Origin of the sequence: Geobacter argillaceus (genome assembly GCF_007830735.1) — a bacterium.
Classification (GTDB): domain Bacteria; phylum Desulfobacterota; class Desulfuromonadia; order Geobacterales; family DSM-12255; genus Geomobilibacter; species Geomobilibacter argillaceus.
Genome location: NZ_VLLN01000005.1, coordinates 171,291 through 218,255 on the forward strand (window position 1 = coordinate 171,291; position 46,965 = coordinate 218,255).

At 54.3% G+C, this 46,965-nt stretch carries 43 protein-coding genes and 4 tRNA genes (1 of these 47 cut by a window edge); 34 read left to right on the forward strand and 13 right to left on the reverse strand.

The genetic code is table 11. The annotated features are described in order from the left end of the window. The 5 genes from JN12_RS06090 to JN12_RS06110 all read left to right on the forward strand — a co-directional run. Positions 1–68, forward strand: partial view of an ammonium transporter gene (locus tag JN12_RS06090; protein WP_211360509.1) — the final stretch only. The gene continues 1,603 nt to the left of window position 1, outside the view; the window shows 68 of its 1,671 coding nt (coding positions 1,604–1,671); its start codon lies off the left edge, out of view; its stop codon occupies positions 66–68. Positions 69–245: 177 nt separating this feature from the next. After that, entirely contained in the window at positions 246–584 is a 339-nt protein-coding gene (locus JN12_RS06095; protein WP_145019724.1) for a P-II family nitrogen regulator, read from the forward strand. 99 nt (positions 585–683) lie between these two features. Further along, the gene (locus JN12_RS06100) at positions 684–2,147 is read left to right on the forward strand and encodes an ammonium transporter (protein WP_145019727.1); all 1,464 of its coding nucleotides are present in this window, start codon (positions 684–686) and stop codon (positions 2,145–2,147) included. A 237-nt stretch (positions 2,148–2,384) separates the two neighbouring features. Next, positions 2,385–3,131, forward strand: coding sequence for a sensor histidine kinase (locus JN12_RS06105; protein ID WP_145019729.1), 747 nt, complete (start codon positions 2,385–2,387; stop codon positions 3,129–3,131). 106 nt (positions 3,132–3,237) lie between these two features. Beyond that, the gene (locus JN12_RS06110; RefSeq protein ID WP_145019732.1) at positions 3,238–4,008 is read left to right on the forward strand and encodes an inositol monophosphatase family protein; all 771 of its coding nucleotides are present in this window, start codon (positions 3,238–3,240) and stop codon (positions 4,006–4,008) included. Between the two features lie 15 nt (positions 4,009–4,023). Here JN12_RS06110 and JN12_RS06115 read toward each other — a convergent pair whose 3' ends face one another. Then, positions 4,024–4,572 (reverse strand): hypothetical protein, encoded by a 549-nt coding sequence (locus tag JN12_RS06115; RefSeq protein WP_145019736.1) that lies wholly within the window; start codon positions 4,570–4,572, stop codon positions 4,024–4,026. 151 nt (positions 4,573–4,723) lie between these two features. Between JN12_RS06115 and JN12_RS06120 the strand changes: the two genes are divergently transcribed. The 8 genes from JN12_RS06120 to JN12_RS06155 all read left to right on the forward strand — a co-directional run bounded on the left by JN12_RS06120 (position 4,724) and on the right by JN12_RS06155 (position 15,047). After that, positions 4,724–6,688, forward strand: coding sequence for a sensor histidine kinase (locus tag JN12_RS06120; RefSeq protein ID WP_145019739.1), 1,965 nt, complete (start codon positions 4,724–4,726; stop codon positions 6,686–6,688). A gap of 121 nt (positions 6,689–6,809) precedes the next feature. After that, positions 6,810–8,189, forward strand: coding sequence for a sigma-54-dependent transcriptional regulator (locus JN12_RS06125; RefSeq protein WP_145019742.1), 1,380 nt, complete (start codon positions 6,810–6,812; stop codon positions 8,187–8,189). Positions 8,190–8,307: 118 nt separating this feature from the next. Further along, positions 8,308–9,375: a M24 family metallopeptidase gene (locus tag JN12_RS06130; RefSeq protein WP_145019745.1), complete on the forward strand. Its 1,068-nt coding sequence runs from the start codon at positions 8,308–8,310 to the stop codon at positions 9,373–9,375. A gap of 86 nt (positions 9,376–9,461) precedes the next feature. After that, complete coding sequence (accB, locus tag JN12_RS06135; RefSeq protein ID WP_145019748.1) at positions 9,462–9,908, forward strand: acetyl-CoA carboxylase biotin carboxyl carrier protein; 447 nt, start codon at positions 9,462–9,464, stop codon at positions 9,906–9,908. 42 nt (positions 9,909–9,950) lie between these two features. Beyond that, on the forward strand, positions 9,951–11,291 hold the full coding sequence (gene accC / locus JN12_RS06140) for an acetyl-CoA carboxylase biotin carboxylase subunit (RefSeq protein WP_145019751.1): 1,341 nt from the start codon (positions 9,951–9,953) through the stop codon (positions 11,289–11,291). A 3-nt stretch (positions 11,292–11,294) separates the two neighbouring features. Further along, entirely contained in the window at positions 11,295–11,681 is a 387-nt protein-coding gene (gene gcvH / locus JN12_RS06145; RefSeq protein ID WP_145019754.1) for a glycine cleavage system protein GcvH, read from the forward strand. 129 nt (positions 11,682–11,810) lie between these two features. Next, positions 11,811–12,620, forward strand: coding sequence for a menaquinone biosynthetic enzyme MqnA/MqnD family protein (locus JN12_RS06150; RefSeq protein ID WP_145019758.1), 810 nt, complete (start codon positions 11,811–11,813; stop codon positions 12,618–12,620). 33 nt (positions 12,621–12,653) lie between these two features. Then, a complete protein-coding gene (locus tag JN12_RS06155) occupies positions 12,654–15,047 on the forward strand; it encodes a putative bifunctional diguanylate cyclase/phosphodiesterase (protein ID WP_145019761.1) in 2,394 nt (797 codons plus the stop codon). Here the strand turns inward: JN12_RS06155 and JN12_RS06160 are convergent. Next, positions 15,015–15,491, reverse strand: a complete 477-nt coding sequence (locus tag JN12_RS06160; protein WP_145019764.1) for an NUDIX domain-containing protein — start codon at positions 15,489–15,491, stop codon at positions 15,015–15,017. The genes JN12_RS06155 and JN12_RS06160 overlap by 33 nt on opposite strands. A gap of 74 nt (positions 15,492–15,565) precedes the next feature. After that, positions 15,566–15,862 carry a PxxKW family cysteine-rich protein gene (locus tag JN12_RS06165; protein WP_145019767.1) on the reverse strand — a complete coding sequence of 99 codons (297 nt, stop codon included), beginning with the start codon at positions 15,860–15,862 and terminating at the stop codon, positions 15,566–15,568. A gap of 179 nt (positions 15,863–16,041) precedes the next feature. Between JN12_RS06165 and JN12_RS06170 the strand changes: the two genes are divergently transcribed. The 8 genes from JN12_RS06170 to JN12_RS06205 all read left to right on the forward strand — a co-directional run bounded on the left by JN12_RS06170 (position 16,042) and on the right by JN12_RS06205 (position 22,253). Next, on the forward strand, positions 16,042–17,460 hold the full coding sequence (locus tag JN12_RS06170; protein WP_145019770.1) for a phosphoglucomutase/phosphomannomutase family protein: 1,419 nt from the start codon (positions 16,042–16,044) through the stop codon (positions 17,458–17,460). Between the two features lie 83 nt (positions 17,461–17,543). Continuing rightward, positions 17,544–18,401 (forward strand): Fe-S cluster assembly protein NifU, encoded by an 858-nt coding sequence (gene nifU, locus JN12_RS06175; protein WP_145019773.1) that lies wholly within the window; start codon positions 17,544–17,546, stop codon positions 18,399–18,401. Then, a complete protein-coding gene (nifS, locus tag JN12_RS06180; RefSeq protein ID WP_145019777.1) occupies positions 18,398–19,570 on the forward strand; it encodes a cysteine desulfurase NifS in 1,173 nt (390 codons plus the stop codon). Before nifU ends, nifS begins: the two co-directional genes overlap by 4 nt. Positions 19,571–19,600: 30 nt before the next feature. Further along, a complete protein-coding gene (locus JN12_RS06185; protein WP_145019779.1) occupies positions 19,601–20,650 on the forward strand; it encodes a DHH family phosphoesterase in 1,050 nt (349 codons plus the stop codon). A 58-nt stretch (positions 20,651–20,708) separates the two neighbouring features. Next, on the forward strand, positions 20,709–21,425 hold the full coding sequence (gene rph / locus JN12_RS06190; protein ID WP_145019782.1) for a ribonuclease PH: 717 nt from the start codon (positions 20,709–20,711) through the stop codon (positions 21,423–21,425). Beyond that, a complete protein-coding gene (locus JN12_RS06195; protein ID WP_145019785.1) occupies positions 21,422–22,018 on the forward strand; it encodes an XTP/dITP diphosphatase in 597 nt (198 codons plus the stop codon). The genes rph and JN12_RS06195 overlap by 4 nt, the downstream gene beginning before the upstream one ends. 69 nt (positions 22,019–22,087) lie before the next feature. Beyond that, positions 22,088–22,164: transfer RNA gene (locus JN12_RS06200), tRNA-Pro, on the forward strand. 12 nt (positions 22,165–22,176) lie between these two features. Continuing rightward, a tRNA-Arg gene (locus JN12_RS06205) sits at positions 22,177–22,253 on the forward strand. Positions 22,254–22,315: 62 nt separating this feature from the next. Here JN12_RS06205 and JN12_RS06210 read toward each other — a convergent pair. Beyond that, a complete protein-coding gene (locus tag JN12_RS06210) occupies positions 22,316–22,801 on the reverse strand; it encodes a nucleoside 2-deoxyribosyltransferase (RefSeq protein ID WP_145019788.1) in 486 nt (161 codons plus the stop codon). A 247-nt stretch (positions 22,802–23,048) separates the two neighbouring features. On the opposite strand from JN12_RS06210, the gene JN12_RS06215 reads away from it, so the two are divergent. The 3 genes from JN12_RS06215 (at position 23,049) to JN12_RS06225 (ending at position 24,707) form a co-directional block, all read left to right on the forward strand. After that, a tRNA-His gene (locus JN12_RS06215) sits at positions 23,049–23,124 on the forward strand. Between the two features lie 49 nt (positions 23,125–23,173). Continuing rightward, positions 23,174–23,250: transfer RNA gene (locus JN12_RS06220), tRNA-Met, on the forward strand. A 179-nt stretch (positions 23,251–23,429) separates the two neighbouring features. Continuing rightward, positions 23,430–24,707 (forward strand): tyrosine-type recombinase/integrase, encoded by a 1,278-nt coding sequence (locus tag JN12_RS06225; RefSeq protein WP_145019791.1) that lies wholly within the window; start codon positions 23,430–23,432, stop codon positions 24,705–24,707. A gap of 212 nt (positions 24,708–24,919) precedes the next feature. Here JN12_RS06225 and JN12_RS06230 read toward each other — a convergent pair whose 3' ends face one another. Continuing rightward, the gene (locus JN12_RS06230; protein ID WP_145019794.1) at positions 24,920–26,311 is read right to left on the reverse strand and encodes a DUF927 domain-containing protein; all 1,392 of its coding nucleotides are present in this window, start codon (positions 26,309–26,311) and stop codon (positions 24,920–24,922) included. A 35-nt stretch (positions 26,312–26,346) separates the two neighbouring features. On the opposite strand from JN12_RS06230, the gene JN12_RS06235 reads away from it, so the two are divergent. The 8 genes from JN12_RS06235 (at position 26,347) to JN12_RS06270 (ending at position 36,736) form a co-directional block, all read left to right on the forward strand. Next, positions 26,347–26,742 carry an antitoxin Xre/MbcA/ParS toxin-binding domain-containing protein gene (locus tag JN12_RS06235; RefSeq protein WP_170241862.1) on the forward strand — a complete coding sequence of 132 codons (396 nt, stop codon included), beginning with the start codon at positions 26,347–26,349 and terminating at the stop codon, positions 26,740–26,742. A 1,069-nt stretch (positions 26,743–27,811) separates the two neighbouring features. Further along, positions 27,812–28,423: a helix-turn-helix transcriptional regulator gene (locus tag JN12_RS06240; protein WP_145019800.1), complete on the forward strand. Its 612-nt coding sequence runs from the start codon at positions 27,812–27,814 to the stop codon at positions 28,421–28,423. A gap of 71 nt (positions 28,424–28,494) precedes the next feature. After that, positions 28,495–30,558: a DNA phosphorothioation system restriction enzyme gene (locus JN12_RS06245; RefSeq protein WP_246125767.1), complete on the forward strand. Its 2,064-nt coding sequence runs from the start codon at positions 28,495–28,497 to the stop codon at positions 30,556–30,558. 3 nt (positions 30,559–30,561) lie between these two features. Then, positions 30,562–30,756 carry a hypothetical protein gene (locus tag JN12_RS06250; protein WP_145019806.1) on the forward strand — a complete coding sequence of 65 codons (195 nt, stop codon included), beginning with the start codon at positions 30,562–30,564 and terminating at the stop codon, positions 30,754–30,756. Next, the gene (locus JN12_RS06255; protein ID WP_145019809.1) at positions 30,753–32,852 is read left to right on the forward strand and encodes an AAA family ATPase; all 2,100 of its coding nucleotides are present in this window, start codon (positions 30,753–30,755) and stop codon (positions 32,850–32,852) included. Before JN12_RS06250 ends, JN12_RS06255 begins: the two co-directional genes overlap by 4 nt. Then, positions 32,849–33,574, forward strand: a complete 726-nt coding sequence (locus tag JN12_RS06260) for a DNA phosphorothioation-associated protein 4 (RefSeq protein WP_145019812.1) — start codon at positions 32,849–32,851, stop codon at positions 33,572–33,574. The genes JN12_RS06255 and JN12_RS06260 overlap by 4 nt, the downstream gene beginning before the upstream one ends. A 30-nt stretch (positions 33,575–33,604) precedes the next feature. Continuing rightward, positions 33,605–35,614: a ParB N-terminal domain-containing protein gene (locus tag JN12_RS06265; RefSeq protein ID WP_145019815.1), complete on the forward strand. Its 2,010-nt coding sequence runs from the start codon at positions 33,605–33,607 to the stop codon at positions 35,612–35,614. 6 nt (positions 35,615–35,620) lie between these two features. Beyond that, on the forward strand, positions 35,621–36,736 hold the full coding sequence (locus JN12_RS06270) for a hypothetical protein (protein ID WP_145019818.1): 1,116 nt from the start codon (positions 35,621–35,623) through the stop codon (positions 36,734–36,736). A gap of 11 nt (positions 36,737–36,747) precedes the next feature. Here JN12_RS06270 and dndE read toward each other — a convergent pair whose 3' ends face one another. The 4 genes from dndE to dndB are packed head-to-tail and all read right to left on the reverse strand — an operon-like array spanning position 36,748 to position 41,842. Further along, the gene (gene dndE / locus JN12_RS06275) at positions 36,748–37,113 is read right to left on the reverse strand and encodes a DNA sulfur modification protein DndE (protein ID WP_145019822.1); all 366 of its coding nucleotides are present in this window, start codon (positions 37,111–37,113) and stop codon (positions 36,748–36,750) included. Next, on the reverse strand, positions 37,110–39,086 hold the full coding sequence (dndD, locus tag JN12_RS06280) for a DNA sulfur modification protein DndD (RefSeq protein ID WP_145019825.1): 1,977 nt from the start codon (positions 39,084–39,086) through the stop codon (positions 37,110–37,112). Before dndD ends, dndE begins: the two co-directional genes overlap by 4 nt. Then, positions 39,083–40,741 (reverse strand): DNA phosphorothioation system sulfurtransferase DndC, encoded by a 1,659-nt coding sequence (gene dndC / locus JN12_RS06285; protein WP_145019828.1) that lies wholly within the window; start codon positions 40,739–40,741, stop codon positions 39,083–39,085. The genes dndD and dndC overlap by 4 nt, the downstream gene beginning before the upstream one ends. Positions 40,742–40,765: 24 nt before the next feature. After that, complete coding sequence (dndB, locus tag JN12_RS06290) at positions 40,766–41,842, reverse strand: DNA sulfur modification protein DndB (protein WP_145019832.1); 1,077 nt, start codon at positions 41,840–41,842, stop codon at positions 40,766–40,768. Positions 41,843–41,964: 122 nt separating this feature from the next. On the opposite strand from dndB, the gene dndA reads away from it, so the two are divergent. Beyond that, positions 41,965–43,098 carry a cysteine desulfurase DndA gene (gene dndA / locus JN12_RS06295; RefSeq protein WP_145019835.1) on the forward strand — a complete coding sequence of 378 codons (1,134 nt, stop codon included), beginning with the start codon at positions 41,965–41,967 and terminating at the stop codon, positions 43,096–43,098. 39 nt (positions 43,099–43,137) lie between these two features. On the opposite strand, the gene JN12_RS06300 is transcribed toward dndA, so the two are convergent. The 4 genes from JN12_RS06300 to JN12_RS06315 all read right to left on the reverse strand — a co-directional run bounded on the left by JN12_RS06300 (position 43,138) and on the right by JN12_RS06315 (position 45,787). Next, positions 43,138–43,518 carry an HIT family protein gene (locus JN12_RS06300; protein WP_145019838.1) on the reverse strand — a complete coding sequence of 127 codons (381 nt, stop codon included), beginning with the start codon at positions 43,516–43,518 and terminating at the stop codon, positions 43,138–43,140. Between the two features lie 15 nt (positions 43,519–43,533). Next, a complete protein-coding gene (locus tag JN12_RS06305; RefSeq protein ID WP_145019841.1) occupies positions 43,534–43,998 on the reverse strand; it encodes a hypothetical protein in 465 nt (154 codons plus the stop codon). Between the two features lie 261 nt (positions 43,999–44,259). After that, positions 44,260–45,141, reverse strand: coding sequence for a nucleotidyl transferase AbiEii/AbiGii toxin family protein (locus JN12_RS06310; RefSeq protein WP_145019844.1), 882 nt, complete (start codon positions 45,139–45,141; stop codon positions 44,260–44,262). Beyond that, on the reverse strand, positions 45,134–45,787 hold the full coding sequence (locus JN12_RS06315; RefSeq protein WP_145019847.1) for a type IV toxin-antitoxin system AbiEi family antitoxin domain-containing protein: 654 nt from the start codon (positions 45,785–45,787) through the stop codon (positions 45,134–45,136). The genes JN12_RS06310 and JN12_RS06315 overlap by 8 nt, the downstream gene beginning before the upstream one ends. Before the next feature lie 657 nt (positions 45,788–46,444). Between JN12_RS06315 and JN12_RS21200 the strand changes: the two genes are divergently transcribed. Then, positions 46,445–46,732, forward strand: a complete 288-nt coding sequence (locus JN12_RS21200; protein ID WP_145019850.1) for an Arm DNA-binding domain-containing protein — start codon at positions 46,445–46,447, stop codon at positions 46,730–46,732. Positions 46,733–46,965: the final 233 nt, after the last annotated feature.

The window sequence follows — 46,965 nt, forward strand, 5'->3', positions numbered from 1 at the left end:
TAGACGGGCTCGACCATCATGAAGTGGCGGTGGAGGCCTATCCTGATTTCAGCCAGAGGAGAACATAGACGTCTCCTCCTACGGCTGATGTTTTTTTGTGCAGGGTCGTGATGAAGTGGGCAGGATAGTGCCGAAATGAGTTTTTTTGTTGTATAACCACTTGTAAACAAAGATGTTATGATGACGGCACCCTTTATGCTTACTGACAATAAAGGCTGCCGATCAAAAAAAGACGGAGGTAAGCAATGAAGCTTATAGAAGCCATCATCAAACCGTTCAAGCTGGACGAGGTGAAAGAGGCCCTGAACGAAATAGGGGTCGAGGGTATCACGGTATCGGAAGTAAAGGGGTTCGGCCGGCAAAAGGGCCACACCGAGCTGTACCGCGGCGCGGAGTACGTGGTGGATTTCATTCCCAAGGTCAAACTGGAAATTGTGGTCCCCGACGATCTGGTTGTCAAAATCATCGAGACCATTGAAACCACGGCCAGGACAGGCCGCATCGGCGACGGGAAGATTTTTGTCATACCGCTGGATGAAGCGATCAGGATCAGGACCGGTGAACGGGGTGACGAGGCGATATAAACTGATGGCTGGGCCATCTACCAAATCGAAACAAAGGAGGATGTACCGATGGTACAAGGATGTATCAAGTTGTTGTCGGCTATGAGGCCGAGTTACCTAATGCACAGTGTGGCCGCACTGAGTCTGGCAGGACTGCTCAGCGTCTCTGCCGCCGCCTTCGGCGAAGAAGCCAAGGCGCCCGCTGCCCCGGTCCAGACACAGACAGCAGTCTCGTCAGCCGGGGCCGCCGCAGTCCCTGTACCTGCAGCCGCACCTGCGGCGGCCCCGGCCGAGGCGGCCAAACCGAAGAACGTCGACCCGGTCCTCAATACCGGCGATACCGCCTGGATGCTGGTTTCCAGTGCCCTGGTCCTGCTCATGATTCCCGGTCTGGCCCTATTCTACGGCGGCATGGTCAGGCAGAAGAACGTCCTCTCCACCATGATGCATTCCTTCGTGGCCATGGGGATTGTCGGGGTGCAGTGGGCGGTCATCGGTTATTCGCTGGCCTTTGGCCCCGACGTTAGTGGTGGCCTGATCGGCAACTTTTCCAAGGCGATGCTGAGCGGTCTCATCTCTTTCAAGGCTGGCGTCCCGATCTACGCCCTGTTCCAGAATGTGCCGACCGAGCCCGGTGCCATTCCGGAATACGTCTTTGCCATGTACCAGTGCATGTTCGCCATGATCACCGTGGCCCTCATCTCCGGTGCCCTGGCCGAGCGTGTCAAGTTCTCCGCCTACTGTCTCTTCGTGCTCCTCTGGACCACGTTGGTCTATGATCCGCTGGCCCACTGGGTCTGGATGACCGATGGCTGGCTGTTCAAGAAAGGTGCGCTCGATTTTGCCGGTGGTACGGTCGTCCACCTCTCCTCCGGTATCTCGGCCCTGGCCTTTCTCATTTTTCTTGGCAAGCGGCGCGGTTTTCCGCAGGAGCGGATGGCTCCCCATAGCCTCCCGCTGACCCTGATCGGTGTCGGTCTTCTCTGGTTCGGCTGGTTCGGCTTCAATGCCGGCAGCGCCATTGTCGGTGCGAACTGCTCCGACGCCGCCGGCGGTCTCGCCGGCCTCGCCTTTGCCACCACCACCATCGCTCCTGCTGCCGGCGGACTCGCCTGGATGATCGCCGAGTGGATACACTCCGGCAAGCCTTCGGCCCTTGGCTTCGGTTCCGGCGTCGTGGCCGGTCTGGTTGGTATCACTCCCGCTGCCGGCTTCGTCCAACCGGGCTCTGCCATCATCATTGGCCTGGGTGCAGGGGGCATCTGTTACCTTGGTGTCATGATGAAGGCCAAGCTGAAGTACGACGACTCCCTTGACGCCTTCGGCGTTCATGGTGTAGGGGGAACCTTCGGCGCCCTCATCACCGGCGTCCTGGCTACGGTCGGGGCTACCGGCCTGATGTCGGGGAACGTGGGGCAGTTCGTTACCCAGGTGATTGCCGTGGTCGCTGCCGGTGCCTACGCCTTCATCGTCACCCTGATCATTTCCTTCATTCTCGACAAGACCATCGGTCTTCGTGTGGAAAAGGAAGACGAGATCATGGGGCTCGATCAGACCCAGCATTCGGAGAGCGCGTACAACTAGTCCATCTCGTCGTTACGGAGATGACGGGGCCGCCTTGCGGGGCGGCCCTTTTTTGTGCCGATAAATTGGGCACTATTGATGTTTGATTGGGCAGTTTTCCGTGATTGGGACGCGGTTGCAGGGAGCGCCGGAAGCGGCAAGTTCCCGTTAAACGGTCATCATGTCCACGTTGCTGGAGTTTGGCACACCTTGTGCGTTTAATGGGTTAGCCATAATTTCGTGGCGACCGGAGTGGCAATGACCCATCCAACCCACAACCTGAGCAGCGAACGGAACGCCCTTGATGCGGGCATGCTCGAACAGCTCGCGTCAAGCGAGCGGTTGGCCGAGCTGGGACGGATCTCCGCCGGCATAGTCCACGAACTGAATACCCCCCTGTCGGTAATCGCCTCGGCTGCCCAATTGATCCTCCGGGAGGATGAACTCCCCCCGTTTACCCGGGAGATGGTGGAGCGGATCGGCGAGGAGGCCCACCGTCTCTCCGGCATGGTGCGAGGTGTCCTCACCTTTGTGCGACAGGATGAGCGGCAGGAGGGGGAAAGCGATCTCAGTCAGGTCGTGCGCGAAGTGCTGGCCCTTCTCCACTACGAGGCCCGTAAGCGGTCCGTAGCCGTAGTCGAGGAACTGGACTTCACCCTGCCATCCGTTGCCGTGGAGAGCAACGTCCTGAAGCAGATACTCATCAACCTGGTGATGAATGCGCTCCAGGCCATGTCCGACGGCGGAACGCTCCATTTGCGGACGTTTCTCGACCTGGATCGACGCCCTACTCTTTCCGTTGCCGATACCGGCTGCGGCATCCCGCCGGACCGTCTTGGCCGTATTTTCGAGCCGTTTTACACCACCAAGTCAGCCGGCGAGGGGACCGGGCTCGGACTTTTCGTCACGGCCAGGCTCCTGGAAGCGGCTGGCGGCGAAATCACCGTGTCGAGTGTGGCCGGTGAAGGGACCACCTTCATGGTCACGGTTCCTTCGGTCGACTGACTATTCCGGGGCGTCCTCCCACCTTTCCACATATTCCCCTGTTTACCCTGCCGTAAAATTGTGCAAAGATGCTTTGCTACCTACCAGCCCATGCAGGAGTGACCGTATGCACAACTATCTCGAAGCTGCCATCGATGCTGCCAGAATCGCGGGTGAACTGCAGCGCAGCCGGCTTTGGAGCGATATCGATATCCGGTTCAAGGGTGAAACCGATCTGGTGACGGAAGTGGACCGGGCCTGCGAAGAGCGGATCGTCTCATTGCTGCTGAGCCGCTTCCCGGATCACGATATCCTGGCCGAGGAGAACGATTACGGCGAGCTGAAGGGGTCACACCGCTGGATTATCGATCCGCTGGACGGGACCACCAATTATGCCCATGGGTTCCCCTGGTTTGCCGTATCCATTGCCCTGGAGATCGAGGGCGACATTCGGGTGGGGGTGGTCTATCAGCCGGTGCTGGACGAGCTCTTCACGGCGGTGAAAGGGGAGGGGGCCTGGCTGAATGGGGAGCGGCTGGCCGTTTCCCGGCGGCAACCGTTACGGCAGTGCCTGCTGGCCACCGGTTTCCCGTACGATGGCACCTGCGACAACGAGAACAACCTGGACCATTTCTGCAGGTTTCAGCTGGCGGTCAGGGGCATACGGCGTGCCGGGGCAGCTGCCCTTGATCTGGCATATGTGGCGGCCGGACGCCTGGATGGATACTGGGAGTGCAAGCTGAAACCGTGGGACATGGCGGCTGGCGAGCTTCTGGTGAGCGAGGCGGGTGGCCGGGTAACCAACCACTCGGGCGAGCCGCATTCGGTTTACGATCACCGGATCGTGGCCAGTAACGGACTTATTCACGAAGCGATGCTGGAGCTACTGGCACGGTAGGGTCGAGGCAATTGCCTATTGGCAGAGTTCGAATTCGTAGGTCTCCACGACCTCCCGTTCCGTATTCCGTTCCGTGACAATGGCCTTGCAGCCGTCGATTTCCGCCGTGTACATGAAGCCGTTATAGATGCCCGGCCGGTTAGGCGCTTCCCCCGCCCTGGTCTGGCGGGCTATCATCAGGGCATTCTCCCTGCGCCGCGGATCGATTTTCCGTGGCGCCTGCTCGTATACCGGGTCGGCGTATGCCACGATCCGGCTGTCCTTGACCAGAAAACGCCGGATGGTATCCACGTCACCGTCTCCACCGGTGAGACGGACGGATACCTGGGCATACTCTCCCCGCTCGCCGTCGTACTGCACGGTATAGCGGCCGCGCTGTAGCAACTGTTCTTGCTTCGCTATCAATTCCACGGCCAGTTTTTCCTCTTTCGTGGCCGGTTCAGGTGCTCCGCTCCGTTTGCGCCACCGGGTGTTTTCGCCCGGTGCCATCGTATCTGCCATCGAGGCCGACGCAACGAGCAACAAGAGCAGGGTGACGGTAATGGTTCTGATCCACGCAGACATATAAGCATCTCCTTCCAACTAAATTCCCGGTGACATTTTTTATCATGCCTCACCCTGTTTTGCAAAGGGGGCAGTGGATAGTTGCTTTCTTCTTCTGTCCGGATAGGGTATAAGAAATTTTTTGTATACAGTGCGCAGCCGGGGAGTGTTCGTGCATCATTATCTCTTCAATGTCATAAACAACCTGAAGCTCCGCTGGAAGATGGTGGTGCTGGTGTTGCCGCTGGTCACCATTCCGATCTTCATCGTTGGCGGGGTTACCGGTTACATCGCCACCAAACAGGCCTATCGCGGCATAACCCAGACGAGCAAGGACGATCTGGACCACATGGCCTCCTTTACCGGCGACCTGCTCAACTCCCATTACCAACAGTTCCAGGTCTACAAACAGGACAAGGAGCGGAGTTTCCGGCAGGAACTGGCCACCCTGGCCAACCTCTCCTACAATCTGGTGGAAACCGAGTACCGGCAGGCGGTCAGCGGTCAGATCAGCATGCAGACCGCCCTGGAGGAGGCGCGCAAGGCGCTCAAAAGGGTTAATGTCGGTGAAACCGGCTACATCTACGCCATGACCAGTCGGGGCGACCTGAAGGTGCATATCGCCCGCGAAGGTGAGAACGTTTACAACGAGAAGGACGAGAACGGCCGCCACTTCATTCGGGAGATGTGCCAGAAGGCCGTCAAGTCACGACCGGGAGAGGTGCTGTTCATCATCTACCCCTGGCGCAATGCCGTCCTCGGCGATCCGACGCCGCGCAACAAGGTGGTTGCCTACCGCTACTTCCGGGAACTGGACTTGATCATTGCCGCCGGTGGGTACCTGGAAGAGAGCTATGAAAGCGTGGAGTTCGAGCGCCGTTCCTTTGCCGCGCTCAAGGAGAAGATCAAGAGCAAGCAGGTGGGAACCACCGGTTACATCTTCTGCATGGACCGCAAAGGGACCTTTATGGTCCATCCCACCGGCGAGGGAAAGAATTTTTTCGATACCCGGGATACGGACGGCCGGCCATTCATCCGGGAGATGTGTGAGAAAAAGAGCGGCTGGATACGGTATCCCTGGAAGAATGTGGGTGATCCGACACCACGGATGAAGATCGTCAGGTTCGAATATTTCGCCCCGTGGGACTGGATCGTGGCGGTCGGCTCCTACGAGGAGGAGTTCTACCACGAGGCCAACAAGATCACCTCGCGGATTCTGGTCTGGATGATGATCCTGACCGCCGTCTGTTCGTTGGTGGCCCTGGGGATGGTGGTTTTCGCCTCCAAGGTGCTGACCGATCCGATCAACCATATGATCGACATCATCCGCAAGGTAAAGCGGGGGAGACTGGATGAGCGGATGGAGGTCACAACGGGCGACGAACTGGGTGAACTGGCAACCGCCTTCAACCGGATGACCGCCATGATAAAGCACAACCAGGAGATGGAGGCGACTCTGGCCCAGCAGGGGAAGATGGCGTCCCTTGGTGTTCTGTCGTCCGGGGTGGCCCACGAGATCAATAATCCGCTCGGTGTTATTCTGGGGTATGCCGCCTACCTGGAGGGAAAGCTTCCACCCGAGGACGCGAACTACCGCTACATCCAAGAGATCAAGCGCGAGAGCAAGCGGTGCAAGAAGATCGTTCAGGACCTTCTGAATTATGCCCGAACCCCCAAGCCGGCCCGGGAGGAGACAGATCTCAATGCGCTGCTCGACCAGATTGTCGATTTTGCCGCCAACCATACGGACATGCACAACGTGACGGTGACCAGGGCGTTCGGTCGTGACCTGCCGCCGGTCATGCTGGACGGCGACCTGATGCGTCAGGTGGCGATCAACCTGATCCTGAACGCCGGCGCCGCCATGACTGACGGCGGTACCCTGACCGTGGCCACCGGTCTGGATGGGGATGATGTGGTCATGACCTTTCGCGATAACGGTAACGGCATTCCGCAGGAGAACCTGGAAAAGATCTTTGAGCCGTTTTTTACCACCAAGGCCAAAGGGACCGGGCTCGGGCTTGCCATTACCAAACAGATCGTTGAGCAGCACCACGGCCGGATCGTTATCGACAGTACGGTGGGGGAGGGGACCACGGTGACGGTGCGCCTGCCTGTGGAGCCGGAGGCGCTTTGATCCGGGGCACCGGTATTCTCCCTTGACACCTGTCTGATTTACGCTTAGACATGCTTTTGTCGCGTGGCGGACCGAAGTAGCCGGCTGCCCACAGATACATTCTTTCCGGAGCGGGTGCAGTGTGACCGATAAGAAGAGAATCCTTTTGGTCGACAACGAGGAAGGGCTCTGTCGGATGATGGAGGCGATCCTTCTCGACAACGGCTATAGCGTGAAGGCCTTTACCCGCTCGTTCGACGCCGTCGAGGAATTCCGGGCCGGGGAGTGGGATCTGGTCATATCCGACATCAAGATGCCGGGGATGGATGGCCTGGAGGTGCTGCAGCGGATCAAACAGAAGGATCCGACACTGCCGGTCATCATGGTCACTGCCTATGCCACGGTGGAGATGTCGATTCAGGCACTGCGCCGCGGGGCCTACGACATGCTGACCAAACCGTTCGAGCCCGAGGAACTGCTCTACCGGGTGAAGAACGCCCTGAAACAGACCGAGCTCCTGGAAGAGAACCGTGAACTGAAGGCGGAACTGGCCGGCAAATTCAACTTCGACAACATCATCGGTGCCTCGGGTGGCCTCAGGCAGTTGCTGGAGCGGGTGGAGAAGGTGGCGATCCGCGACACGTCGGTGCTGATCACCGGCGAATCGGGCACCGGCAAGGAACTGATCGCCCAGGCGATCCACTACAATTCACCTCGGAAACAGAAGCGGTTCGTTGCCATCAACTGCGGGGCGCTGCCCGAGTCGATCCTGGAGAGCGAGCTGTTCGGCTACCGGAAAGGGGCCTTTACCGGGGCCAAGGAGAACCGGCAGGGGCTTCTGGAGGCGGCCGACGGAGGAACCCTGTTTCTGGACGAGGTGGGGAACCTGCCGATGAACGTGCAGAAGACCCTGCTCCGTTTCCTCCAGGAACAGGAATTCCTCCGGATCGGCGACACGACACCGACCAAAGTGGACGTCCGGGTACTGTCGGCCACCAACTCCGACCTGAAGGGTGCGGTGAAGAGCGGCGAATTCAGGGAAGACCTCTATTACCGTCTCAATGTGGTGAATATCCATCTCCCTCCTTTGCGGGAGCGGCAGGCTGACATCCCGCTCCTGGCGGCTCATTTCATTCGGGAACAGAACGACAAGTTCGGCACCCGGGTAAAAGGGTTCTCCCCCGATGCCCTTGCCGTGGCCTGTGCCTACGAGTGGCCCGGAAACATCCGGCAGCTGAAGAACGTCATCGAGGCCTCGATGGCGATGGAGAGCGAAGACTCCATCAGTCTTGAGGTGCTGTCCCAGTTTGTCGAACTTCCGGAAGGGGAGCCATTGGGGCCACTGAGCGAGATCTGCGGTGACAGTGACTACGCGGCGGTCATGTCCCGTTTCGAGAGCGAATACCTGCGTGGCCTGCTCGGCCGGCATGGTTGGAACGTGGAGTCCGCAGCCAGGGATGTGGGGATCAACATGGCCACCATGTACCGTAAGATAAAGAAGTACGGACTGAAAAAAGAGTGATTTTACTTTCACTAAAGGGCTGTTGAGGGGGTGGCCCCGTGTTGTTAGGTAACTTCATGGTGTCACGGTAACGGGGTTTTAGTTTTGATGAAAAAGGATTGTGCTGGAGAAGCAATATATGCTACATAGCAGAGTCTTGAAGGCTGGCCGTCTCCGTTCCGAGCTCGGCCTGGATGCCCTGATCTTCACCGGCCTGCCGAACATCCGCTACCTGGCCGGGTTCACCGGCAGCGACGGCGTGTTGGTGGTTGCCGGGGATGGGGCCTGGTTCCTGACCGATTCCCGCTATACGACCCAGGCGGGTCAGGAGGCTTCCCACTGCCGGGTTCGTGAGTACCGGGCCAAGGTGGAGGGGGTGGCTGAGCTGTGTACCGAGGCCTCCCTGGTGCGGGTGGGGATCGAGGCGGAACAGACCACGGTGGCGTTTTACCGCGCACTCACCGATGCCCTTGCCGGTGTGGAGCTGGTACCGCTGGAAGCCGAACTGAACGGCCTGCGACTCGTGAAGGAGCCGGCAGAGCTGGAACTCCTGTCGGACTGTAGCGCCATTGCCTCGGCAGCGCTGGAAGAGATTCTCCCTCTGGTACGGCCGGGCGCGGTGGAGCAGGAGCTGGCCCTGGCACTGGAGGTTGCCATGCGTCGGCGCGGCGCCGACGATCGCTCATTCGACTTCATCGTCGCGTCCGGGGAGCGAGGGGCGCTGCCCCACGGCCGGGCCTCGGAGAAGGTCGTGGCTGCCGGGGAACTGGTGACGTTCGACTTTGGTGCCCGTTACCGGGGGTACTGTTCCGACGAAACGGTCACTGTGGCGGTAGGGCGTGCCGATGACCGCCAGCGGGAGATCTACCGGGTGGTGAAAGAGGCCCATGACCTGGCCATCGCTGCGGTTCGGCCGGGAATCGCCTGCCGTGACCTGGACCGGATTGCCCGCGGCTATATCGAAGAGAAGGGGTTTGGTCCGTACTTCGGCCATGGTCTGGGACACGGAGTCGGTATCGAGGTGCACGAAAAGCCGGTGGTTTCGTACCGGAGCGAGCAACTGGTTGAAGAAGGAATGGTCTTTACCGTCGAGCCGGGGATCTACATTCCCGGCTTCGGTGGCGTCAGGATCGAGGATACGGTGGTGGTGACCGGTAACGGTTGCCGACTCCTCACCGGCGTATCAAAGGAACTGCGCATCGTCTGAGAGCCCCGGACGGACATCGGCCTGCCGGTCTCATGGGGTGCGTTTACCATAGTGCAGTACAACACAATCAATCAAAGGAGACATCGATGGATATCAAGGATCTGAAGCAGCTCATCACGATAGTGACCGCTAGCGACATCACCGAGTTCGAGATCGAGACCCAGGAGGAAAAGATCAGCATCAAGCGTGGTTCCCAGCAGGTGGTCCACCTGGCAGCCCCGGCGCCGGTCTACGCTCCTGCGCCTGCTCCGGTGGCTGCCGCACCGGCAGCGACCGTCGATGCCGAGCCGGCCGGCGACAAGATCACCTCCCCGATCGTCGGCACCTTCTACCGTGCCCCGGCACCCGATGCCGACCCGTATGCGGAGGTCGGCCAAGTCGTGGAGAAGGGGCAGGTCCTGTGCATTGTCGAGGCAATGAAGCTGATGAACGAGATCGAGGCCGAGTACCGCTGCAAGATCGTCAAGATCTGCAAGGAGAACGCCCAGCCGGTGGAGTATGGCGACCCGCTCTTCATCGTTGAGCGGCTGTAGGTGAAACGGTCAGTAAAGAACTGAGATCGGAGAACTAACTTCATGTTCCATAAAGTGCTCATCGCCAACCGGGGCGAGATCGCCATGCGCATCATCCGGGCCTGCAAGGAGCTCGGGATCAAGACCGTGGCGGTCTACTCGACGGCCGACAAAGATTCGCTCCACGTGAAGCTGGCTGACGAGAGCGTTTGCATCGGCCCGCCTCCCAGCCTTTCGAGCTACCTCAACATCAACGCCATCATCAGTGCTGCCGAACTGACCGATAGCGAGGCGATCCATCCCGGCTACGGCTTTCTCTCCGAGAACGCCCGCTTTGCCGAGATCTGCGAGCAGTGCGGCATCACCTTCATCGGCCCCTCCTCCCACAGCATGCGGGTCATGGGTGACAAGATCAGCGCCCGCCAGGCGGTGATCAAGGAGAATGTGCCGATCCTCCCCGGTACCAAGGAGGGGGTGAAGGATGTTGACGAGGCGGTCCGGATCGCCAAGGAAATCGGTTTTCCGGTCATCATCAAGGCAACGGCCGGTGGCGGTGGACGGGGGATGAAGATCGTTCATTCGCCGGCAGCACTTCCCAATGCCTTTGCCACGGCCAGGGCCGAGGCCCAGTCCGGTTTCGGCAATCCCGAGGTCTACATCGAAAAGTACTGCGAGCGGCCGCGGCATGTGGAAATCCAGATCCTCGGCGACAAGCACGGCAATGTCATTCACCTGGGGGAACGGGACTGCTCCATTCAGCGGAGGCACCAGAAGATCATCGAGGAGGCGCCGTCGGTGATCAGTACTCCCGAGCTGCGGGCCACCATGGGCGAGGCTGCCGTGCGGGCCGCCAAGGCGGTTGGCTACTCCAGCGCCGGCACCATCGAATTCCTGGTGGACAAGGACAACAATTTCTACTTCATGGAGATGAACACCCGTATCCAGGTGGAACATCCGGTGACCGAGATGATCACCGGCATCGACATCGTGCAGGAACAGATCCGCGTGGCCTTCGGGGAAAAGCTCCGCTACGCCCAGAAGGACGTGAAGATCAACGGCCACGCCATCGAGTGCCGGATCAATGCCGAAGATCCGGTCAAGTTTACCCCGTCCCCCGGGAAAATCACCTCCTACCACACACCGGGTGGCCTCGGCGTTCGGGTTGACTCCTTCGTGTACGATGGGTATACTGTCGTTCCACATTATGACTCGCTGATCGCCAAGCTGATCGTGCATGCCGAGACCCGCGAGGCGGCAATCCGCCGCATGGCACGGGCGCTTGACGAATACATTGTGGAGGGGATCAGGACCACCATCCCCTTCCACAAGCGGATCATGGCCAACAAGGACTTCATCGAAGGGGACATCGACACGAGTTTCCTGGAGCGCATCGTTCTGGAGTGATTTATGGATTTGCCGGAAGAGCTGAAGTACAGCAAAGAGCATCTCTGGATCAGGGTTGAGGGGGACAGGGCGATTGTCGGTATCACCGATTATGCCCAGGAGGAGCTGGGGATAGTCACCTCCGTGGAGCTCCCGTCGGTGGGGGACGAACTGGAGCAGGACGATTCATTCGGCTCCATAGAGGCGCGCAAGACCGTGGCCGATCTCTACGCCCCGGTCAGCGGCACCGTTCTGGAAGTGAACAGCGAGGTGGCCGATTCCCCCGGTCAGATCAATGACGATCCCTATGACAGCGGTTGGTTGATCATGGTCGAGATGTCCGATCCAGAGGAGTTGAAACTGCTGTTGACGGCGGATGACTATGCCGAGGCGGTTGAAGAAAGCGAGTAGGCCGGGTCTATCATAGAAAAGTCAGGGCGAGAGAAGGTCTCGCCCTTTTTTTGTGCGCATGAGGCCGGAGGAAACCGCGGATCGTTTTGTGGTGGATATAGTATTTGATGGGTGATGAAAGGAGTGACCATGCTGACCATTGGCCAGATTACCTATGCCAACTGTACGCCGATCTTTCATGAACTGATGAAGGACTTTCCTGCAGACCGTTACCGGATGGTGCGCGGCGTGCCGGCTGTGTTGAACGGGATGCTGCGCCAGGGTGAGATCGATCTCTGTCCTTCTTCGTCCATTGAGTACGGGCGCCGGTCAGACCGTTATTACCTCCTGCCGGATCTGTCCATCAGCGCCATCGGTCCGGTGAAGAGTGTGTTTCTCTTTTCCCGGGTTCCCATCGAGGAGTTGGCGGGTCAGACCATCGGCCTGACCAGTGAATCCGAGACCTCGGTGGTGCTGCTCAGGATACTGCTCCAGAAATACCACGGCGTAACCGCCCGGTTTGAGCCGACAAACGGGCTTGATCTTGATCGGTTCGCCGCTTGCCTCCTGATTGGCGATACCGCCCTCAAAACGGCACTGGCGAAGCCCGACGGATTCTGTTTCGACCTCGGTGAACTGTGGCATGCGGCCACAGGGTTCCCCTTTGTCTTTGCCCTCTGGATCGTTCGCCGGGAGGTCGCGGAACGACAGTATGGCGAACTGAAGCTGCTTCTGGCCGACCTGCTGGCTGCCAAGCAGCGGGCCGAGGGTGCCTACGGGGAAATTGCCGAAAGCAGTCAAGAATCGACCTGGATGGACCGAAAAGAGCTGGTGGACTACTGGCAGACCATCTCGTACGACCTGACGCCGGCCCATCAACAGGGGGTCTGTCGCTTCTTCCGGGATGCTCATGACCTGGGTATTCTGCCAGTAGCCCCGGAACTGCGTTTCGTAACATAATTTCCTGCCGCTGGCAGGAGGTTCGGGGTCTGGATGGCTAGAAACAATCGGGACGTGTCGTGGGTGGATTTCCTCACCCGGAACATAAACGGCACCCGTCTCTTCGGCATTTCTCTCGATGGCGACAGAGAAGCAGAGCAGTTATGGCGGAATCGCCTGGTAGCTAAGATGCGCTGGCTGCTCCTGCTCGTCACCTCACTGTATGGTCTTTTCGCTGCCTGCACGTTTTCCCTCAGCCGGTACGGTTTCTTCCTTTCCTGGCAGCAGGTTCTCATCCTCCTTCTCTCCATTCTGGTGGTAGCGTGCTACAACAGCGTGTACCACTTCCTCTACGACCGGATTCAGCACCTTCGATACATCGACCATCTGGAAATTCTGCTGGACTTTCTATTTGTCACTGTCTTGACCCATTTCAGCGGCGGGGCAGCCAGCTGGTTCTGGCCGGTCTACCTGATCGTTACCATTGAGGCGGCATTCCTGCTGGAACGGTATCGCGGCGTCTGGTTCGCCGGTGCCATGGGGGGGATGCTCTACGGCCTCCTCCTTATCCTCGAGAACCGGTCTCTGGTCAGCTATGTGCCGATGCCGTTCGTCAATACGCAGCTGCACGAGGACTGGCTCTATGTCGTGCTGATCATCTGTTGGGTCGGGCTGCTCAATGCGGCAGCGGCCATTATCGCCTCCTTCCTCATGTCGGTCATCCGGGCCGAGACTGCTTTGGCGCGGGAGAGCGAGCAAAAGCTCCTCAATTTCCTGGACACGGCCAATGACCTTATCCACTGCGTCAGCCTGGACGGCCAACTCCTGTTTGCCAACCGTTCCATGCTGCAGACGCTTCAGTACAGCAAGGAAGAGCTTGTCGGGAAAGACTGCAGGGTATTCATGGCCGATGACTCGCGCAACCTGTGTGAACAAGGGGTGGCCCGGGTGAGTTCAGGCGAGACCCTGACCACCCTTGAGGCGGTCTTCAGGGCAAAGGATGGCCAGGATATCAGTGTGGAGGGGAGCCTCACCAGCAGTTTTCGCGACGGGATGCCCACGGCCATCTGGGGGATCTGGCGCGACGTTACCGAGCGGAAGCTGGCCCAGGCAAGGCTGTACAATCTTGCCCACCACGACAATCTGACCGGTCTTCCCAACCGGATACTGTTCCTGGATCGGCTGAAGCAGGCCATGTCCCTTGCTCACCGGCACCACAAGCTGGCAGCCCTCTTATTCATCGATCTGGATCGCTTCAAGGTGATCAATGACACGTTGGGGCACCCGACCGGCGACAAGCTTCTTGTTCAGGTGGCAAAGCGGTTGTCCGGGGCGTTGCGGGAGATCGATTCCGTGGCCCGCTTTGGCGGTGACGAGTACACGATCATTCTCTGCAACCTGGAGCGCCGTGAAGATGCGGAGTTGGTGGCCCACAAAATCCTGAACATCATCGCCAGACCCTATAACATCGACGATCATGAACTGTTCGTGACGGCGAGTCTCGGCATAAGTGTCTATCCCCTGGATACGGAGGATATGGACAGTCTGATCAAGAAGGCCGATGTCGCCATGTATCATGCCAAGGGGCTGGGAGGTGGCGTGCTGCAATACTACGACAGCTTCATGGATGAGAATTCCCACCGGCGCCTGGTGCTGGAAAACAGTCTCCGCAAGGCACTGGATAAGAACGAGTTCAGGCTGTATTATCAACCCAAAGTGAATATCGTCAGCGGCCAGATTACCGCTTTGGAAGCGCTTCTGAGGTGGGAACACCCCGAGTTGGGCATTCTGCCGCCGGGCGAATTCATCCCGTTGGCGGAAGAAACCGGGCTTATCATCCCGATCGGTGAGTGGGTCATGGAAGAGGCGTGCCGCCAGCATCTGGCCTGGGCAGGACAAGGACTGCCACGGTTACGGGTGGCAGTGAACCTTTCCGGCTATCAGCTCCAGCAGAGGAACTTTCTCGACGTGGTTAAGAACGTGCTGCATCGGACTGGTCTTGATCCCGTATACCTGGAGTTCGAGATTACCGAGACGGTCATCATGCAACATCCTGATTCCATCATCCAGATGTTGACCTGCTTACGCGACATGGGTGTGCACATTTCGGTGGATGATTTCGGCACCGGCTACTCGTCCCTCGCCCAATTGAAGCGCTTTTCCGTGAACACCCTGAAGATCGACAAGTCGTTCGTACGGGATATAGATCAGAACAAGACCGATGCGGCGATTGCCACTGCCATTATCGCCATGGGGAACAGTCTCGACCTCAAGGTGATTGCCGAAGGGGTGGAGACGGAGGGTCAGTATGCTTTTCTGAAAGACGCAATGTGCGACGAAATTCAGGGATACCTGGTCAGCAGGCCGATCCCTCCGGACAAGGTGGTGGAGTTCATGCGCCGGAAAAGCTGGGAATCACGGGTGGATAACGGGGAGACGAGCAAGTAGGCCGCTCTCGCGCAGGGAGATAAAATCCCGGATGATCCGGTCGTGATCGAAGCAGAGAAGTGACGGCAGCCGCTGTAGAGAATAGAGTGCGGCCCTGGTCGCGTCGTCGCCGGCCATCGGAACAGCGTCCGCAGTCGCCGCAAAAACCGTTGAGATGTTGTGCTGACGCGGGTCCCGCCCCGGATCCGAGTAACAGCCGATCAGCCTGAGATCACGTACCGCCAGAGACGTCTCCTCCAGAGCTTCCCGCACCGCTGCCGCTTCAAGTGATTCGCCATAATCCACGAATCCGCCGGGAAGTGCCCAGCCAAACGGTGCGTTCTTCCGTTCGATCAGAACGATCTCCCCTTTGACCTCGATGATGATATCCACGGTTGGAAACGGGTTGCGGTACGACTTGACCGCTGTTCCGCAGCGGGGGCAGGCTAGCAGCTCAAAAGGCATGGCACTGTCCTTTGGAAAATAAAAAAAGGGAGGATGGGTATCCTCCCTTTGGTAACTGCTCTTTCGTTGGCCGATTACTTCTTCTTGCCACCGCCGCCGGATGCCTTCTTGGAGGCCTTGAGGGGGTTGATCTTGGTTTCTTCGGTCTTGATCTCCACCTTCACATGGGTAGCGAAATTGCAGATGCCGCTGGTCCATTTCTTTTCCGGAGCGGGATATGAACTGCAGACGCGACCGATGGTCCCGTCGATGACCCGCTCGCACCCTTCGCAATTTTCTACTACAACCTGGCAGGAACCTTCGGAGAATACACACCCCTGCTTGCCCCAGAACGTACACTCGGTACCAGGAAGAACTGTTTGACACTGCATGGAAAAGCCTCCTATTTGATGATTGCCGTTTTTCGCGTAAAATCAACTCTAGCAACTTCGCCCAAAAAAAGTCAACAGGAAATTCCCGCGGTTATGGGTCGATTTTCTTGACTGGGCGGGACCCATATATTACTGTTCAATATTCCGTTGGCACCCATTTCAGCACTTCAGGAGGGAGCATGGCGCGCATTGCGTTCGGTACATCCGGGTGGCGTGGTATTCTGTGCGAGGACTTTGTCTTCGAAAACGTGAAGGTAGTGGTGCAGGCAATCGCCGATCACGTCAAGGCCGGACCGGACAGGGACAAGGGGATGGTGGTCGGTTACGACTCCCGCTTCATGGGAGAGCGTTTTGCCAAGGAGGCTGCCCGGGTGCTGGCCGGTGCCGGCGTCAAGACCTTTCTCTGCAACCGTGACACCCCCACGCCGGTCATCTCGTTCGAGATCCTGCGCCGCCGGGCCGCCGGTGCCATCAACTTCACCGCCAGCCACAACCCGCCGGAATACAACGGGGTCAAGTTTTCTCCTGCCTGGGGCGGCCCGGCCCTTCCCGAGACGACGAGGGATATCGAACAGCGGGCCAACGAAATGCTGGGGGAAGTCTGCTACCGGGAATTGGCGCTGGACGAGGCGCTGCGGCATGGCCTTCTTGAGGAGATCGACCCGCGTGAGCGCTATCTCGCCGACCTGGCCGGTAAGGTCGATTTTTCGGCCATCGCCCGTCTCGGCACCCTGGCGGTAAATCCCCTCTACGGTACGGCACGCGGCTATCTGGATGAACCGCTCAGGGCCGCCGGTGTCGCCATCAAAGTCATGAATGATCAACGCGACCCCTATTTCGGCGGGTTCCCGCCCGAGCCGGCAGAAAAGTACATCCAGGATTTCATCAAACTGGTGAAGGGGGATCCGGCGATCCGCCTCGGCATTGCCACCGATGGCGACGCGGACCGCTTCGGCATCGTGGATAGCGACGGCACGTACATCGAGCCCAATTATATCATCGCCCTGCTTCTCGACTACCTGGTGCGGGTACGCAAGATGAGCGGCGGGGTCGCCCGGAGCGTGGCCACCTCCCATTTCGTCGATGCCGTGGCACGGCATCACGGGGTCGAGGTCTTCGAGACGCCGGTCGGCTTCAAATACATCGGCGAACTGATCAGCCAGGACAAGATCATCATCGGTGGCGAAGAGAGTGCCGGTCTCACCATCAAGGGGCATGTGCCGGAAAAGGACGGCATTCTCGCCTGTTTCCTGGTGGCGGAGATGGTGGCCCGGGAAGGAAAAACGGTCAGCCAGCTCCTGGAGGAGCTCTATGGCCGGGTCGGCCGTTTCGTGACCAAACGGGAGAACATCACCCTGTCGCCGGCGCTGGAAGAGGCCTTTCCCGCCAGGCTGAAGGCGATTCCAAACGAGATCGCCGGTAGCCGGGTGACGAATGTCGTGACCATTGACGGCACCAAGCTGCTGCTTGCCGACGGCAGTTGGCTCTTGTTTCGTAAATCCGGGACCGAGCCGGTGGTCCGCCTTTACGGTGAGGCATCGACAGATGCAAGACTTAACGAGGTCATGGTCGCAGGTCGGAAGTTTATTCTGGAGTAAAAATTTCTTGAGTTGTTGGGTGGGTGGGTAGTATGTTGAATCTACTACCTGGTTGCTCAACAATACTTAATCTGGAGGAAGTCATGTGGGATTACACGGATAAGGTCAAGGAGCACTTTCTCAACCCGCGCAACGTGGGAGATATTGAGGATGCGGACGCCGTGGGCGAAGTGGGAAGCCTGGCCTGCGGGGATGCCTTGAAACTGTTCCTGAAGCTGGACGAGAACAAGGAGCGGATCGTTGACGCCAAATTCCAGACCTTCGGCTGCGGTAGCGCCATTGCCTCATCGTCGGCCCTGACCGAGATGATCAAGGGGAAGACCCTGGACGAGGCGCTGCAGATCACCAACCAGGAGATCGCCGACTTCCTGGGCGGACTGCCCGAAGAGAAGATGCACTGTTCGGTCATGGGGCAGGAAGCCCTGGAGGTCGCCATTGCCAAGTACCGCGGCGGGCCGGTTCCCACCCAAGATCATGGTCATGACGAGGAGCAGGAAGGGGAGATCGTCTGCAAATGCTTCGGCCTTACCGATGGCTTCCTCAAGAAGGTGATCGCCCAGAACCGGCTGCACACCGCGGAACAGGTCACCCACTTCACCAAGGCCGGTGGTGCCTGTGGCGGCTGTCTTCCGAAGATCAGGGAACTCATTGCCGAAGTCCTGGGTGAACAGCAGCAGTCGCCGCCCAGGAAACCGGAAAAACTGACCAATCTGCGGAAGATGCAGCTCATCCAGGAGGTGCTGGAAAACGAGGTTCGGCCACAGCTCTGGACCGACGGCGGCGACCTGGAACTGATCGACATCGCCGGGGCCAACGTCCAGATCGCCTTCCGCAAGGCCTGTGCCGGTTGCTCTTCCTCCGGCTATACCTCCAAGTTCGTGGAGCAGAAGCTCCGTGAACTGGTCAGCGACGACATCACCGTCGAGGAGGTCCAGGGATGAAAGAGATCTATCTGGATAACAACGCCACCACCAGGGTTGACGAGGCGGTCTTCGAGGAGATGCGCCCCTATTTCACCGAACTGTACGGCAACCCGAGCTCCATGCACTACTTCGGAGGACAGGTGCAGCGGAAGGTGGACGAGGCGCGGGGGCGGGTGGCAGCGCTCCTGGGTGCCGATCCGTCGGAGATCATCTTCACCGCCTGCGGCACCGAGAGCGACAACACCGCCATCCGCTCGGCCCTGGAGGTCTTCCCTGCCCGGCGGCACATCATCACCACCCGGGTGGAGCACCCGGCAGTCCTTACCCAGGCGAGGAACCTGGTCAAGCACGGCTACCGGGTTACCGAGCTGAATGTGGACAGCGCCGGCCGCCTGGACCTGGACGAGCTGAAGAGCGCCATCGACGAGGATACGGCCATTGTCTCCGTCATGTACGCCAACAACGAAACCGGGGTCATCTTTCCCATCGAGGAGATCGGCGCGATCGTCAAGGAAAAGGGGGCGATCTTCCATACCGATGCGGTCCAGGCCGTCGGCAAGATCCCGCTGAACCTGGCCAGCTCCACCATCGACATGCTCTCCCTCTCGGGCCACAAGCTCCACGCCCCCAAGGGGATCGGCATCCTCTATCTGCGGCGGGGGGTGCCGTACCGGCCGCTCCTGGTGGGCGGTCACCAGGAAAAGAACCGCCGGGCCGGCACCGAGAACACCGCCTCCATCATCGCCCTGGGGAAGGCGTGCGAACTGGCGGGCCAGTGGCTGGAAGACGAGAACAGCCGGGTTAAGGGGCTGCGCGACCGGCTGGAGAGCGAACTGCTCCGGCTGATCCCGGCGGCGCGGATCAATGGCGGCGGTGCCGAGCGGCTCCCCAACACCCTCTCCATCGCCTTCGAATACGTGGAAGGGGAAGCGATCCTCCTGCTCCTGTCGGAAAAAGGGGTCTGCGCCTCCTCCGGGAGCGCCTGCACCTCCGGCTCGCTGGAGCCGTCGCACGTGCTCCGGGCCATGGGGGTCCCGTTCACCTGCGCCCACGGTTCGATCCGGTTCTCGCTGTCGCGTTTCACCACGAACGACGAGATCGATACCGTGATCAGGGAGCTTCCCCCCATTGTCCAGCGCCTGCGGGAGATATCCCCCTTTGGCCGGGAGCTGCTGAAACGGCTCTGAGCTACCTGCTCAGAGCCTTCAGCAGGCAGTATGGGAACGGCACTCACCGACCGCCTGCAGGAAACCAGGCGGATCACCGATGCCCTGCTCGATTGGGTGCGGGGCCGGGGGAAAATCGTCATCGTCGTGCATGACAACCCCGACCCCGATTGCCTTGCCTCGGCACTTGCGCTGCGCCATCTCTTCGTGATGAAGCTGAACAGGGAGTCGGTGGTTACGTTCTCCGGCATCATCGGCCGCAGCGAGAACATCGCCATGGCCCACGAACTGCAGATCCCCCTCACGCCCCTCGGCATGGTGGATCTTACCGATTATCAGGTCGTCTGCATGCTCGACACCCAGCCGGGGACCGGCAACAATGCGGTTCCCGCCGAGGCGAGGGTGGATCTGGTGATCGACCACCACCCCCTGCGTGACCGGACGCGCCAAAGTCGTTGGGTGGACGTGCGGGAAGAGTATGGGGTCACCGCCACCATCCTCTACGAATACCTGACTGCCCAGCAGGTGCCGATTTCCACCAAGCTCGCCACGGCGCTGTTTTATGCCATCAAGTCCGAAACCCAGGACCTGGGGCGCGAGGCGAACGACTATGACCGGGACGCCTACCACCGTCTCTTCCCCCTGACCAACAAGCGGCTTCTCTACCAGATCACCCACCCCCGCCAGCCGATCGACTACTACCGCACCATCCAGCGGGCCCTCAACAATGTGGCCATCTACGGTCCCTTGCTGGTGGTCAACCTGGAACGGGTCATCTTTCCGGAAATGGTCGCCGAGATGGCCGACTTCCTCATCCGCCTGGAGCAGATTGAGACCGTGCTCAGCATCGGTCACTATAGCGATGGGGTCGTCTTTTCCATGAGGACCGCAAGCCACGAACTGAACGCCGGCGAGATCAGCCGACGGCTTGTCCAGGGGCTCGGGGCAGCCGGTGGCCACGGCATGATGGCTGGCGGGAAGATTGAATCGGTCCCGCCGGACGGCGAGGCCATTGCTGGCATCGTCAAGATTCTCACCGAACGGTTCCTGGCCGAATTCGAAGCCCAGGACACTCCTCCCCGCGGCCTGGCCGATCGTTGACACTTGCCCAACGGTCGGGCTATAGTGCCGAAACAATTCATTTCAAAGGACAGATATCATGCGCACTGATGGCCGCACCCCGGAGAGCCTGAGGCCCGTCCGGATTACCCGCAATTACCTCAAGCATGCCGAAGGCTCGGTCCTGGTCGAGTTTGGCGACACCAAGGTCATCTGCACCGCGTCGGTGGAGGAGAGCGTACCGCCGTTTCTGCGCGGCAAGGGGCGCGGCTGGGTCACCGCCGAATACTCCATGCTCCCCCGTGCCACCCACACCCGTTCGGCGCGCGAATCGTCGCGCGGCAAGGTGGGAGGGCGGACCCATGAAATCCAGCGTCTCATCGGCCGGTCGCTGCGCGCCGTGGCCGACCTGACACTGCTCGGCGAGCGGAGCATCCTCATCGACTGCGATGTCATCCAGGCCGACGGCGGCACCCGTACCGCCTCCATCACCGGTGCCTACGTGGCATTGGCCGATGCCGTGCATAAACTTCTCGCCAAGGGGGCGCTGGCCGCCAACCCGCTGCATGCCGCCGTGGCGGCCGTGAGTGTCGGCATCGTGGAGGGACGGGTGTTGCTGGACCTGAACTATCCCGAGGATTCGACCGCCGATGTGGACATGAATTTCGTCATGACCTCCACCGGCCGGTTCGTGGAGGTGCAGGGGACGGCCGAGGCCACCCCGTTCAGTGTGGAGGAGATGGACGCCATGCGCTCTCTGGCAATGGCGGGGATCGAGCAGCTCCTGACCCTGCAGCAGGAGGCGCTGGGCCGATGAAAGAGCTGCTGGTGGCGACCGGAAACCGGGGCAAGCTCAAGGAACTGGAAGAACTCCTGTCCGGCGTGGTGGAGCGGGTCCGTTCCCTTGCCGACTTCCCGGAGATCGGGGCTGCAGTGGAGGATGGCGCCACATTCGAGGCAAACGCCATCAAAAAGGCGAGGCATGCGGCACAGGCCAGCGGCCTGCCGGCAATTGCCGACGACTCCGGCCTGGTGGTGGATGTCCTGGACGGCAGGCCGGGGGTCTTTTCGGCCCGTTTTGCCGGCGAGGGGGCCGGTGACGGCGCCAACAACGCCCGACTCCTGACGGAACTGGCAGCGGTGCAGAAGGAGCAGCGGGGCGCCGCATTTTGCTGCGCCATCGCCTTTTGCCTGCCCGGGGGGGAGTGCCGGACGTTCAGCGGCGAGGTGCGCGGCACGATTCTCTCCACCCCGGCGGGCGAGGGCGGGTTCGGATACGATCCGCTGTTTCTCGTTCCGGAATACGGCAAAACCATGGCCGAACTCCCCTTGACGGTGAAGAACCGGATCAGTCACCGCGGCAGGGCGTTTGCGCTGCTCAAGGAGTATCTGGCGACGTACCGGGGGTGAGCCGGTGGCAGCATAGTGCATTCTGGGCTTGCGTATCAGGCCGCGGGTGTGCTATAAATTTTTTTTCGTCGGGGCGTAGCGCAGCCTGGTAGCGCACCTGCCTTGGGAGCAGGGGGTCGGACGTTCGAATCGTCTCGCCCCGACCATTTTTTACCTAAGCGCCCGTAGCTCAGCTGGATAGAGCAACGGCCTTCTAAGCCGTAGGCCACAGGTTCGAATCCTGTCGGGCGTGCCAGAAATAATGAAGAGGTCGGGCGATGTGCCCGGCCTCTTTTGTTTGGTGCGCCGGCAGGGCGCTCAAGTGTCTCCGACCCGGCCCAGTTCATCCACCGAGTTGAACATGCGGCCGCCGCTCCGTTCGATGAAGCGCAGCAGTTGCAGGTTGACCGGAAGCCCTTCGAAATCTCCGCACAGACGCACGTCCGTGCGTAACCCGAAGCAGCGTTTACCAAGGGCCGCGGCGAAGCCTAGTTCTGCAACCGTGCCGCTGTCCGGTTCCATGCCGTCCAGAACGGCCAGGAACATGCCTGCCGCGACGATCAACTGCTCGTTGTATTCGCCGATTTCCCGGGCAAGCTTCAGGAAGGCTCCGCGCCTGCCGATGCTGTCGTTGATCGAGGCGGCCTCTCGATGTTTCCGGGCTAGCTCCTCCGTTCGCTCGTTGTCCCACGGATCGTACACAATCAGTCCGGCCAGGGCGAGCCGTTGCTTGATCCGTTCACGATAGCCGATGAATTCCGTTGAAAAGCCCAGGGGAGAAGCAAGATAGATCGTGCGGAGCATGGTGTCCCTCGTGATGGCATTTATCGCAGCTGATTGATAATATCATTGTTGCTGTTTAATGTTGAGGGGTTGTAATCGATTTATTGATTAATGGAAGTGGGACTATCTGTTTCAGTTGACTGAACGCCGAACGTGAAAATGAATGTGCGGGTAGCTAGATATAAAGAGGTTTCGTTCGAGATGGAGCGATAATTTGACATTGACATCGGCTCCATTATCGGCTATAAAACCAGCTTGTTCGCTTGTGGTGGCTATGGTGAAGCGGTTAACACTTACGACTGTGACTCGTACATACGTGGGTTCGAATCCCACTAGCCACCCCATAAAGAAATGCTGCCCCGCTCTGCGGGGCTTGTTGTCACATAACGTTTTGGCGGTGTAGCTCAGCTGGTTAGAGCATACGGCTCATATCCGTAGTGTCCGGGGTTCAAGTCCCTGCACCGCCACCATTAAATAGTCCGGAGATGTCCGGACGCATCCAAAAGGCTCTGAGAAATCAGGGTCTTATCTTTTTGTGTTGTCCGGTAAGGTTCACCTTGATATACTAAAATCCGATGTTTTTGACGGTGTCTTTGAGGGTATACCGTCATCCGGCCAAGTCGAATACCGTCAAAAAGGGGTATCGCTAATGCCTAAGCGGATTATCGGGTTATCGGATATTCAGGTCAGGAACGCAAAGCCTACCGCCAAAGATTTCAAGATGGCTGACGGTGGCGGTTTGTATCTACTCGTAACTTCTACTGGCGGCAAGCTGTGGAGAATGGATTACCGCCATAACGACAAACGTAAGACCTTATCCTTTGGTGCTTACCCTTCAATCACCCTCGCAGATGCACGACAGCGCCGCGAAGATGCCCGTAAGCTTCTCGCCAATGGTGTAGACCCCTCCGAAATCAAGAAGGCCCAGAAAGCGTCCGACGTATCCAAAAACGAAAATTCTTTTGAAGTCGTTGCCCGTACATGGCATTCGGGCAAGATCGAAGAGTGGTCAGATAGCCACGCCAAGACCACATTGGAAAGGTTGCAGAAAAATATATTCCCTTGGCTGGGGGCGAAGCCGGTCAGCGAGATCAAACTTTCCGATATTAAGCCAGTACTTCACCGGATAGAAGAACGTGCCCCGGAATCGGCGCGGCGGATGCTCGTGGCCCTGAAAATGATTTTCCGTTACTGCGTTGCCTCAGAGTATATCGAGAGGAGCCCGCTTGAGGGTCTGAAGCCAAATGACATCATGAAGAGGGAGCCGATTGAAAAACATTTCCCGGCCATAACCAAGCCGAAAGAGCTTGCCCCCTTCTTGAGGGCGATTGACGACTTTAAGGGAACATTCACGGTCAAGTGTGCCCTCCAGCTTGCCCCCCTGATTTTTCAGAGACCCGGAGATTTGCGGTTCATGGAATGGGTCGATATCGATTTTGACAATGCCGAATGGAACATCCCCGTTGAGAAAATGAAGCTCCCCAAAAAGCAGAAGATCAAGCGCAAGGGAGAAGTTCACTGCGTCCCCCTGAGTAACCAGGCAATAGACGTGCTGAAAGCCATACAGCCACTGACCGGCAGGAGCTCCTATGTTTTTACGGGTGCCCGTTCTTATCATCGGCCAATGAGCGAGGCCGCAATTACGGCGGCGATTCACCGGATGGGATATCAGGGGGAAATGACATGGCATGGATTCAGGGCAACTGCAAGAACGATCCTCGATGAAGTCCTGGAGTTTCCACCCGACATCATTGAGCACCAGCTTGCACATGCTGTTAAAGACCCGAACGGCCGCGCCTACAACCGGACAACGAAACTCCCCCAGCGTCGGAAGATGATGCAGACTTGGGCGGATTACCTGGACGGGCTGAAGAGTGGGGCGAAGGTGATACCAATTAACCTCAAGGCGACAAACGATGTTGATTGAGCATACCGTCAGCCACGAAGCTGGACATGTTGCCCATCGCCAAGAATGGGTAGGCATGCTATCCGCAAAGCATAGCTTCCGAGGTTGAGTTATAAGCTCGGAGGTAGCCGTAACCTCTGTAGCCACTGGAGCTACTGAATGCGGCTACACAATATGTGTATCGAAAGCAGCATGTTACGCAGGTTGTAACCACTGTAGCCAGCGTAACCATCCTACGGGTTGATCGGCCACTTTTCGAAGTGTAGAGTATAGAATCTCTTTACCTTTCCACCATAGGCCGGCACCCTCTGGATCTTTTGCATGTGCGACCCATGCCCCCTTTTCAGGATATTTGCTCTGAGTAAGCCATGACAGGTTATATCACGGTCAAGCCCGTTGCAGAGTTCATTATGGAAGGCAGCAGGAGTAATGAAAAAGGTTACTTCCCCTTTAGATCCTACATTTCGGAACCCGATGCATCCAGGCGCGGGGTTGACTTTATCTCTGAGGTCCTGGAGACGGTGCTGGTTTGTTTGAAGAAAGCCTACAACATGTGCGGTAACGTCGTCTGACTTGTCGCCATCCTCTTTGCCTTCACGCCACCTCTTGAAGCAGCTGGCCGCCGCCCGGAAAGCCTCGCCCTGTGGCCAACCTGTGATACCCATTTCGGTCGCTGTTTCGCCCGCTGCGGCGACTAAAGCAAACCTTTTACCCACCCTGTGTACAAACCCCTGCGCATCCTGCGGTACATTCTTGCTTAGAAACTCAGTCATCAGCTGTCTAGCCCTGTTCAGATGACCATCAAGATTGGCCGTCAGCTCTACGAGATACGCCACGATAGCAGTTCCGTAGTACTCCGCCGACCGTCTTTGCAAATCGCTTCCGAAATCAGCTGGAGCAGGAAAACCATGAATGTTCTGGAACATGCCCATCCCTGCCCCAGCATCTGCGGAGATATCTGCAATCCTGACTTCTTGTCCGGCCTTTACGGCCTGACCGGCCACAGACATATGCTCTGCGAGTGTCACCTCGGCTGAGCAGAGAAAAAGGTTTTTCCAACTAAAACTCTCCTTAGCCGTTCCTTGGCTGTTCGCACGCATCTTGCCGGAGCCATTTCCCAGCATATACGCGATTGCACCGGCAACCTTTGGCTCAATTTGGCCGAACTCGTTGAGCACCATCAGGATGTTATTGTGCTCAGTTGCTACCCCCTCCAACCCGCACGTAGTAGACAGAAGGGTTTTCATGTAAGATGGGGGCCCCATCACGCTTGCGGCAACATACTGTGTCGTGGTCTTTCCCGTGGAGCTTTTCCCGTGGCAATTAAATCCGCCATTTTCTACCCTTAAAGGCTCTTGCATGACTGCGGCAAATGCCATCGAGACGGCAAGTAGCAAGAGATCATTACCTATACAGAAATACGCTACGTGCTGCTGCCACTGCGACAGCGTCCCTTTCTGCTGCATTTTGGGAAGAAATTTGCCATTGGGGCAGAATATCAATAGTTCTGATTGGTCGCCCAAAACCAGATCTCTCAGGACAAATGCATTCTTGTGCCATCCCCCTTTCGTAAGGATACGTGCACGCCGGTGTGGCTCAACGGTCTGAATCGCTTGTACAAGCAAGCCAAGTCTGTCGTCTAATGCAAGACAGGAATCTGTTGTCGCTCATCTTCCCAGCAATCCCGGCAAACCATATTCCCGATCCGATCGAACTTGTTTCTTTTATTCGCGGTGGTGCGTCGACGGGTTCAATAGGCAGGGTAGCCGAATTTCTCCAAGTGCCCAAAACGCAACTTTACAGGTTGCTGCGCATCCCTCCTGCATCAAGGCGCGCTACCTTGGGCGTCAATGAAACCGACCAGCTTGTTCAAATTGCCAGGGTGTACGCGGGGTGCTTGGATTTTTTTGGCGACCCGGCAAAAGCCGCGAGATGGATGATGTCACCGAATCTTACGCTAGGGGACCTTACCCCGTTTGACCTCCTGGACACGAACGAAGGGATAAGGGTAGTAGAAGATTCTTTGAAACGCCTTGACTATGGTGTCTTTTGCTGACCGTAACCTATTGACAATGCTGAAAACTGGTAACGCAATATGCCATTACGCATAACGTGGCATTTGACCTTTTCCGCTAGGCCGGTCCAAGGTGTACCTAAGGTTCCCTGGAGGCACTTGGTGAGAGCTCGGCTTCTTGACGGTTCGGTCTGCAAAATCGGGTACATTACAAGCCGCGTGCGTTGGAACATTACAAGCTGCGTGCGTTTCAAAAATATGGGTCAAATTTTGGGTACCCTCACACATCTTTTAAAGCAAGCTGCATGCTCCAATTTTGGCACCGTTTTTTAAGCCTATCTCTTTAATTTTAGGCACCATTTTTTAGGAAGAACGAGACGCGCAGATCCACTACTTTTTACGACAGCCACTACTACCGTATCGAGCATGTTCTAGTGCCAATACACCACCGACCAACGCCCCATCCGCAAGCCACCACTCTACAGACCATCACTGATCACTAGCGCAGTCCACTACTCCTGACGAAAGCCAGCACTCCCAAACAAGCGCATCACCGATGCCAATACTCCACCGCCATACTCCACCGCCAAACCAAGCTTACAAAAAAATGAGGGGGGATTACAAGCTGCGCGCGTTTTATGTTTCCAAGCTGCGAGCGTTTCAAAAATATGGGTCAAATTTCGGGGGTCCTCACAAAGGCATTTAATGGTAAGCCGCGAGCGCCAATTTTGGCAGCGTTTTTTTAGCCTATTTCTTCAATATTAGGCACCATTTTCAGGAAGGATTAGGCGCGCAGATCCACTACTTTTTACGACAGCAACCGCTACCATATCGAGCATGTTCTAGTGCCAATACACCACCGACCAACGTCTCCATCCGCAAGCCACCACTCTACAGATTACCGCATACCTCACTAGCGCAGTCCGCTACTCTAAACGAAAGCCAGCACTCCCAAACAAGTGCATATCGACTGTCAATTGGTGTCCCATTTACGTGAGGGCAAAACGGAGCCTGACAGCAGCGATGCATATGCTATGATTACCGTGGCCTAGAAATATAAATGGCTGCCTGGAAGGGATTGTTTTGTTTTTCGGATCAGAGGAGGGGGCACATGGGCGAACAGCTGTATTTCGAGCGGTTTATCTGGTTTGACGGCCAGGTGAGGAAAGGGAAATATCCTAATGCCACCTCCCTTGCCGAACGATTCGAGGTTGACAAGAAGACCGCCCAGCGTTCCATAGAGCATTTCCGTGACCGGATCTGCGCACCGTTGGAATACGACCAGACCCGAAAGGGGTATCACTACTACGAAGACTTCTCGTTCCCGGTAGCCCGACTGTCGGAAAACGAACTCCTCGCTCTTCTCATCTCCCGGAAACTGCTCAGCGACGCCTCTCCCAGGCAGCTTGGCGATGACCTGAACCATGTCGTCACCAAGCTGGGGTCAATGATCGCCGCCGGCATGCCGGGAGCCATCTCCCCCGACCAGGCCTTTTCGTTCCGCTGGAACGGCTTCAGCCCATCAGACTCACTGCACTTCAGCATCGTCAGTAGGGTCCAAAGGCATATTGATCATTTAGGAAAAGAGGTCCATAAACTTTCTTTGGTTCACGAGAAAAGTGGAATATGGCGTTTTAAGGCTGATGAGATAGACCAAGATTTATCGAGATTGCCGAATATCTGTTGTAACCAAGTAAACGTTAACGACGATATCAAAATTTAGTTTTGAGCTCTACCTTGCCCCATCTCCCTGAAATTCAGTTTAGGCTTTCGTACCGTACCGGCCGTGACGACATGGTTAAGGACTTTTTTGTCCCGTGCCTGGAATCGTCAGTGCTCTATCGTCGTGCGGCTGGATATTTCTCCAGCGCCGGGCTGGCTTTGGCTGCACGAGGCGTGGCAAGTCTGGCATCACGACGGGGCAAGATGCAGCTGGTTGTCTCTCCCCACCTGGAACCTTCCGATGTAGAGGCGTTGCAAACAGCGGCCAGTAATCCTGCCGATGCGTTGCGAGCTATCGCAGCTCGAAGCTTGGCCGATATCGAAGATGCCCTGATCAAGGACAGGCTTAATGCTCTTGCCTGGTTGGCTGCGGCTGGGCTGCTGGAAATCAAGCTGGCTCTCCGTCTTGATGCAAAAGGCGGCTTCTCGCGAGGTATCTTTCACGAAAAGACAGGAGTGTTCACCGATAGTAAGGGTAATCATGTGACTTTTTCCGGTTCATCCAATGAAACCGCTGGTGGGCTGGTGGAAAATTTTGAAAGTATCAAGGTGTTCTGCTCATGGAAAGATCCTGAGGGGCGGGTTCAGGAAGAGATCGATAACTTCGAAGCCCTCTGGAACAACTCCACGCCAGGTCTGCGCATCGTAGAGTTCAGCGAGGCAGGCAAGGAACTGCTTGAACGTTATCGTGATGCGGAAAGGCCGCCTGCCGGCCTCTCGATTGACAGAGTTAAAGAACCTGGCCCGCCGCTAGAATTTAAGCCGCCGAGTTGGTTCGATCTTCGCCCCTATCAGGCAGATGCTATCCGTGCTTGGAGCAAGGCCGGGGGCAAGGGGATATTTGCGATGGCCACCGGCTCAGGGAAGACTCTGACCGCACTCACCCTGGCCAGCAAGGTTGCGGAGAAGAATCGTCCGCTCGTCCTTATCGTGGTATGTCCCTTTATCAACCTCTGCCGACAGTGGCTGAGGGAGATGGCGACCTTTGGACTTCAGCCGGTTGCCTGCTTCGAGGGGAAAGACCGGTGGCAGACGGAGCTGGAGGATGGTTATCAACGGCTATCGGTCGGTCTGACTCAGGTTCATGCCATTGTCACCACCAACGCCACGTTTCAAAGCGAGAGTTTCCAGGCGCGTATTCGCCCACGGGTGGCGACGTCCGCCGTCCATCATCTCCTGATTGCCGATGAGGTCCATAACCTGGGGGCAGAACGAATTCGGGAGGCGCTGCCGGATGGGATTGCCATGCGTCTTGGGCTCTCTGCTACACCGGAGCGTCACTACGACCCGGTGGGTACAAAGGCCGTGTTGGACTATTTCGGCAAAATTATTTATGAGTATCCTTTATCATTAGCTATTGCCGATGGTCGCCTTTGCCGGTATCGTTACTACCCGATTCCTGTTGAGCTGACCGAGGCTGAAACCGACGCCTATGAAGAGATAACCGCCAAGCTGGCCAAGTTTTTTTCCAGAGGGGATGGCGATGATGAAATGCAGCAGGTCGCCATGCGACTGCTCATCAAGCGGGCGCGGCTTCTTGCCGGAGCGGAGAATAAACTTGCTGCCCTGGATCGGGTCATTGCCTCGCTGCCGGAGCCGCCGAAAAAGGCTCTGTTTTACTGTGGCGACGGGCGCACGACTGATGCCATAACCGACGAAGAAGTCCGTCAGATTCAGGCTGTCTCGCGGCTTTTGGGTGAAAGGCATGGTCTGAGGGTGCGGAATTTCACTTTTCGGGAGAGTACGGAAGAGCGGGAAGAGATCCTGCGGGACCTGACGAGCGGCTTTCTGGATGGGGTTGTTGCCATACGCTGTCTTGATGAGGGGATTGACCTGCCGGATTTGCGCATGGGATTTCTCCTTGCCAGTTCCACCAATCCACGGCAGTTCGTTCAGCGGCGCGGCCGGCTGCTGCGTAATTCGGAAGGGAAGAATCGGTCGATCATCTACGACTTTTTTGTGCAGCCGCCCGATCTTGGCGGCAAGCTTGATGATGATGGATTCAATATGGAGAGGAAGTTTTTCCAGAAAGAGTTGAGTAGGATTGTTGAGTTTTGCCGGATGGCTGAAAATGGCCCTGAAGCGCTTCATTCACTTCATGACTTACGGTTGAAATACAATTTACTTTCGGAGTAATGCATGATTCCTACAGCAGACTCACCGGAGACTATCAAGAAGCTCACCCGTGCCCAGGAAATCTTTAAATCTGCGACTCCAGAATACCAGGCACTCATCAGAGAAATTTTGAAGGAAGAGCGCGATGTGATGCACTTGAAGCGGCGCAGTGACATTCATCAGCGACTCTATGAGCATGTAAGGCGGGTGATCAAATGATATTAGAGCGTCTCGTTCTTGAGAATTTTCGGCAGTTCAAAGGGCGTCAGGAGCTTGTCTTTTCTGACCTCCGGGAACGCAATGTCACGGTTATCCATGCTGAAAACGGGTTTGGGAAAACCACCCTGCTTAAAGCTTTACTCTGGGGCTTCTACGGACGTGATGGTTTGATGGGGAATGACGGCAATCCTGACGACTTTGAACGGCCGGATCGAATTATTCATGAAGGCTTAGCGCTTCGTGCCAAAGACCCGCTGGCGCTTACGGCTACCGTGCAGATAACCTTCAAGCACGATAATGATCGCTATATCCTGACACGCCAGCTTTCATTGGCACAGCAAAATCTGAACCCGAGACAGACCACGCTATCGCTTGAGGTGATGCAAAACGGACAAACATTCTCCAGGGATCGACCACAACAGCGCATTCAAGCTCTCATCCCCGATGGCATCAGCAGATTCCTCTTCTTCAATGGTGAACGCATCAACTACTTGGCCATGGAACGCAACAGTTCCCAGGTAACAGATGCCATCCACCAGATGCTTGGGCTTGAATTACTGAAGATTACCATCGCCGACCTCCGTCACCAGAACGTCCGCGGCAAACTTCGCACCGAGCAAAAAGAGACAACAAGTGAAGAGAAGAGGGAGTTGATTGAGCAACTTTCAAGTCTGGAAGAGCAGGTAAAAGAGTTTGTTGCCCAGCAAGATCAGACGCTTGCTAATTTGAAGGCGATTAACGCAGAATTTGCATCGGTCGATGGGAAGCTGGCTGCCAATCGTGTTGCTCACGAACTCCAGACCAAACGTATTAACCTTATGCGCGAGAGAGAGGAGTTAGCTGGGAAACGTGAGGAGGTGACGAAACGCCTGTCCAAACTCATTTCGGATGACGGCTACACCCTTCTTACCTCCAAGTTGATAAATCGAGGCCGTGAAATCATCGCGCAGCTGCGCAGCGAGGGGAAAATTCCTGCCCGTGTGCTCAACACCTTCTTGCAGGAGCTGTTGGAGCATAGCAAATGTATCTGCACCCGGAGTCTTGAAGAAGGTTCTCCTGAGCGTGCCGCAGTTGAGAATCTCCTGACCATAGCAGGCGATCAGGATTTCAATAACGCTGTTGGTGCCCTTGATCATGCAATCGGAGTTATTGAAGGGGTTGGCGGTCAGACACAGGAACAGCTGAACCAGTTGAAGATGGAGAGACTTGAACTTTCCCGCGACATCCGCGAGCGGGATGAAGAGATCGAGGAGATTCATCAGGCTCTCGGGGGGAAAAAGGACGAAGAGGTTCAACATCTGGAAGAGAAGCGGAAGTCACTACAACTGGATCGCGATGCACAAAACGCAGCGCTTGGAAGAATCAGCGGCCAGATCGAAGATACAACAGCTGTAATAGAAGCCATGGAAGCACAAATTCGTCATATTGAGGATAAAGAAGAGGCTGCTGCCCGTGCTCAGCGTCGGGTAGATGCGGTCGAGGACAGCATCAATATTCTTTCGCAAATCTTGAAAGCTGAAACCGAAGACCTTCGACCACTTCTCAACGCCGAAATCGACAGTCACTTCCGCAAGATAATGACCAAAGACTATTGGGCGGAGCTGTCTGAAAACTTCACCCTGCGAATTCGCAAGAGAGTTGCGGGAGGCGACGGAGGTGCAGACCCTGTCGAGATCGATGCAGCTTTAAGTACGGGTGAACGAACTGTTACCTCACTTGTCTTCATAGCCAGTCTCGTTTCCCTCGCGAGGCGACGGTCGGAAATCCCAACCATACTCAGGGATCTGGCCGGGTCGGCCTTCCCAATAGCAATCGATTCCCCGTTTGGCTCCTTAAGCATCTTTCGTGTGGGGGTCGCGAAGTACATTCCCGAACTTGCTCCGCAGGTTGTTCTCTTTGTCAGTCCGAAACAATACGAGGGTGACGTTGAGGCGGTGCTTTCTTCATCCGGGCGCATTGGTAAGCGATACTATCTCACTTACTATGGTCCGACAATGCCGGAGAAGGCAGCACCGGAACTGATTGTTGAGGGACAAAGGATTCAGCAGTATTTCCCGCTGGAGACTGATGAGTATACGGAGATCGTGCCGCTATGAACACCAATGACACAATCGCCGAAGTAGCGCAAAAGGTGTTGCGAGAGATGGGCAGGGCTGCATCTATTGATGAGCTCTACGCTGAAATCGTTCGGAGAAAGCTTTACGAATTCAATACACCAACACCAGAGCATGTATTGCGGACTACTATCCGCAGGCATACTGGAAACGTCGAACGTGTGGATTCTTCTGATGAAGTATTGTTCGAGTTGGTGAGTGAAGACGTTTATGGTTTGAGTTCCGGGACAAGAACAACCACAAGAAAAAGGGCGGGCTCCGGTATGAAACGAATTCAACGGGCAAACGATAAAGAGGAAATCATCAAAAACCTGATGTCCGATCAGGTGGGAGTTTTCAAGGAAATCTGGAAGTTGCTCCTTTTTGCCGCCCAGGTCGGGATGAGGAATGATAAGCGATTGCCGCTAAAAGCTCTTGATGCAGGCAAAGGAATCGATCAAAGCACCTTCGGCAACTGTCCAGCCTGGCCGGGAGTACTCTATCTTATGACACTGGCGGAGACACAAAAGTCAGATTGCCTTTCGGGTTCTGAAAAAGCAGAGGATGATAGGGTTTCTGTATTTCAGGAGTATGCGAATGGTGGGCTAGAGGTTTTACGGGACTTCTTCGCAGGTCGTCCACTTGATCTGGATGGGCTGCTTGCGTTTATTGAGACACAGCGGGAAGAGAGTGCTGGAAGGCTAGATCTGGAACTTACAATTTAATTAAAACCATTTTTATATAGGGGGTATAGCGTGTCTATCCATGACTCTGAAGAAGTAGTTATTGATGAAGGTCCAAATCTTAATCAAAGAATTACCGGCTACATAGGTTCATTCAACACTAATGATAGCTACAATGTAAATTATTTACTATCGAGCTTAAATATAAAAGAATTTAAATTACTTGATATTGCTTCAGAAGTATTTAAATTTGATCAAGTTGATTTTGAAGAAATGGTTCAGCGCGACGTTGATCCAGTCAGAGTTCAAGAGGAAATCATAGATCAATATCTAAAAGCTGGTAAAAATAGAGCGTTATTCTTTCCACCGCTGATCGTATCAGTTATAGCATTTGATAATTTGGATAAGCCGGTTCATCAATTTAATGAAATTCACGAAGAGAATAACGGAAAGACTTTTATAAAAAGGTGGGATAATTTTTTCGCAATAGAGGCTAGGATTGCAGATAAAGGTAGCAATGCATATATTAAGGGTAAGGCTGGCTCTTTAATTCCAATTCATCCATATGCCTCAAAAATCCTTTATGACGACAAGCAAGTAAAGTTGGTTGTAATTGATGGGCAGCATCGGTTTTATGCTCTACGCGAATTATCTGGTCGTCAACCTGATTTGATAAAAGATATTGATCTCCCTATTTGCATAGTATTTTCACCTGATGCTATTGCTAGGAATGGTGGACAAGATGTAATGAATAATTTAAGAAACATGTTTGTTACTATCAATAACAAAGCTAAAGATGTGAGCGGTCATTTCCTGGATTTGTTAAATGACCATAGCATTGCCTCATTATGTGTTAGAGAATTAGCTAATGCATGGAAAGAGTCAGATCCAGATAGCCTTAGAAGCAATCTTCAGTTTATGGAATGGAATCAAAGGAATAAAAGTAAGTCTAATCAAGTAAACAATCAGCACTCAATAACTACTGTATCAATAATAGCTGATGCTCTTAGAAATTATGTTTTTAATAATAAGAAAGATTCAAAAACATTTAATCTGTTGGCTTTAGGGACTAGGAAGGACGAATTAGAAAAGCATCCAAATTCGACATCTATCTACTATATAACTGAATCCGAATTTGACGTAGAGCAGGCATATATTTTACGTGAACTAGCAAAAGAATATGTAGTCCCTTGCCTCGACTGGTTATTGCTAAAACCAACCGTATATAGGCACATACAGGATAAATACTTGAAGGCCATTGATGTATTAGAGGCTAATGTTGAAAAAGGAAAAGATGGTTGGTTAACGTTTAAAAAACTAATAAAAGACTTTAAAGAGAGTAACAAACTATCACCAGAGGCAGCTATACTTGCTGAAAGAGATTTCAATAAGGAAATTATTTTAGATAAAGGTATTGATACCTATCGCAAAAACGTTTTTCAACAAGGTTATATTAGAGTGTGGGCTCAAGTTTCAGATTACTTAATTACTGAATACGAAATATCACCTTTTATTACTGCAAAAGCAATGGTTGCGGCATATGAAAAATTAGTTTTTGACTATCGTAGAAACATATTTGATAAAGATCAAGCTTACGCTAACTTGATACTTTATGATAAAACAGGTAAGCCAAATGTTACTTCTCGTGGTAAACAAGCTTGGTCAGAGATCCTCATGAGTTTTTATATTGAAAATAAAACCTCTAACGAATTTATCAAAGCGCTAAAAAGTGAGTTAGGAGAAGCATTTGACCCAGACAAAAGCAAGAATGTCGTCGATAAGTTGACCGCATGGAGTCAAAAAGCTCTTGCTAGCTACTCTTCTGAATTTTTAGAAAAAATAGAAAAAGATTATAACAATAATTGGCGAATCAAAGAGTTTCCTAAGGCGTTTAAAGATAAACTAGAGGGACTTATTTCCAAGGAAGATCCTGATAGTTTCGATGAGTTTCAAAAACTTATTAAAGAAAAGGCAGATTATGCATACAAGCAGTCAATAGAACCATTGTATAGCCTTCTTGGAGTCGATAAGAAATCTATTCCTTCGACTATTTTTGATTCACAAGACACTGATCAAATATAAGTTGTCATGATTAAGAATATTAGTAAATGGCTCCCAGATTCAGAACCTGCTTTATGTGCCTGGATTGTAAACGAATGTGAAATCGATGACTTCTTAGTTGTAAAAGAGTTATTTGAATCAAATCCTATTTATTTAATGAATAACGAAAACCCACACTACATATTTGGATATATTTACTTATATTTGCATCATGGTTGTAACCTGAGTGAAATTAAAGATGAACTAATTAGTAAATCACAGGAATATATCATATGCTCTATTATTATATCAATTATTGATTCATTGAAGAATTATGACATAGATAAAGCAACGTCATATGTAGATACTATATCTGAGTTAAATAAAGGCACTAACTGTTATGATAAATTAATATATTGTATTGAAATATTCATATCTATTAACTCCAAACTATTAAACGATATTGTCACTGGTAGTATTTATGGTCATATAACCCAAAAAGCATGGTGGCTTGATAGACCTCAATTAACAACAACACTAAGGGATATATCTGCTGAGACAAATAAATTACCGTATAGCATTAAAAACACTGTCTCAAATAGGATTAATGAAATAAATATGCTAACTGACATTGCAGCTAGTAAAAACGTCTGTGATATCACTAAGGTGCTGTCAGCTTGCTGTTATTCAATCGTACCCTATTATATCAAAAAAAACCATCTAATAACTGCATTCCTTCTTATTCATAGATCACTGGACTTCTATTTTGCATCAGATGCAATAAATAAAGGCCTTATAGGAGTGCAGCGTGATTTCTTGTCATACATCAATAAAAGCGCAGCTATTGATGACGTTATGCCAAGAATACACCTCTATAATACCTATTTTGATTATATAGCAAAAACTGACAGGCTAGCACCTAATCTTGAAGATATTATACGGAATATCAACAAAAAAAGAAATCAACTGATACATACACATGGTGTTGATTCTGTAAGCAAAGACGAAATAGATAAAGCATATAATGATGCTGGCTTGATTTTAAAGTGCGACCAAGATTGGAAAGTGCAACTGGCACGATTTAGAACACGGCTTGTAGTTAATGCTAAGGACTTGATTTACGAGTCATTCAATCTTAAGGATGTTATAAGCTTAATTAAATAAATTATAAGGTGCTATTTGACTACTTCATTGATAGTTTTCACATTTTGCATTAATTGAATTCCTCGCTCAAGATGATTTCTAAAATTCTCTGCCACAGCTTCTTTTTGTCTAATATCAACGCCATCTCGGTTTGCACGCAATATAACCATAGCGGTAAGTTCATTGTGGATAGGTCCTGAAAATGTTTTCCAATCCATGTCGATTGAGCTGTCTCCAGACTTCTCCATCCTTGGTGGTGGGGTCGGATTTGCTAATGATCTACAAAGTGCGGCTCTACATATTTCATTCCAGTGCTCCAACCCTGTACGACGCTTGATCTTAATCAGAATCTCTTTGGATCGGGCGCTCACCCGTACATGCTCAACTGGTGGTCTCATATGTTGAAGTATCCTTGTGTAAGATTTGTTTGCCCCATTTCCTCGTTATGCTCAAGAAGATAGCTTCTGGTTATGAAGGGTTCTAGTTCCTTGTAATAAGCCCCAACAATCTCCTCATCTGTAGACAACAATAAAACCTGATGGGAAGCATTCGGGAAGTAGCGCTCTATCAGATGCTTACGGTGTGATGAATCGAGCCGCCCCAATGGGGTGTCAATAATCGTTGGCACAGGGCGACCGGAAGCACGAGCCAGACCCCAGAGTAGTGATGTTGCCAGCAGCTGTTTTTCACCAGCAGATAGACGGTCAAACGAGAGGACCTTTCCATCCTTGGTAGTAAGTGTGGCCTCGAATGTCTCAGGATTTATCTTTAGTCCACTTACCAACTCCTTCTTGCGGAGCAGCTTGCGGAAGGATTCCAGCATCAACGCTTCCATGTTCTCAGTGTGGCGCTTTACGATCTTCGTGCGGAATCGCCCAAGAGTCTCACGCACCCGAAGCGAGTGTTTCAGCATCCGCAGGCGGGCATCCTCAGAAAATTGGGAATTAACATCATTTTCTCCCATCTTCTCTAACCTGGCTTCCGCAATCAGTCGTTGCCGCTGTAACGCCTGACGACGCACTTTTGTCGCCTCAATTTCAGCCAGTTTAGCTTGATGGGCTTTTCTAGCTGCTTCTAGCTCGTGCTGTACTTCTGCAATCCGCTCGGCAGTCGGAACACGTTCCAGATCACCCTCCAAACGGGCAATTTTCTCGTCCAGAGTAGCAATTTGTGATGTTAAGTCACGCGCCTGTTGCTCTGCTGTTGGGAGTACAGTTCCGCGCAAATGGACTATCTGCGGGGCCAGAGTGTCATCTGCGTCGAGAATCAATGTTTCTTGAGCCAGTCCTGCCCTGCTTTTGCGATCTACTTCCAGGATTCTGACTATGGAGCGAAGCGGCTGTGCGCTGATCTTTTCCGCTTTCAAGGAGTCCAGCACCTCGGTGTCACGAGTCTCCAGAACCTCCAACAATACCCGAGCACGCTTTATTTCGGTTTCATGACGAACGACCTGCTCTACTTCGGCAAGCAGGTTTTCTACCAGAAGGAGCGGCAGCGGTCCGGCGACCAGCTCTCGGAATTGCGCCTCTGTTGCTGCTTTCCGGGCCTTCAGTGCGACTAGCTCATCTTCTAGCTCTTTGCGCCGTAAAAAAAGATCGCCACCTTCCTTACTGAATAATTCTTCTTTAGCATGCAACTCCTTTGCAAGCTGGTTTGATTCATTGGTGAGTGCACCCGACAACGAAGCGGCCTGTTCCTCCTCCCTGAAGATTTCAACGAACTCACTCCGCGCACTTGCTAGCTTCCTCGCTGCTTCGGGGTCGAGTCCTTCAGCTTTCTTGCGCCGTTCAAACACCTTGAGATCGTTTTCCAAGCGATCAACCAAATCAAGACCCAGCAGGGAGTGGATGGCAGTACCGAGAATCTCGGCAGCGTGGCCACCTTCGGCCAGCTCCTTAATCTGTTCGCCGTCGAAGAAGAAGAGATGGGCGATACTGCTGGGGAGATAGGCCTCGATGGCTTCATCCCAATGTTCGGTGGAAATATCATCGGGAAGGCCATCACGAAGGACCCTAACAGTTTCCTCGATTCCTTTAATCCCTTCACGCCAGCAACGTTGTAATTCGAAGTTTTTGCATTCACCTTCGATGACACGACGAAAGCGCACCGTGATGCCAGCCCCTTCGCCTGGATCTCCGCTACGGTGGATTGATTCCCGCAGGTACTCTTTATAGGCAAGCCTCCCCCGGTTGGAGATGCGCGCCTTTGGCCCATAGAAGGCCAGTTGAACAGCGTCGAGCAGGGTTGTTTTACCGCCGCCGTTCATACCGCCGAACAGGATGATCGGCTTACCCTCATCCGGAGTAAGGTGAGCTTCTTGCCGTCCACCGTACGCACCGTAGTTTTCCAGTATGATCGTATCCAGAATCATGCTTCAGCCTCCTGATCGCAGGCCAAAGGCTCCATGACAATCGAAACGAACTGCGGGCTATTCTTGGACAAGCGTTGTCGTTGATCGGCCATCCGCTGGGCGCGGGAGAGAGCATCTTGCTTATCGTCGTAGAAATGGCGGGTAAAGGTCTTCTCCAAGCGTTCGTGAAGTCCGGCACGACGGGAGGTTGTCCATTGTTGGCGGGTAATACTCAACAGTTCGCGGGTAAGCTCATAGTGCAGACGATCATTGCCGCAGAGTTCGGCAAGTATGCTCATTTCCTCCTCGCCGATCACCAGATTGTCATCCAGCGGTCGACCGGGGTAATCAGTGCCAGTTGCTTCCCGGAAGATGCGGGGCAGGGAGTCTTCCAGTTCGTGCTTATCTACCACCCAGATGCGACGAATCTCCTGTAACTCTTCCAGAGTTATGAGCTCTATCCCTTGAACTTCTGGCGGACCGTTTTTGCGAATATATGATTGAGCTACGAGCAGCTTTCTGAGCCACTCCTCGCGGGCGCTCTGAATGTAGGGTCCGGGAATGGGACGTCCTCCTGACATTACCTGAACTGAGCCACTCATGCGCCGAAAATCGCGGATGTCATAATCAGCATTTTCCGCGTATTCACCTTTATGATCCCTGCGGAAATCCAGAGCGTCACGGATATCCAGCAGCGGCATCATCCACTCTTTTTCTTCATCATTCTGAATCATGGCGGTCATGGACTTGTCCTTGTCCACCAAGGTGCAGACCCAGCAGCCAAAGCGAGAGTCACCGCAGCTCGGGGTTGAATCGTCAACAACCAGCGGACACTCGCCATCGGCAGAAGCCCCGGCATACATGCCGAGTAAATCCCTATTGTTATAGCCCCACGGGTTCCGGACCTGCATGAGATAGAACCAGACATCATCGTTGGTCCAATCCTCAATTGGTGAGTAGACGAGTGATCCAGGCATGCTGGAGTTGGGACTGAGTCGATCACGAACACGGCCTTTTTCATGTCGAGCCATGTTGGCTGCTCGGGCTGAACTCTCAGCTTTTCTAGTGCCAAGGACGAGAATGGCTTCGCCACTTGAAGAGACGATACTGTTAATGAAGGTGTTAGATGGCAAAATCTTCAAGCGGGCAGTGCACCAGCGGAATTTATGCCGGGGCGCGGGATATCCTTTGCCAATCAAGTTTACCCAAAAGGAATCTGCCAGAGCCGGTGTCAGGCGGCGAGGCTGTATGGGTAGCTGTTGATCGGTGGAAGATTGTTTCATGACAGCGAGCGAATTGGCCACCCACGCTGCTACGACCGGATTTTCCACCATGGTATCAGTGGAGATTGCATACACAGTCTTCCGGCGCTGCTCAGGTGGAAGCTCTGCAATGGCAGTCCAGACGAGTTGCAGGGTGGCGGTGGAATCCTTGCCGCCTGAATAGCCGATGATCCAGGGGACATCATCAGCAGTGTAGATGCTGCGAATTTCTTCCTGAAGCAGCTCGATGGTTGCCTGGAAGCCGAGTTCGTTGAAGGCCGACTTGCGAACCTTGGCAGTTGCGGGCGAAGAAGTGCTGTCAGAGACGGGGAGGGTGGCGTCGGTTACGACACAATCCAGTTGTAGAGAGCCACTTGTTGCAGGTACGCTTGTTTTCTTTTTTACAGTTTTCATGTACGCCTATCTAATTATCCTGAATTACTTGCGGAGGTGTGCTGTCTCGACCCGTTGTTCTTCTTCGTTGAGTGGAAGAGCTAAGGCTTTCTTGATGACATTAGTGGCTAGCACGACGTTAGTAGTGGATTTGGAGACTTTGCCACCAATTATGGCTCGGCCTTCCCAGATCTTGGCATTGTTCCGCGACCAATCGATCTTTTCCAAGGCTTTTAGCCGTTTCTTCCAATCGCTCGGCCGGCTGTGCAGCAGGGCATTTCCCGCCTTGCCGATTGCCTGGAGCGCAATCCCGTGGGAGTGGATAAAGCCTTCTCTAACCTCACTGGCAGGGAGCTTCCCCTCGCGTACTTGTCCCCACAGAGGGAAATGCTTTGCTGTTTCCTCCCAGAACGTACGGGCAAGATTCGCGTCTTCTACCAAGTTGCCGTTAGCTAAGCCATTTACCAGGTCGGCACAGGCATTGTAGAAAGCGGAGAGGGTAAAGAGTCTTCGGGAGCGAGGGGCGAGAGAGGATTTCTCCATATCCACCAGGTCACGGAAAATCTCTGATTTCATGATGACCAGCTTTGCCAACCGGGCCTTGTCATTGCGGTGATCGTACAGAAGACCCAACGACCGACTTGGACGGATGGCGTACCGGTTGAGGTCGGCAAACATCTGTTGACAGCGCTCAAGGCCGATATCTAGGAAAAAGACGACGGCGATCGTCTCGTGCTCCAGCTCAGGTCGCTGCTTCAACGCCTCGATAATGGCAGCACGACGGTGTTGGCCGTCGTTGATGATGAAGTGGGCATCCATGGGAACGCGGAGTAAGCCGAGCTTGTCCTGGCCGAGAAGTGGATCGAATGATACTTCTGAGTCAATTGACACCGTGAGCGCCGAGAAGACGTAATCGTCGGGGTTGTCGATAATGTAGTCGGCAATTTCGGGGATACGCGCCTTGTTGAGTGTTCGTTGAGCGCGCAGTTCCGGTGGCAACTCATCTTCATCAAAGATGGAAATCTGCCTCAGCATCCGTAGCGTCCACATGGCGACATAGTATTCACGGTGGGCCTGGAGACCGCGAATGACGGGGAAAGAGATGGTAGATTTGGTTTCCATGATCGATACCCTTATGGACAGTTTGGGCGCAATATGCTAAAAAGTTTTGTATGTTTTTTACATCTTGACGAAATGTTTGTCAAATAATTATTTCAATTAAACATACATCAACCGGAGGCGCCATGCTCCCGACGTACCTAGACTGCAACGCAACTACGCCATTAGATCCCGAAGTGCGGGAGATTTTGTTCCATTTCCTGGATACGGAATTCGGCAATGAGGGGAGTCGAACTCACGAGTACGGAGCCAGGGCAAAGCAGGCGGTGCAGAAGGCACGGGATATGGTGGCAGCAGTTGTTGCAGCCAAGCGTGACGAGGTGATCTTCACCAGCGGTGCGACTGAGAGCAACAACCTGGCTATCCTTGGGCTACGGACGGCAGGGATAGAGCAGGGAAAGCGGCACGTCATTACCACGGCAATTGAGCATAAGGCGGTTCTGGAGCCATGCGAGGCGCTGGAACGCGATGGTTTTGAGGTTACACGTCTTCCTGTCGGGGCAGGAGGTTTTGTTGATCCTGATGCGGTGCGGGATGCGTTACGCCCAGACACGCTACTGGTCTCGGTGATGCAGGTAAATAATGAAACCGGCGTACGACAGCCGCTCGAAGCCATTGCAAAGGTGTTGCACGGCCATCCTGCATATTTCCATACCGATGCGGCGCAAGGATTCGGCAAGGACCTTGGATCGCTCCGTAATCCTCGGATAGACCTGATCAGCATCAGTGGCCATAAGATTTACGCACCAAAAGGTGTCGGTGCCCTTGTTTTGAGGAAGAGAGGGTATGAGCGTCCTCCGCTCAGTCCCTTGGTTTATGGGGGAGGGCAGGAGCGAGGATTGCGTCCAGGGACGCTACCGGTGGCATTGATTGCGGCGCTTGGGATTGCAGCCGAGATTGCTGTCCGCGATAATGACAAGCGGCAGAAGAAGTGCCGGGAGTTTCGCGAAAAGGCACTGGAAGCGTTATCACCGCTCAGCCCAAGGTTGACCGGCGATCAGTCACTGGTCATTGATCATGTCCTCAACATCGCGTTCCCCGGACTAGATTCCGAAGCGCTTATTGTTGCCATAAAAGATCTCGTCGCTATCTCAAACGGGTCCGCCTGCACATCAAGCAGTTACACTCCGAGCCATGTGCTCAAAGCTATGGGAATGACCGACGACGAAGCCAATGCTTGCGTCCGCATTAGCTGGTGTCACATGACGCCTGAAGTTGATTGGGAGTCGGTGTCTACAAGAATTCGTTCGTTGAGTTGATCTGCGTGAAAGTTTGCCCCGTTCCCCACGCCACGCATCTTAGTATTTTTGTTTCTCAGGGATAACCCCCCGTACACCTCCTCGTGGGTCAGCAGTATCTGCCAGCCTTCGCGGTATCAAATGAATGTGCCCATGTGGTATCGTCTGCCCCGCAGCTATGCCACAATTCATTCCAATGTTAAATCCAATAACTGATGGATCGTTTCGTAAAATTTTTTCTTTCATTGCCAGCAATAACTTATCTGCATCCTGTCTTTCTACTTCTGACATCTGAAAATAATCACCAATATGACGTCTTGGTATTATTAATATATGCCCCTCTGTTACGGGATATTTGTCCTCTATAGCGTAAACAGAACCATGCTCTGCTACTAATTCTGCCTGAATCTTATCATTACAAAAAGGGCAACTGGATAACATAATTCATTCTCCCCTTTATTTCTGCTTTCCCTGATTTTTGCTGCTCTCATCGCCCCCAGCATTCTTTGTTTTCTCCATCTTTGCTTCCGAAGCACCGTAAGTTTTCTTGGCGTAGTAGGCGGAACCCTCTGAGGCGGCATGAAAGCTGACCAAGGCCGCAAATGCTAACAGAATTGAGAATAATATTACGAAGAAATATCCCCTACCTAATTGTTTGCATTGAAAATCTTTTATGTCCCGCAGAATACCCTGCATTACCAACCGTAGCCTGATGAGGACCAATATAAAAGTAATGTTTGCCCCTCCGGCTAGATACAAAAGGTACTTCTTCGCTTCTTCGGAAGTGTCTATTGAACCTACTCCAAACCACAACCCTCCGGTAAGGGTAATAACGATAATCGGAACCCGCCACATTATTTCGTTCAATGATCGAAAATCTTGGCAGTTTTGCTCAAATATAATCTTGTCCTTGTCAGGCATATTCCATACCTCCCTTATATACTACCATTGCGACATAATAAGTCATAAGCTGCTATTGTGGTCAAGGCGAATTCTCTCGGATACCATCGAAGGCATCCGGGAAGTTATTGGCCGTTACCGCAAGGACAAACGTGCGGCGCCGGTTCTGTTCGGGCGGAGGTAAGCCCAATGGAGGCGATCTGCAAGGTTGAAAAAGCACGGGTGTCACGATCGCACCAGACCGTCGCTACTATTCCCGCTGCGGGGGTGGTCGCGATGAAACTATCCTGCCGTTAACTCCACAACCTGGATCCGGCTGGCGACGTCGTGGAAGAATTCCTGCGACCAGAGAGCCAGCTGCTGCTGGTCCTTGACGAACGGTGCCACATCCCGGCGTGCCTGGTCAACGTCGAGATTGTCGATCAGGCTGCGCAGCAGTTCGCTGTAGGCATGTGCAGTCAACGGTTGATCGCCGCCCCAGTGGCCGGTCTGGTGCATCCTTTGTTCCAGGTGTGTCAGATTGAGCTGTGGGTGATTTGCGGCGTACCAGACGAAATCGTACCAGTCGCGCCCCTTGACCCGGTTCTTCCAGCGACGGCAGAGCAGGGCGTGCATCTTCCCGGCAAACAGGTCGGGGAGGGTGTAGACCCTCACGGCAAAGGGGATTGGCTGTAGCAGGTAACGGGTATGGGTGGCAAACCCCGGCGGCGGATCTGTATCGACCTCCAACTTCACCTTCAGCACTTGGCCAGCCGGGATCTGCCGGGCGATCTCCTCAGCTGTCTCGACGACCAGCAGCTCATTGCGGGTGTTCCCCTTCAGGAACGCCGACTGCACCGATGTTTCGACCGCCTTGTCGACCATCTCCACCCGGACGTTGAAGCCGAATGCCTGTAGCTCCTCTCCGAGGGATGCGGTGAACCTCCCGAGGTCGAAGTCGGGCTGCGGCGTCAGAAGGGAAAAGTCGAGGTCTTCGGAAAAGCGGTCCAGTCCGTACAGGATACGTAGGGCGGTACCGCCGTAAAAGGCAGCATGCTCGAAGAACTTGGCTCGCCAGAGGCCGAGCAGCGCCACCTCCTGGATGATCTCGCGCAGTGCTCGCACCGAATCGTCAACGCATCTGCCCTGGTATTTTGCCAGCATGCGGGCAACCGCCTCATGCATTGCGTCCCCCTTTGTTCAAGCGGCTGACCAGATCGGCCAGCAGTTTCACTCGACGTGAGCGGTAATGCTGGGCGATCTCTTCTAGTCGTGCGGGATCGAGCCCTTTGAGTGCCGCTTCATCGATGCGAAGACTGGACAGCAGGTAGTCGTGCAGTTCCCGTTGGGTGGTAATCCCGGCCCCTCTCTCGGCGACGATCCGGTCGGCAAGCGCCTTTTCCGGTATGGCGATCAGGAAGGAACGCCCCTCGTCCAGTTCGATCCGGTCCATGCCGGTCCGGAATGCCTCCATCGGGATCATCCGGTAGGAGAACGTGCCGACCGGTGTGTCGAATGTGCGTGACCGGCCAGGGGTAACCGAGGTGACCGTTTCAACCCGCTCGGGAATCAGACCATAATAGTGGAGGGCGTATTCCAGGGAGATGTACGACGGGCCGTAGATGAGGTTGGCGAGCAGCTCACGGCTGTACGGTTTTCGTCGCTGAGTTTCGCCGAACACGTACAGCCCTTTCTTGACGCGGATGATGGTCCCTTTGGCAAGCAGGCTGGAGATTTTTGCACGAGGATACGCATACCCCCTCACTGCGTCGAGCAGCGTCTGGTAGTCAAACTCTTCGTATCGGATGCTTGCAACGGTGTCAGTCGCCATCCTGTGCTCCTTGCTCCCGGATCTTCACCAACACTACTATACCAGATATTTGTGCTTAGTAAGTCGTTAATTTTTAGACATACAATGTCGTTTTATCGCAAATATCCGTTCGGTCAACAGAAAATCGCAAGTTTTATACTGATGAAATGAAAATTACTTGTTCTGTGATGGGATTGTGCCGACAGTAGACCCAGGAGGTGGCCAGTATTCCCGACACCTTCAACCTTGAGAGCACGAAGCGGTCGTGTAAACATAGATCTTGCCGGTTAATGGTTAGTTTCGGCTGGAATATGCAAATTGACAGAGGAAACGACCCAGGAGTACTGTTATCCTTTCCTGGCAGCTGTTAGCAGCTTCGCCGAATCGCCATTTAGCTTCAACTTTTGAGGGTATTTTTGAGGGTATACCGTATTTGGCGAGATATGTAATTCTATGTGTTCTAGTATCTTATAAGGCCAGTTTGGTGGCCTGCACCCCATTAAATAGTCCGGAGATGTCCGGACGCATACAAAAGGCTCTGATAAATCAGGGCCTTATCTTTTTGTGTTGTCCGATAATATCCGATTTGGTACGCTGGAATCCGATGTTTTTGATGGTATCCGTGATGGTATACCATCAAATAGTAAAGGCGGATACCATCAAAGCGGGGTAAAGCCAATGCCAAAGCGGATCCAGCCACTAACCCAATCCCAAGTTGACAAAAGCAAGCCTAAATTCAACCAATTCAAGCTCCATGACGGATTGGGTTTGTATTTGCTGGTGACACCGCAAAACAGCAAGCTGTGGAGATTTGATTATTATTTCAACAGAGTGCGAAAGACCATCTCGTTTGGTGCTTATCCTGAGATAACTCTGGACATGGCCAGGGAATCGAGAGCAGAAGCCCGACAACTGATATGTCTGTCAGTAGTCAATAAGGGAATAGTGTACCTTCCCTCGTTGTAAGGATTTTGTTGTTTTTATGTTTCCCAGGGCACAGGCAGAGACGGGATCCTGTGGCGACGTTTGATCATTCTGATATACGCGGGTTGGGTACCGCAAGACTTGGCTGCGTCGCGGAGCTGCCTCGCTCTAGGAACTGAAGTTCGGCAAATGCCTTATTCACATAGTTTCGTCGAGGGTTCTCCTGAACGTGATCGCGTCTCTGCCTCTGGCCTGGGATTTTTGTGGGTTTGAGT

What these genes read in the sequence shown, in the direction of transcription:
- JN12_RS06095 (WP_145019724.1), top strand. Translation starts at nt 246, where the DNA reads ATGAAGCTTATAGAAGCCATCATCAAACCGTTCAAGCTGGACGAGGTG.
- JN12_RS06100 (WP_145019727.1), top strand. Translation starts at nt 684, where the DNA reads ATGCACAGTGTGGCCGCACTGAGTCTGGCAGGACTGCTCAGCGTCTCT.
- JN12_RS06105 (WP_145019729.1), top strand. Translation starts at nt 2,385, where the DNA reads ATGACCCATCCAACCCACAACCTGAGCAGCGAACGGAACGCCCTTGAT.
- JN12_RS06110 (WP_145019732.1), top strand. Translation starts at nt 3,238, where the DNA reads ATGCACAACTATCTCGAAGCTGCCATCGATGCTGCCAGAATCGCGGGT.
- JN12_RS06115 (WP_145019736.1), bottom strand. Translation starts at nt 4,572, where the DNA reads ATGTCTGCGTGGATCAGAACCATTACCGTCACCCTGCTCTTGTTGCTC.
- JN12_RS06130 (WP_145019745.1), top strand. Translation starts at nt 8,308, where the DNA reads ATGCTACATAGCAGAGTCTTGAAGGCTGGCCGTCTCCGTTCCGAGCTC.
- accB (WP_145019748.1), top strand. Translation starts at nt 9,462, where the DNA reads ATGGATATCAAGGATCTGAAGCAGCTCATCACGATAGTGACCGCTAGC.
- accC (WP_145019751.1), top strand. Translation starts at nt 9,951, where the DNA reads ATGTTCCATAAAGTGCTCATCGCCAACCGGGGCGAGATCGCCATGCGC.
- gcvH (WP_145019754.1), top strand. Translation starts at nt 11,295, where the DNA reads ATGGATTTGCCGGAAGAGCTGAAGTACAGCAAAGAGCATCTCTGGATC.
- JN12_RS06150 (WP_145019758.1), top strand. Translation starts at nt 11,811, where the DNA reads ATGCTGACCATTGGCCAGATTACCTATGCCAACTGTACGCCGATCTTT.
- JN12_RS06155 (WP_145019761.1), top strand. Translation starts at nt 12,654, where the DNA reads ATGGCTAGAAACAATCGGGACGTGTCGTGGGTGGATTTCCTCACCCGG.
- JN12_RS06160 (WP_145019764.1), bottom strand. Translation starts at nt 15,491, where the DNA reads ATGCCTTTTGAGCTGCTAGCCTGCCCCCGCTGCGGAACAGCGGTCAAG.
- JN12_RS06165 (WP_145019767.1), bottom strand. Translation starts at nt 15,862, where the DNA reads ATGCAGTGTCAAACAGTTCTTCCTGGTACCGAGTGTACGTTCTGGGGC.
- JN12_RS06170 (WP_145019770.1), top strand. Translation starts at nt 16,042, where the DNA reads ATGGCGCGCATTGCGTTCGGTACATCCGGGTGGCGTGGTATTCTGTGC.
- nifU (WP_145019773.1), top strand. Translation starts at nt 17,544, where the DNA reads ATGTGGGATTACACGGATAAGGTCAAGGAGCACTTTCTCAACCCGCGC.
- nifS (WP_145019777.1), top strand. Translation starts at nt 18,398, where the DNA reads ATGAAAGAGATCTATCTGGATAACAACGCCACCACCAGGGTTGACGAG.
- JN12_RS06185 (WP_145019779.1), top strand. Translation starts at nt 19,601, where the DNA reads ATGGGAACGGCACTCACCGACCGCCTGCAGGAAACCAGGCGGATCACC.
- rph (WP_145019782.1), top strand. Translation starts at nt 20,709, where the DNA reads ATGCGCACTGATGGCCGCACCCCGGAGAGCCTGAGGCCCGTCCGGATT.
- JN12_RS06195 (WP_145019785.1), top strand. Translation starts at nt 21,422, where the DNA reads ATGAAAGAGCTGCTGGTGGCGACCGGAAACCGGGGCAAGCTCAAGGAA.
- JN12_RS06210 (WP_145019788.1), bottom strand. Translation starts at nt 22,801, where the DNA reads ATGCTCCGCACGATCTATCTTGCTTCTCCCCTGGGCTTTTCAACGGAA.
- JN12_RS06225 (WP_145019791.1), top strand. Translation starts at nt 23,430, where the DNA reads ATGCCTAAGCGGATTATCGGGTTATCGGATATTCAGGTCAGGAACGCA.
- JN12_RS06240 (WP_145019800.1), top strand. Translation starts at nt 27,812, where the DNA reads ATGGGCGAACAGCTGTATTTCGAGCGGTTTATCTGGTTTGACGGCCAG.
- JN12_RS06245 (WP_246125767.1), top strand. Translation starts at nt 28,495, where the DNA reads ATGGTTAAGGACTTTTTTGTCCCGTGCCTGGAATCGTCAGTGCTCTAT.
- JN12_RS06250 (WP_145019806.1), top strand. Translation starts at nt 30,562, where the DNA reads ATGATTCCTACAGCAGACTCACCGGAGACTATCAAGAAGCTCACCCGT.
- JN12_RS06255 (WP_145019809.1), top strand. Translation starts at nt 30,753, where the DNA reads ATGATATTAGAGCGTCTCGTTCTTGAGAATTTTCGGCAGTTCAAAGGG.
- JN12_RS06260 (WP_145019812.1), top strand. Translation starts at nt 32,849, where the DNA reads ATGAACACCAATGACACAATCGCCGAAGTAGCGCAAAAGGTGTTGCGA.
- JN12_RS06270 (WP_145019818.1), top strand. Translation starts at nt 35,621, where the DNA reads ATGATTAAGAATATTAGTAAATGGCTCCCAGATTCAGAACCTGCTTTA.
- dndE (WP_145019822.1), bottom strand. Translation starts at nt 37,113, where the DNA reads ATGAGACCACCAGTTGAGCATGTACGGGTGAGCGCCCGATCCAAAGAG.
- dndD (WP_145019825.1), bottom strand. Translation starts at nt 39,086, where the DNA reads ATGATTCTGGATACGATCATACTGGAAAACTACGGTGCGTACGGTGGA.
- dndC (WP_145019828.1), bottom strand. Translation starts at nt 40,741, where the DNA reads ATGAAAACTGTAAAAAAGAAAACAAGCGTACCTGCAACAAGTGGCTCT.
- dndB (WP_145019832.1), bottom strand. Translation starts at nt 41,842, where the DNA reads ATGGAAACCAAATCTACCATCTCTTTCCCCGTCATTCGCGGTCTCCAG.
- dndA (WP_145019835.1), top strand. Translation starts at nt 41,965, where the DNA reads ATGCTCCCGACGTACCTAGACTGCAACGCAACTACGCCATTAGATCCC.
- JN12_RS06300 (WP_145019838.1), bottom strand. Translation starts at nt 43,518, where the DNA reads ATGTTATCCAGTTGCCCTTTTTGTAATGATAAGATTCAGGCAGAATTA.
- JN12_RS06305 (WP_145019841.1), bottom strand. Translation starts at nt 43,998, where the DNA reads ATGCCTGACAAGGACAAGATTATATTTGAGCAAAACTGCCAAGATTTT.
- JN12_RS06310 (WP_145019844.1), bottom strand. Translation starts at nt 45,141, where the DNA reads ATGCATGAGGCGGTTGCCCGCATGCTGGCAAAATACCAGGGCAGATGC.
- JN12_RS06315 (WP_145019847.1), bottom strand. Translation starts at nt 45,787, where the DNA reads ATGGCGACTGACACCGTTGCAAGCATCCGATACGAAGAGTTTGACTAC.
- JN12_RS21200 (WP_145019850.1), top strand. Translation starts at nt 46,445, where the DNA reads ATGCCAAAGCGGATCCAGCCACTAACCCAATCCCAAGTTGACAAAAGC.